Origin of the sequence: Clostridium vincentii, assembly GCF_002995745.1 — a bacterium.
Lineage (GTDB): Bacteria > Bacillota > Clostridia > Clostridiales > Clostridiaceae > Clostridium > Clostridium vincentii.
The window spans coordinates 1-57,671 of record NZ_PVXQ01000009.1 but is presented as its reverse complement, the minus strand read 5'-3'; the positions used below and the strand labels follow the sequence as shown (position 1 = coordinate 57,671).

Here is a 57,671-nt window from a genome sequence, read left to right as displayed (position 1 = left end):
TAAATTTCTTACTTACTATCTTGGTTAAGATTGAATCTCTTATTGAACTTATCAATTCTACCGCCGATATCCATGATCTTTTGCTTACCAGTGAAGAATGGATGGCATTTAGAGCATATTTCTACTTTAAGTTCATCTTTAACAGAACCGGTTGTAAAAGTATTTCCACATGCACACTTAACCACTGATTCGTGGTTGTATTCTGGATGTATGCCTTCTTTCATCTATTTCACCTCTTTTGATCTAGCTATAAAATTATAGCTAGCTAAATATAACTACTAAATTATATCATAGCACCTATATTCAGTCAATAAATAGGAAAATAAAAAACTTTTTAATATAGTCATATAATGTTATAATTATTGGTAATGACGTGCTTAAAGGAGATACATAAAATATGAGCAAATTATATTTTAGATATGGTGCAATGAATTCAGGAAAATCCACTCATTTAATGCAGGTGGCTTATAACTATGAAGAGAGAGGAATGAAAGTAGTTATTTTAAAACCAGCTACAGATAAAAAAGGGGGGGACAGACTTTTTTCTAGGCTTGGAGTTAATAGAAATGTGGATATGTTAATAGAAAAGGGCGATAATATATTTAATAAAATAGAAGAACAAATGTTAGGTTACAGCGAAATACATTGTATGTTAATTGACGAAGTTCAATTTATGGAAGCAATTCAAATAGATCAATTATTTGAAATAGCAGTTAAATTAGATATCCCTGTGATATGTTATGGACTTAGAACGGATTTTCTTATGGAAGGATTTGAAGGAAGCACAAGGCTGTTATTAATCGCACATAGTATAGAAGAAATGAAGACTATTTGTAAATGTGGTAATAAAGCAGTGGTTAATGCAAGAATAATTAATGGAAAATTTGTTTTTAAAGGAGATCAAATAGCAATTGATAATGTAAATGATGTCGAATATGAATCATTATGTGGTAAATGTTATTTTAAATATAAGGATAAAAAATCATAGCGAAGAGGTGAAGTATGAAAAAAAGTGATGTTGGAGGGCAAGCTGTTATAGAAGGAGTAATGATGAGAGGCACAAAGGGTCTTGCGACAGCTGTTAGACGCGAAGATGGAGAGATATCTATAAAATGTGGAAATGTTGTGCCTATTACAAAGAGATATACAATATTAAATATACCATTTCTAAGAGGAATATTTGTATTAATTGATTCCTTAAAAATTGGAATGAGTGCTTTAAATTATTCATCATCTTTTTTTGAAGATACAGAGTCATCAAAGTTTGAAACTTGGCTTAGAAAAAAGTTTGGAGAGAAATCTAATGATGTAATTATGGGTTTTACTATGATTTTGGCTCTAATAGTTTCCATAGGATTATTTGTTGGTATACCAACGGGAGTAGCGTCGCTTTTTAAAAGATTTGAATTATCAGCGGTAGGATTAAATTTAATTGAAGCGTTTATAAGAATGATTATATTAGTTACATATATATATGGAATAAGTGTACTAGATGATATATATAGGGTTTTTCAATATCATGGAGCGGAGCATAAGACAATTTTTTGTTATGAAGCAGAAGAAAGATTAACTGTTGAAAATGTTAAAAAGTTTTCAAGATTTCATCCTAGATGTGGAACTAATTTTTTGTTTCTGATAATGCTTGTTAGTGTATTTATAATATCATTCACTGGGTGGGGAGGCTTTTTTGAAAGGCTTTTAATAAGAATTATCTTAATACCTGTTGTATCTGGTATTACCTATGAAATTATAAAATGGTTAGGCAAAAGCGAGAGTAAGATAGCTAAAGCTATTGCATATCCGGGGTTGCAACTTCAAAGATTAACTACTAAAGAACCGGACAATGAACATATTGAAGTTGCTATAGCCGCTTTATTAGCAGCGGAGGGTCTTGAAGAAGAGGAAATGACAATAGTGGAATTAATAAATATTGGAGCAAAGACACTTAATGAAGTTAAAATAGATAGTGCAAGGCTAGACGCTCAATTATTATTAGGTAAGGTATTAGATAAGAATAAAATTTACATAATAACAAATAAAGAAGAAAAAGTTTCAAATAAGAATAAAAAACAGTATCTAGCTCTTATAAAAAAAAGAAAAGCTAAAATGCCTATAAAATATATCCTTGGAGAAGGAGATTTTATGGGGTTGGATTTCTTTTTAGAAGAAGGCGTTTTAATTCCAAGAAGTGATACTGAGGTTTTAGTGGAACAGGTTTTAAAAATGATTCCTGAGAATGAAGATTTAGAAGTTTGTGACTTGTGTTGCGGAAGTGGCGCAATAGGAATAGCCTTGGCTCATTATAAAAAAAATATTAGAGTCGAGTGCATTGACTTTTATGCTGTGCCTGAGAAGGTTACAAAGAAAAATACTGCACGGAACCACGTGGAAGATAGAGTTAATTATATTAAGAGTGACTTGCTTGAAGTTCCTATTAATGAAGAAAAGAAGTATAATGTAATTGTATCTAATCCTCCTTATATAAGGGAAGAGGAGATAGATAGCCTTATGCAGGATGTAAAGAACTATGAACCAAGATCTGCCTTAAGTGGCGGAGAGGATGGACTTTTGTTTTATAGAAAAATAGTAGATCAGAGTAAAAAGGTCTTAATTAAGGAAGGAATACTTTCATTTGAGATAGGCTATGATCAAGGAGAAACTGTGAAAAACCTCATGGAAGACAATGGATATCAAGAAGTGAAAGTGATAAAAGATTTGTCAGGCCTTGATAGAGTTGTTTATGGAAAGTTTTCTTATTGATTATAACAAATAGTCTATGATATAATAATAAAATATGAAAAAAAGAAGTACGGAGTGATAAGATGTTATTAGATAAATTGGCTTTTATAGAAAATAAATACGATGAGTTATCTGTGAAAATTAGTGATCCAACTATTATAGCAAACCAGAATGAGTGGAGAAAGCTATGTAAGGAGCAATCAGATTTAGAGATAATAGTAAATGTTTATAAAGAATATAGAGATGTTGTAGAAGATCTTAAAGCAAATAAAGAAATGCTTTTTGAGGAAACAGATAGAGAAATGAAGGAAATGATGCAAGAAGAAGTTGCTGCACTGACAACTAGGAATGAAGAATTAAAAGATGAAATACAAATTCTTTTACTTCCAAAGGATCCTAACGATGATAAGAACGTTTTTGTTGAAATCAGAGCAGGAGCAGGAGGAGAAGAAGCAGCCTTGTTTGCTTCAAACTTATTTAGAATGTATACAAGATATGCAGAAAATAATAGATGGACTGTAGAGTTAGTAAGTTCAAATGAAACTGATATCGGTGGGTTCAAAGAAGTTGTATTTATGATTAAGGGTAAGGGAGCTTATTCTAAGTTGAAGTATGAAAGTGGAGTTCATAGAGTTCAAAGAGTTCCAGATACTGAATCAAGTGGTAGAATTCATACATCTACAGCAACGGTAGCAGTTCTTCCGGAAGTAGATGATGTTGAAATTGAAATAAGTGATAAAGATTTAAAAATCGATGTTTTCAGAGCATCTGGTAATGGTGGACAATGCGTTAATACTACAGATTCAGCTGTAAGAATGACTCATTTGCCAACGGGACTTGTTGTTTCATGTCAAGATGAAAAATCTCAACTTAAAAACAAGGAAAGAGCTCTTAAGGTTTTAAAATCAAGACTTTTTGAAATTGCAGAAGCGGAAAGAAGTGAAGGGATTGCAGATGACAGACGAAGTCAAATTGGTAATGGGGACAGAAGTGAAAGAATTAGAACTTACAACTATCCACAAGGAAGAGTAACTGACCATAGAATAGGGATAACTATATATAAGTTAGATTCTTATTTAGATGGAGAAATAGATGATATTCTAAATGCTCTTATTACAGCTGATCAAGCTGAAAAAATGAAAAAAATGGGAAATACTCAAGAGTAAAATAATAGCTTGGAGCCTTGCATTTTTAATGTAAGGCTTTATTTATGAAAAAGAGAGAAGAGGAGTAGTTAGTTTGGATATATATAAGGCATTAAAACGTGAAAAAAAACATTTAAAAAGATTTTATATAATGATGATAATCCTAGAAATAACAATTCCATTAGCGGTATATTTAACAGGACTAACTACTTTTTTTTATGTAAGTTATCTATTGTTTATGGAGATATTAATAGCAATTGCTATTTTGAATAAAGCTAATTATAGTAGACTTAAGTTTTTTTATAGTAATAATAAATTGAAAATTAATAGTGGACTACTTTCAAAGGAAAACTTGATTTTTTGTGATAAGGTAGTATTAGTTCATACAGAAAATATGGAAGAAAATATGGAGATAATTCTAATAACTTCTGTAAATTTTAAAAACAACAGTCTCAAATTAATAGGAAACAATTTTTTAAAAAAATATTTTTTAGTTTCGAAGGAGTATATGAAGATAAAAGAGGTTAATCCCGAATCTCTTTATTACTATCAAATAATAAAGAGGGGTGGGCTTAAGAAATATATGATATTGGATACAATATACAGAAATTGTGTGAAGGCTGAGTATACCGAAGAAGGAATACAAAATATAAAAATAGCAAGAGGTCAAACATTGGTTTAAAGAAGGAAGGAATGAAATTTGGAGACAAAAATAGCCATAGTTAAAAATCTACATAAGGATATTGAATATATAAAGGAAGCTGCAAACATAATAAAGAATGGTGGTACTGTAGTATTCCCAACCGAAACAGTATATGGGTTAGGATCAGATGCATTGAATGAGGAAGCTGTTAAGAAAATATTTAAGGCAAAGGGAAGACCTCAAGATAATCCCCTAATATTACATGTTGCATCTAAGGATATAAGCAGTTTAGTTGAAGAGGTTCCTAATGTGGCGCAGAAGCTTATAAATAAATTTTGGCCAGGACCTCTTACTATTATCTTAAATAAGAAAGATATAGTACCAGATGTAACTAGTGCAAAATTAAAAAGTGTAGGAATAAGGATGCCGGAAGGTGAGATAGCCTTAAAATTAATAGAATTTGCTGAAACGCCTATTGCAGCTCCTTCTGCTAATATAAGTGGGAGACCTAGCCCTACAGACGTAGAGAGATGCATAGAAGACCTTTTAGGAAAAGTTGATTATATTTTAGGTGGTGAAAAAAGCAGGGTTGGAGTAGAATCAACTATAGTAGATTGTACCGTAGATCCTCCTATTGTTTTAAGACCTGGTGCCATTACCATTGAGGATTTAAAAAGAGTTGATAATAAAATTGAATTAGACATAGGATTAATGAAAAAACCTACATCGGATTTTAAGCCGAAGGCTCCAGGAATGAAATATAAGCACTATGCACCAAAAGCTAAGGTTGTTATTGTTTCTGGAAATAGAGAAAAAACTATTGAAAAAATCAATGAAATGGTACACTATTATATAAGCCATGGGAAAAAGGTAGGAGTGTTAGCTTCTAAAGAAAATAGCATGAAATACAAAGAAGGTCAAATTAAAGTTCTTGGAAGCATCTTAGATTTAGATGAGGTCGCTCATAATTTATTCGAATCATTAAGGAGTTTCGATGATATTGGAGTAGATATAATAATAGCTGAAGCTTTTGAAGAAAAAGGAGTGGGAATAGCTATTATGAATAGGCTTAAGAAAGCAGCTGGGTATGATATAATTGAAAGTTGAAAGTTGAAAATTTAAATAGATGGAGGTTTGATTTATGAAAATAGCTTTGGGCGCAGATCATGGCGGGTTTGAATTAAAGGAAGAAATACATACATATATAAAATCTTGTGGATATGAGGTGAAAGATTTTGGAACTTACTCTACAGCATCTTGTGATTATGCTGACATCGCAATAGAGGTTGCTGAGGCTGTAGCTAGAAAAGAATTTGAATTTGGTATTTTAATATGCGGAACCGGAATTGGCATAGGGATAGCTGCAAATAAAGTTCCAGGGATAAGAGCGGCGTTATGTTCAGATACTTTTAGTGCTCATGCCTCAAGAGAACATAATGATGCTAATATATTAACTATGGGACAAAGAGTTGTAGGAGCAGGACTTGCCAGTGATATAGTAAAGACTTTTTTAAACTCTACATTTGAAGGAGACAGACATACAAGAAGAATAGATAAAATAACTGCTATAGAAGCAAAATACAACAAATAATTGGAGGATATAAAAATGAGTAAGGTAGTTGAAGTAAATCACCCATTAGTACAACATAAACTTTCTTTTATAAGGTCTAAGGATACAGGCGCAAAAGATTTTAGAAATCTTGTTAGTGAAGTTGCTATGCTTTTAGCATATGAGGTAACAAGAGATTTACCTATGGAGGATGTGGAAATAGAAACTCCAATATGCAAAGCTACCTGTAAGAGGCTTTCAGGGAAGAAACTTGCTATAGTGCCAATATTAAGAGCTGGACTTGGGATGGTTGATGGTATGCTTAATTTAATACCAGCTGCGAAGGTTGGACATATTGGAATGTATAGAGATGAAGAAACTTTAAAACCAGTAGAATACTTTTGTAAGCTTCCGGAGGATATTGCAGAAAGAGAAGTAATAGTTGTAGATCCTATGTTAGCCACAGGAGGATCAGCTATAGATGCTTTGGATTTGCTTAAAGCAAGGGGAGCAAAGAGTTTAAAACTTGCATGCTTAATCGGGTCGCCTGAAGGCGTAAAAGCAATACAAGAAGCACATCCAGATGTGGATATATACATTGCCGCTATTGATGAAAAACTTAATGAAAAAGGATATATTGTTCCTGGATTAGGAGACGCTGGAGATAGGTTGTTTGGAACTAAGTAATTAAATAATTTCATTATATTGAAAAAAGGGGCTGTTGAGAGATAGAGATTAAATTTCTGTTTTTTAGCAGCCCTTGACGTTTATTATAGTAAATATAATATTTGTACAATTATAAAAATGTAAAAAATACATTATGTATATGAAAAGATAAAAAATCATTGGAAGATATGTGCCATAAGTATATAATAAAGGGGAATATAGCACATAATATATTGGAGGAGTTTTATGAAAAGAAGAGATAAAACGAATTATTATTTAGACATAGCTGAAACTGTATTAGAAAGAGGTACATGTTTAAGGAGAAATTATGGAGCAATTATAGCAAAAAATGACGAAATTATTTCTACAGGATATACAGGGGCACCAAGAGGCCGAAAAAATTGTGATGAGCTAGGGTTTTGTAAAAGAGATAAGCTTAATGTTCCAAGGGGTACTCAATATGAATTATGCCGCTCAGTTCATGCAGAAGCTAATGCTATAATTAGTGCATCACGTAAGGATATGTTAGGCGGCACATTATACTTAGTTGGGAGAGAAGCAAAAACAAATGAAATTATAAAAGATTCAAATTCCTGCGTTATGTGTAAAAGACTTATAATAAATTCTGGAATAGAGAAAGTAATAATAAGAGATACAAAAAATGATTATAGGGTAATAAATGTAATTGAATGGATAGAAGATGATGATTCATTAGATTCTAGTATAGGATATTAAAATACATATTTAAAATTATATATATGGATAGTATTGGAGGAAATATTTTGAAAAAGAAAATAATAACAATATTTGGGACTAGACCAGAAGCTATTAAACTTGCACCATTAATTAAGGAATTAGAGAAAAGAGAAGGAATTGAATCTAAAGTTTGTGTTACAGCACAGCATAGAGAGATGCTTGATCAAGTGTTAGAGTATTTTGATATAAAACCTGATTATGATTTAAATATAATGAAGAGTAAACAAACTTTAACTGGAATAACTAATAGGGTATTAGAAGGTTTAGACGAAGTATTTAGAGAAGAAAAACCAGATATGGTGCTTGTACATGGAGACACAACAACAACCTTTGGAGGTGCATTAGCAGCCTTTTATCAGCAAATTAAAGTTGGACATGTTGAAGCAGGACTTAGAACCTTTGATAAGTATTTTCCCTTTCCAGAAGAAATGAATAGAAAGCTTACTGGATCCTTGGCAGATATACATTTTGCACCTACTAAAGGGTCAAAGGAAAATTTACTAAGAGAGGGAGTAAAGGAAGATGATATTTATATAACAGGAAATACGGTAATTGATGCTATGCTTCATACAGTCAAAAAAGACTATGTTTTTGAAAATGAAGAATTAAATAAAATAAATTTTAAAAATAAAAAGGTTATTATGATAACTGCCCACAGAAGAGAAAATTGGGGAGAAGGAATAGATAATATTTGCACTGCTTTAAATAGGATTGTAGAAGAAAATAATGATGTAGAATTAGTATATCTTGTACATTTGAACCCTATAGTAAAGGATGTTGTCTTTAAAAGATTAGGTGGAAATGATAGAATTCATTTGCTAGCACCTTTAGATACTCAGGAAACTCATAATTTAATGAACAAATCATTTATGGTAATGACTGATTCAGGTGGATTGCAAGAGGAAGCTCCTCATTTAGGAAAACCTGTTTTAGTGCTTAGGGATGTTACGGAAAGACCTGAAGCTATTGCTTATGGAACTGTTAAACTAGTAGGTACAGATGTAAATAAAATTGTAGAGGAAGCTAATAGTTTATTGCAAGATAAGCTAGCCTATGAAAAAATGAGCAAATCAGTTAATCCGTATGGAGATGGCAAAGCTTCGGAAAGAATTGCGGATGCAATATTAAAGTATTTTGACTTAAGTCAAAAGCCTGTAGAAGAATTTAAGAGGTAATTTGTCTGGATTTTAGCAAAACCATATTGTAAAAAACGAAAATAATGGTATAATTAGATTATGTTAATTATTTAACGAACATGAATTTCATATGTTTGTAATTTAGGAGGATGTTATTAATGAGAGAAGTAGTTATTGTAAGTGCAGTAAGAACAGCACTTGGTACATTTGGTGGATCACTTAAGGATGTTTCAGCAGTAGATTTAGGTGCACTAGTAATTAAGGAAGCAATAAATAGAGCTGGAATTAAACCGGAATCAGTAGAAGAAGTTATATTTGGAAATGTTATTCAAGCGGGTCTTGGCCAAAATGTAGCTAGACAAGCAACTTTAAAGGCAGGTTTACCAGATGAAGTTCCTGCTTTAACAATAAATAAAGTATGTGGATCAGGATTAAGAGCAGTTGCATTAGCAGCACAAATTATAAAAGCAGGAGATGCTGATGTAGTAATAGCTGGTGGAACTGAAAATATGTCAAGAGCTCCTTATGTATTAGACGAAGCAAGATGGGGACAAAGAATGGGAGATAAAAAAATAGTTGATACAATGATCAAAGATGCTCTATGGGATGCATTCAATGATTATCACATGGGAGTTACTGCAGAAAATATAGCTAAGAAATGGAATCTTACTAGAGAAGAGCAAGATGCATTCTCAGCAAATTCTCAACAAAAAGCTGAAAAAGCTATAAAAGATGGAAGATTTAAGGACGAGATAGTTCCAGTTGTTATTCCTCAAAGAAAGGGAGAACCAAAGGTATTTGATACTGATGAATTCCCAAGATTCGGAACAACTGCTGCATCTTTAGGTAAACTTAGACCAGCTTTCTCAAAAGATAACGGAACTGTTACAGCTGGTAATTCATCAGGAATTAATGATGGAGCTTCTGCATTTGTAATTATGAGTGCTGAAAAAGCTGCTGCACTTGGTCTTAAACCACTTGCTAAAATAGTATCTTATGGTTCAAAGGGATTAGATCCTGCTATAATGGGATACGGACCATTTTATGCTACAAAGAAAGCTTTAGAAATTGCTAATTTAAAAGTTGAAGATCTTGACTTAATTGAAGCAAATGAAGCATTTGCTGCTCAAAGTTTAGCTGTTGCTAAGGATCTTAACTTTGACATGGAAAAAGTAAATGTTAATGGTGGTGCTATTGCATTAGGACATCCGGTTGGAGCGTCAGGTGCAAGAATCTTAACTACATTACTTTATGAAATGAAGAAGAGAGATTCTAAAATTGGTTTAGCTACTTTATGCATTGGTGGCGGAATGGGAACTGCTATTATTGTTGAAAGAATGTAATTTACAAAAAAAAGGAGCTAACTTAGGTTAGCTCCTTTTTTATATATATATAGGGGGAAAAGAGGGTGAGGGTAAACAATAGAAGAATAAAAAGAAGAAATGCAACGCGTAAGAAAATACTTATATCATCGATAATTTCTCTATCAATATTAACTTGTGCAGTAATAATATATCAAAAAGTTCAGCAACAGAGTGAAATTTCTAAAATTAGAGAAGACAACCTTATAGAATTAGAAGCAACTATAGAAGAAGAAAAAAATATAAAGAGCACGGAAATTATTATCTCACTAGCAGGAGATTGTACGCTGGGAACAGATACAAATTTTGCATTTGAAGGAAGCCTTCCAAGTGAAATTGAAAACTACGGAAATGATTATTCTAAGTTAATGAGAAATGTTTCACCTATATTTAGTGAAGATGATTATACAATTATTAATTTGGAAACCACTTTCACACAGGCAATTGGTAAGAGAAATAAAGGAGAAGGCGTTGCATATCATTTTAAGGGACCTAAAGATTATACCAATATATTAAAATCTTCATCAATAGAAGGTGTAACTTTATCTAATAATCATATTTATGATTATGGTAGCCAAGGGTTTAATGATACTGTAGAAGCGCTACAGGAAAGTAATTTAGATTATTGCGGAGAAGGATATAAAATAATTAAAGAAGTTAAGGGTATAAAAATTGGTGTTTTAGGATACAACGGTTGGGATTCATCTAATGAACAGAAAGACAAGATTAAAAGTGATATAAATTATTTAAAGGAAGAGGGAGTTAATATAGTAATTCCATATTTTCATTGGGGAGAAGAAAATTCTTATAACCCGAATGAAATTCAAAAAGAATTAGCTAGATTTTCTATAGATAATGGGGCAGATATGGTTGTTGGATCTCATCCTCATGTTATGCAAACAATGGAAAACTATAAGGGAAAACTTATAGCATATTCATTCGGAAATTTCTGCTTTGGAGGAAACTCGAATCCTCGGGATAAGCGAACCTTCATTCTTCAGGGAAAGTTTAATTTGGAAGACGGAGATATAAAAAAGATAGAATATAAAATTATACCCATATTAATATCTTCAGTTGAGAGTAGAAATGATTATGTTCCTACACCAGCTACAGGTGGAACTAAAGAAGAGATTTTTAATAAATTAAATGAGTTGTCACCTACTATAAGTATTAAGATAAAAGATGAATTCTTCAGTATATAGATGTAAATAAAGGGATATGATGGCTAAGGAAAAAATTGCATAGACTTTAAAAGTATATTTCTGAGAAAAATATGAATAATAATAAAAAAAAATAGTCAATTGTTCGGATACCTAGTAAATACATATAGTTTTAGAATAGTATAATATAAAGGAAACATGAGTATTTAGAGTATTAAATAAAAATTAAATCTGAATAATATAAAATGAAAATGTTATCAAGGCAATAACAGGAAAAGTTTGAACTGTCAGAAAATTCAGAAATATGAATAGCAGGTTATAAATTTATGTATTAACGATATCTATGTATGTAAGGTAAGATAATGCCTTATATTGTTCATCATATCAATGATATACGGCATTTTTGGATGAATTTAGCTATAAATGAAGTTTTGTTAATAAATATGATGGATATATAATTAATATATCGTGTTTGGAGTGTGTTTGATGAATAAAGAGATGAATAAATTAAGATCAAAAGTCACAAAATATGATATGATTTGCGGATTATTTATGTCTTTACTTATCGGAACAGTCTTAAATCGAAAAATTGCCATAGCCTTTTTACTAGGAATATCTATAGCAGCAGTTAATTATATAGTGAGTGTGTATGCAATATCAAAATGGCTGGAAAGAAAATCTTATAGGGTGTTAATAACAACAACACTTAGAATTTTTTTTGTAACTATTTGTGCAGTACCTTTTATATATAATTTTGAACTGATAGCAGCATATTTAATAGGTTTCACATCACATTTTATAGTACTAGGTTATTGCATAATATCTAAAGAAGGGAAGTGATTAGGTTTGGAACCAGTAATACCTATCTTTTCTTTTGAAATTGGTAGCTTTTCACTCATTATTGGTAAAGAAATAATATGGCAGTGGGTAGTAATACTAATTTTGGGAATAAGCGCTTTTCTTTTAACAAGAAACTTGAAGAAGAACCCAAATAAAAAACAAGTAGTATTAGAGACTCTATATACTACTGTGGAGAATCTTGTTAAAAGTAATATGGGTGAGAAGTTTATAAACTATGTTCCTTATATAGGGACAATAATTATTTATTTATTAGTGATGAACTTATTAGGGGTATTAGGAATAAAGCCACCAACTCAAAATTTAAGTGTAACATTAGCACTTGGAGTATCAACTTTTTTTGTAATTAATGGAACAGCAGTAAAGAAAAATGGTGCTTTAAAGTACATGAAGGGATTAGCACAACCCTATGCATTTATGTTGCCAATTAATATTCTAGAAAGAGTAATGTTACCATTTTCTCTAGCGCTAAGATTATTTGGGAATATGTTGGCAGCAACAATACTTGTTGAAATGCTTTATGAGTTTTTAGAGAGCATAACATGGATAGCAGGGATTGGATTGCCGATAGTTGGACATATATATTTTGATATGTTTGACGGAGGAATACAAATGTTAGTATTTGTAATGCTAACAATGATTAATATTAAAATTACAGCAGAACATCACTAGAAATAGTGAATTTTAAGGAGGAAAAATTATGGATTTAACAGTTATTGGAGCAGCTATTGCTGTGTTATCAGGAATTGGGGCAGGAATTGGAATTGGAATAGCAACAGGAAAGGCAACAGAGGCAATTGCAAGACAACCTGAAGCGTCGGGTAAGATTCAAGGTGCATTAGTTTTAGGAGCAGGTCTTTCAGAAGCTACAGCTATTTATGGATTAATAGTTGCATTATTACTAATATTTGTAAAATAATTTAATTTTAGAGTTAATTAGATTGACTCCGAAGGGAGGCTATAAAAATTATGGAAGCATTAGGACTAGATCCATCTACCTTTATACTAACTTTAATAAACTTTGGAATAATAATTTTATTATTGAAACATTTCCTATGGGATAAAATAAAATTAGCTATACAGGATAGGGAAGATTATACAGAAGCTCAAATAGTAAAGGCTGATGAAGATTCACAAAAAGCAAGACTATATCTTATTGAAAATGAGAGAATCCTAAAGTCTGCAAAAGAAGAGGGAAAGAAGATAATAGAGAAGAAAAAGATTAAGGCCACAAAAATCTATGATGAAATATTAGTGGAAGCAAATACAGAGTCTAAAACTATAATGGAAAGAGCTAAGCTAGAGATAGAACGTGAAAGAGAAAAAGCTGAATTTGAGCTTAAGAAACATGTTGTTAATTTAGCTATAGAAATTTCAACTAAGGCATTAGAGGAAAAGATAGAAAATTCTAAACAAAGAGAGTTAATTAATGATTTTATTACTAAGGTAGGCATTTAAATATGTATGAGTATTTAGATAAACGATATGCTCTTGCCTTATACCGAGTTGCAGAAGAAAAAGGTAAGGTTAAAGAATATTTAGGCGACCTTAGAGCCATATGTGATTTAATTGATAATAATGAGGACTTTAAAAATGTTATAAAACATCCTCAAATAAGTACAAAAAAGAAAAAACAGACCTTCATTAATATTTTCAAAGGAAGTATTGATGAAGAGCTATTATCGTTTTTATTGATACTTATTGAAAAGGATAGAATAGTATATATCAGAGAAAAATTAAATGAGATGGAAAAGATTCATCTCGAACGAGAAAATACTTTAATAGCTGTAGTTAAAACTGCAGTACCTATGCTAGAGGCTGAAGCTGAAACCTTAAAGAAAAAGCTTGAGAAGAAGTATGATAAGAAAATCATTATGACAACAGAAGTTGATAAAGATATTTTAGGTGGAGTTTTTGTTAGAGTAGGAAATGATGTTATAGATGGCACTGTCAAATCTAGATTAGATGAGATGAAAGACATAATGCTTAAGAAAGAATCGAGGTGAGTTCATGAATATAAAGCCAGAAGAAATAACTTCTATTATTAAAAAAGAAATAGAAAGATATGAAAGCAATATTAAAACAGTAGACTCTGGTACAATAATTCAAATTGGTGATGGTATTGCTCGAGTATATGGATTAGATGATTGTATGCAAGGAGAATTATTACAATTTCCTAATGATGTATATGGAATGGCTCTTAACCTTGAACAGGATAACGTAGGTTGCGTTTTATTGGGTTCAGAGGAAGGCATAAAAGAAGGAGATATCGTTAAGAGAACAGATAAAATAGTTGAAGTTCCAGTAGGGGATGCCATAATAGGTAGGGTAATAGATTCACTAGGTACTCCTATTGATGGTAAAGGTCCTATAAAATGTGAGGAAAATAGAGCTATAGAAGTTCCAGCACCTACAATAATACAAAGAAGTTCAGTAAATGAACCTATGCAAACAGGTATTAAGGCTATAGATTCTATGATACCAATAGGTAGAGGTCAAAGAGAGCTTATTATTGGGGATAGACAAACAGGTAAAACAGCCATTGGAATAGATACAATAATAAACCAAAAAGGAAAAGATGTAATTTGCATATATGTAGCTATTGGACAAAAACAATCAACTGTGGCTCATATTTATAATACTCTTAGTGAAGAAGGAGCTATGGATTACACTATAATAGTTAGTTCGACAGCAGCAGATTCAGCACCATTGCAATACTTAGCTCCATATGCAGGATGTACTATTGGTGAGTATTTTATGAATAAGGGTAAGGATGTATTAGTAATATACGATGATTTATCTAAGCACGCAGTAGCATATAGAACTATGTCATTACTTCTTAGAAGGCCACCAGGCAGAGAAGCTTATCCTGGGGATGTATTCTACATTCACGCAAGACTATTAGAAAGAGCTGCAAAGCTTTCGCCTGAATATGGTGGAGGTTCATTAACCGCATTACCAATAATAGAAACCTTAGCAGGAGATGTAACAGCATACATTCCTACAAATGTTATTTCTATTACAGATGGCCAAATTTTCTTAGAGGCTGATTTATTCCATTCAGGACAAAGACCAGCTGTAAATGCAGGTATATCTGTATCAAGAGTTGGTGGTAATGCCCAAATTAAGGCAATGAAACAGGTATCAGGTACTTTAAGACTTGAACTTGCACAATACAGAGAACTTGCAACATTTGCACAATTTGGAACTGATTTAGATAAGGATTCGAAGAAAAGGTTAGAAAAAGGGAAAAGATTAATAGAAATATTAAAGCAAGATCAATATGAACCTATGAGAATTGAAAAGCAAGTTGCAATTTTTTATGCAGCTGTCAATGATTTTCTTTCAGATATAAAAGTAAGTGATATAAGAAAATTTGAACAAGGCTTCTTAGAATATATGGATACTCATCAAAGAGATTTATTAAAAAGAATTGTTGATGAAAAAACTTTAACAGGTGAAATTAAAGCTGGACTAGAGGAATCCATAGTTTACTATAAGAAGGTATTTTTGCAAGAGGCATAGATTTTAAAGCTATGCACTTCTTTAGGAGGTGAAGCTATGGGCGCAGGAGGACTAGTTGATATTAAAAGAAGAATGAAATCAGTAAAAAGTACAAGGAAAATAACAAGTGCCATGGCACTTGTTTCTACGTCGAAGCTTAGAAAATGTAGAAAAGAATTAGTTGGTAATGAGGAATATCTAATTGTAGCAGAAAACACAATTAAATCATTAGCAAGCGCAGAATCTGATTCAGAAAGCCCATATTTTAAAAAGAATGATAGTACTAAGAAGTTATACATTGTAATAACTTCTGATTCAGGATTATGTGCAGGTTATAATAATAATGTAGTTGCATATCTTCAACAATTAATTGGAGAACATAAAAATGATGCATCTGTGATTACTGTAGGAAGCAAAGGTGTGTCTTATGTTAGACGCGCTGGGTTAGAAACAGTAGAAGAGTACGTTGATATATCAGATAGTCCAACAATTAAGGAAGTTAAGACTATTATTGCAAAAGCTTTAAGCTTATATAGTCAGAAGATGGTTTCAGAAGTTCATATAGTATATACAAAATTTGTTTCTCCCATTAAACAAGATGTTAAGGATGAATTACTTTTACCTATAGATAAACTTGAAGAAACGGTAAGAGAACAAATTTTTGAACCTAATTTTGAAACTGTATTAGCTAATTCACTAGAAATTTATCTTAAAGGAAAGTTAAGAAGTATTATTTTAAGTTCAAAATGTAGTGAGCAAAGTTCTAGAATGACAGCTATGAACGGTGCTACAAGCAATGCGGATGATATAATATCAGAGTTGAGTTTAAGATATAATAGAATTAGACAAGCAAGTATAACTGAAGAAATATCAGAAATAGTTGGTGGAGCAAATGCTTAAAAATAGTAAGGAGGTATGTTAGATGCCTGGTAAAATTGGGAAAGTAGTTCAAGTAATTGGACCAGTAATAGATATAAAGTTTGATTCGGATTCTCTACCTAATCTATATAATGCCATTAGCATTAGTATGGGTGAAAGAGTAATAGTTGCAGAAGTTGAACAACATATGGGAGATGATGTTGTACGAACAATTGCAATGGAAGCAACTGAAGGCTTGAGACGAGGAATGGAAGCAATAGATACTGGAAAATCTATTCAAGTGCCAGTTGGAGAAGGAGTTTTAGGAAGATTATTTAATGTTCTTGGGCAGCCTGTGGATAATGAAGGACCTGTTGATTATAAGGAAAAGTATCCAATCCATAGGGCAGCTCCAAGCTTTATAGATCTATCAGTTGAGCCTGAAATGTTTGAGACTGGAATAAAGGTTATAGATTTATTAGCACCTTATCAAAAAGGTGGTAAGATTGGATTATTTGGTGGAGCCGGAGTAGGTAAAACTGTTTTAATTCAAGAGTTAATTAACAATATAGCAAAAGAACATGGTGGATTATCTGTATTTACAGGGGTTGGAGAAAGATCAAGAGAGGGTAATGATCTATATCGTGAAATGCAGGAATCAGGAGTTATTTCAAAAACTGCATTAGTTTTTGGACAAATGAATGAACCACCAGGTGCAAGGATGAGAGTGGCGTTAACAGGACTTACCATGGCAGAATATTTTAGAGATAAAGGTCAAGATGTATTATTATTTATTGACAATATTTTTAGATTCACTCAAGCCGGTTCAGAGGTATCAGCTTTGCTTGGTAGAATACCATCAGCAGTTGGATATCAACCCACATTAGCCACTGAAATGGGAGCTTTGCAAGAAAGGATTACATCTACAGTTAATGGTTCTATTACATCGGTGCAAGCTGTGTATGTACCAGCAGATGACCTTACAGATCCAGCACCTGCTGCTTTATTTGCACATTTAGATGCTACAACGGTTTTATCAAGAAGCATTACAGAACTTGGTATATACCCAGCAGTTGACCCGTTAGAATCAAGTTCGAGGATCCTTGATCCAAGAATAGTTGGTAAAGAACATTATGAAGTGGCTACAGAAGTTAAAAATATTCTAGAAAGATATAGAGAATTACAAGATATTATAGCAATACTTGGAGTAGATGAATTATCAGATGAGGATAAAGCTGTAGTTACAAGAGCTAGAAAAATTCAAAGATTTCTTTCACAACCATTTACAGTAGCAGAACAATTTACTGGCATGGTTGGTAAGTATGTTTCTGTAAAAGATACTGTAAAAGGATTTAAACAAATATTAGAAGGAGAGCATGACGATGTTCCAGAATCTGCTTTCTTATTTGCAGGAACTATAGAAGACGTCTTAGCAAAGGCTAAAACTTTAGAATAAGGGGCTGAGAAGAATGGCCAAAACCTTTAAATTTAAAATATTATCTCTTGAAAGAGTGATTTTAGAAGACGAAGTAGAGAAAGTATTCGTGAAAACTGTTAATGGAGAGTTACAATTCTTATGTAATCATGCTCCAATTATACTTAGCACAATACCTTGTGTGACGGTTATTATTGATAAGGATGGTAATAAGATAGAACTGGCTACTTCTAAAGGTATCATGAATATGGTTGATAATGAACTTACTTTTTGTTTGGATTCTGCCGAGAGTGCAGAAGAAATTGATTTGGATAGGGCATTAGCTGCTAAGAAAAGAGCAGAGAAGAGAATACAAAACTCATCAAAATATGATATTGCAAGGGCTAAATTGGCACTGGCAAGATCCATAACAAGAATAAATTTTAAAGAACACTCAAAATAGGGTGTTCTTTTTTTGATTATAAATTAACTTTCACCAAAATAAATAAAATTTATATATTAGAGTATAAAGAAAAACTGAATAAAAATGTAATAGCTGACCATAATTAAGAGGAAAGGTGGGGTGTATATGAAATATAAAATATGCCTTATTTTAGTATTCTTATTTTCCTTTAGTACTATAGAAGCGGTACCTAAAGAAAAGGTAGCTACTGAAATAGAAGGACAAGTTAGAGAGATAAGTTCATTTGTAGAAAATGGAGTAAAAGTTGAATATAAGACAAGTACAGATGATGAATTAGTTTTAAAAGAATTGAAACATAATATTAGTAAGTCCTTTCCAGAAAAGAATATAACCTGTGATGAGGAGCAAATTACAGGAGCAGATAATAGTATGGATATACAAGCTAATATTTATGTTGAAGATAATAATACAATAGTGGAAATTAAAATTATAAATTATAACAAAGAGATTACAATATCAGATTTAATGAAGGACTTGTCCCAATTAAAATCAAAAAATAGTGATGGCATAAAATATTTTCAGTATATAAAGGGTAAAATAAATTATAAAGATAAAATTCTAGAGACCATAAACAATAGATTAGCAATGGAAAACATAAGCACCTTAGATGCCTATAATGGTTATGTTGGAACAGCTAATTTATATGATGGAGAGAAGGTTAACTTTGCAATAAGTTGCTATGATACAGGTTCTTATTTAATTATGGGAACACCAATAATATTTGCAACATACTAACAATTTATTATGGAGGAGAATATGGAAAAAATAATAATTACAGGTGGAAATAAACTAAGGGGTGAAGTAAATATAAGTGCTGCAAAGAATTCAGTACTACCGATTATTGTAGCATCTATCCTATGCCCAGAAAAAATTATCATAGAAAATGCACCAATGTTAGAGGATGTAGTTGTAATCTGTGATCTATTAAGGGAATTAAATTGTGATGTAGATTTATCAAATCATAATGGAAATTTAAATATAAACACAGAAAATCTTCGACCAATAGATACTAATTGTGAACTTATTAGGAAAATAAGGGCTTCTTTTTTACTTATGGGCCCGATGCTAGCCAGGTTTAAATATTGCAAATTATCTCTGCCAGGTGGATGTAATATAGGGAGTAGACCAATTGATTTGCATTTGAAAGGATTGAAGGCTTTAGGAGCAGATATTTCATCAGGGCATGGAATCATAGAAGCCAGGGCAGAAAAATTATATGGTAATAGAATTTATTTGGATTTCCCTTCAGTAGGAGCAACGGAAAATATAATGATGGCCGCAGTATTAGCTAAAGGAACAACAATAATTGAAAATGCCGCAGAAGAGCCAGAGATATGGGATTTGGCTAATTTTTTAAATTTAATGGGAGCTAAGATTGAAGGTGCAGGAACAGGCAAGATAATAATCGATGGAGTAATATCTCTAAAAGGAATATCCTATAAGCCTATTTACGATAGAATAGAAGCTGGGACATTCATGATAGCAGCAGCAATGACTAATAGTATTATTAAAGTTAATGGAATTAATAAAGATCACATCAGACCTCTAATGGAAAAGCTAAAGGAATGTGGAATTATTTTTATAGAAGAAAATTATAGTGTAATTGTTGATGGTAGAGGAATCAAAAAACCTGTTGATATAAAGACTATGCCTTATCCTGGATTTCCAACGGATATGCAGCCGCAGATGATGAGTTTCTTAAGTATGGTGGAAGGATCTAGTATGATTACGGAAACTGTATTTGAGAATAGATTTATGCATGTAGCTGAGCTTGCAAGAATGGGAGCTAAAATTAAAATTGATGGAAGGACTGCTTATGTAGAAGGAGTTAAGTGTATTACTGGATGTGAGGTTAAGGCGACTGATTTAAGGGCAGGTGCAGCAATGATCCTTGCTGGACTAGTAGCAGAGGGCATAACTGAAGTTAAAGATATATATCATATAGATAGAGGGTACGTTGATATAGAGGAAAAAATAAGAAAGTTAGGAGCAAATATTATTAGAGTACAAGAATAAAAGAACAGAATTTATAGAAGAAGGTCTTGCGGAAGGTATTGATAAAGTATCCTCCACAAGGCCTATCTTTATATATATAATAAGTTATATGAAGTGTTACATAAGCATATATTTAAGAGATATTTGATGAGGAGGAAACAGAGTGAATAAAGGTAATATGTTTGAAAAATCAAAAATAGTTATCGCTATGACCTTTTGTATACTAGGATTTATGATAATATTTAGTGTTATTTTTATAGTATCGCCAGAACAACTTTTAAATTCTTATGGTATTGATGAAAATTCAATTAGATATGTTAAGGGTGAAGGGGTATTGGTAAGTGGAACAGATGTAGTAAAAATGTATAATAGAGAAACTGACAAAATAGAAGAGATACCCTTAGAAGATTATATTGCAGGGGTAGTTTCTGCAGAAATGCCTGCTAATTTCAGTGAGGAAGCTATTAAAGCTCAGGCAGTAGCTGCAAGAACATATTATTTCTCTAAGCGATTATCACCTTGTACAGAGGCTAAGGGAGGAGAAATATGCAACTCAACCCATTGCCAAGTTTATATAAGCAAAGAAGAACGTATGAACAGTTGGGCAGGAAGTGAAGCAGAAAATAATTGGAACAAGATTGTAAGTGCAGTAGAGGCTACAAAGGGACAAGTCTTAATATACGATGGCGATATAGTAAAGTATCCTCAATTTTTTGCCACTAGTTCAGGGAAGACTGAAAGTGCGGTTGATGTTCTATCAGATGAAATACCCTATTTACAATCTATTGATAGTCCAGGTGAAGAGATAGCTCCTAAATATGAGACATCAATAGATATCAAAATGGCTGAACTTGTTAATAAGATAAATAAAGTATACCCAAAAGCAAATCTTACAACAGCAGATGCAGCTTTGAAAATAAGTATTTCATCAAGAACAGATGGTGGAGGAGTAAAGGAGATCAAGTTAGGAGAAGAAAGTGTATCAGGAATTAAATTTAGACAGTTATTAGGTTTAAATTCAGCTAACTTTATTCTTGAATTTAGTAAGGATTCGGTTAAGATAAGTTGTAAAGGTTACGGTCACGGTGTGGGAATGAGTCAGTGGGGCGCTAATGCTATGGCTAAAACTGGGGAAAAATATGATGTCATACTAAAACATTATTATACTGGAGTTGAAATTGATAAGATTAAATATGTTAATTAAAAGAAGTTTTAGCTTCTTTTTTTTTGCTCAAAAATCAATGACTCTTTATTAGGATAAAAAATGTAGAAATATAGGGAAATAAAATTAATGTAAAAATGTATTAAGTTATTAATTAAGGAAAGAATAGAGAAAGGAGGTGTTTATATGGATAAAAATTATAAACAAAAGGCAAAAGACTTTTTTAAGAAGGAGGGTTTCTACGTAGTATTATTCGTATGCTTATGTATTATCACTACGGTAGCAACAGTTGCTATCAAAAAAACAAAGGATTCCCAAGCTCAATCAAAGATTGAGGAAAATAGTAATAAAGAAGTTAGTCTAAATATTGATGATAGCAACGTAAATAATGAGGTTCAAAATGCTGAAAGAGTAGAAAATACTGAGAGTGAGGTTGCCACAGCAGAAGTAGTGGCAAATAGCGAAGTTAAGTTTACAAATCCGATAGAAGGTAATTTGGTTAGGGAATATACATATCCTAAACCAGTAAAGATTAGCGAAACTGATTTGAGAACAATTAGTGGTATTGATATTAATGCTGCTGTTGGATCTGATGTGAAGGTTGCGGCTGAAGGTGTTGTTGAGAGCGCTGGGAAAGGAAATGTAGATGAAGGTGTGATAGTCGTAATAAAGCATGCTAATGGAATAAAAACTAAGTATGGCTATCTTGATGCTAGTTTATCAGTTAAGCAGGGAGATACGGTAGCCACTGGAACTGTAATAGGTAAGGTGGGTAAAGTTCCTGTGATATTTGATAATGATGAGACTGAAGGTCGTTTGAATCTACAAGTTTTTAATGCAAATAACGAACAAGTTGATCCATTAAAGTATTTTTCATATAAGAGTAAGTAATAATAGATATAAAAGCTATTAATCAGTCATTTTCGAGATGAAAATGACTGATTAATAAGTGATTTAAACAATGAAACTTGCATAATTATAAATATAGTTAGTTAAGGAGGCATCATTTTGAAAGACTACATTGAAGAAAGGGTACTTGAAGTGGCGCAATATATAATTGAGTCAAAGGCCACAATAAGAAAAACTGCAAAGGTATTTGGTATTAGCAAAAGTACAATTCATAAAGATATGACTGAAAGATTACCAAAAATAAATCCGTTAATTGCAGAAAAAACCCATTGTATTCTAGAACTAAACAAAGCAGAAAGGCATATCAGAGGTGGGATAGCTACAAAATTAAAGTATAAAGCTATTGAATGATAACCATATTATATATATAATTAATTTTATAAAGAAAATACAAAAAAAGTATTATGCTGTAAAAATTAGTTTAGGAGTGAATAAAAATGTGGTTTTGGAGAAGAGGAGCAGATTTAGGTATAGATTTAGGTACAGCCACTGTGTTGATATATGAAAAAGGTAAAGGGATTATATTAAATGAATCATCTGTTGTTGCAATAAATAAGAATAACAACAAGGTTTTAGCTGTAGGAGAAGAGGCTAAAAAGATGATAGGGAGAACTCCTGGAAATATAGTTGCCGTGAGACCGTTAAGAGATGGGGTAATATCTGACTATGACCTAACACAAAAAATGTTAAAAGAATTTATTAAGAAGGCTGTAGGTAAGAGAAATATAGTTGCACCAAAGGTAATAGTTTGTATACCAGTGCAAGCTACAGAGGTAGAGAAACGAGCTATAATACAGGCTACTAGGAACTCAGGAGCAAAAAGAGTTCATATAATTGAAGAACCACTAGCTGCAGCCGTAGGAGCAGGGATAGATATATCTAAGCCGAATGGATCAATGGTATTAGATATTGGTGGTGGTACATGTGACGTTGCAGTTATTTCATTAGGAGGAGTTGTAGTAAGAAATTCAATAAAAGTAGCAGGAAACAAATTTGATGAAGCTATTGTAAAATATATTAGAGTGAAGTATAAGCTTATGATTGGAGAAAAGACTGCAGAGAATCTAAAGATTTCTATAGGAACTGTTTTTAAAGGAAATAGAGATATTTCTACTACAATTAAGGGAAGAAGTCTAGTAAGTGGATTACCAGATGAAATAGAAATATCTACAGATGAGATTAGATTGGCTTTCGAAGAAACTACTTATTCTATTGTACAAAGTGTAAAAAATGTATTAGAGAATACTCCACCAGAATTGGTAGCAGATATTATTGAAAATGGAATTTTAATGACTGGTGGAGGTTCTCTTTTAGATGGATTAGACAAGCTTATTCAGTTTGAGACTGGAGTTAATGTACATGTAGCAGAAAATTCTGTAGAATGTGTAGTCGAAGGCATGGGGAAAATGTTGAATTATTTAGATAAATTGGACCAAGACATAAATTCACAAGAGATTGTTTTGCTATTAGAATAATGAGGATATGCAAAAAAAAGATTGGAGATACAAAATCCAATCTTTTTTTAATATTATTTTGTATTTAATAGTGTTAAATTCTTTTATATTTTTATATTTATGCCCTTATTCAAGTAATAGGCATGTAATATACCTTTAGAGATTACTTTAGCCATATCTAAGACTAAGGATAATCTTATGGAACGAGATGAAAAAAAATCATAGTTATCACTAGCATCAACGATTCCAATAATAGAGGCCATTCCCACATCAGGTAGTGACTTCCCTACACCTTTACCTGGGTGAATTGCATAATCTCTAGTGTGAATTTCTCCTATAGATTTATTTTCGCCTAAACAGGCATCAATGCCTATTATACAGGCGGTAGGATGTGATTTGTTAATTTCGTCTAATCTTTTATCTATATTTAATGCGTGAATCGGAGTTGCCACGGTACCATATATGGGAAGCGGAAATAAGTTATCTTCCAATATAGTTCCAACTAAAGGACCAAGACAATCTCCTATACATCTATCAGTTCCTATACAAACTATTATTGTATCATCATTAATAAAATCCCGTATCCCTTCAGCAATTTCATAGTAAGATAGTGCAGACTTATAATGTATTTTTCTTTTAACCACCTAGTACACCTCCCCATGACTAAATATATGAAGAGAAAGTACGAAATAGTATTTAAGTATTAAAAATATAGACGGTATATTAAATTGAAGAAATACCTATTAAACAAGAGTAATATAGAAATAATTGAGCTAAATAGTGCTATTGTAGGGTTGAAATAAAAGCCGGTTGAATATATACTAACTATTGTTGGCCAAATGCGGATATAAAGTGTTGATACGACAAAATATAAATATGGATGAGTTCCCGAGTGGCTAAAGGGGGCAGACTGTAAATCTGTTGCATTCGCTTCGATGGTTCGAATCCATCCTCATCCACCATATTTAATTTAATGGGCGCATAGCTCAGCTGGGAGAGCACCTGCCTTACAAGCAGGGGGTCATAGGTTCGAGCCCTATTGTGCCCACCATTAAATAAAAATCAATCAATTAATTTAATAAGCATGCTGGCATGGCTCAACGGTAGAGCAGCTGATTTGTAATCAGCAGGTTGTAGGTTCGATTCCTATTGCTAGCTCCAGTAAAATATGGATGAGTTCCCGAGTGGCTAAAGGGGGCAGACTGTAAATCTGTTGCATTCGCTTCGATGGTTCGAATCCATCCTCATCCACCATTAAATAAAAATCAATCAATTAATTTAATAAAAATGCTGGCATGGCTCAACGGTAGAGCAGCTGATTTGTAATCAGCAGGTTGTAGGTTCGATTCCTATTGCTAGCTCCAATAAAATATGGATGAGTTCCCGAGTGGCTAAAGGGGGCAGACTGTAAATCTGTTGCATTCGCTTCGATGGTTCGAATCCATCCTCATCCACCATCATTAAAGCAAGATTATTCTTGCTTTTTTTTATGCTTATTACTTATAAATTGGTAGGTTAATATTTATAAACCTGAGAATGATTTTTTAAATATATTATTGAATTTCAAAAATTAATGTGCTATTATCTATGTAACAATTAAATAGAAACTCTTATCAAGAGAGGTGGAGGGATAGGGCCCTGTGAAACCCGGCAACCTGTAATATTACAAGGTGCCAATTCCGTAGATAATATGTCTACAAGATGAGAGAGATTAAGAAATGAGTCTCTTCTTTATGGAAGGGTTTTTTTATTGTAAAGAACTATTGAAAGGAGAATTAAGATGAAAAGACTATTTACATCAGAATCAGTTACAGAAGGACATCCAGATAAAATGTGTGATCAAATATCAGATGCAGTGTTAGATGCTATTTTATCAGAAGATCCAAATGCAAGAGTTGCATGTGAAACATGTACAACAACAGGAATGGTTATGGTTATGGGAGAAATAACTACTAATTGTTATGTGGATATTCCAAAGGTTGTTAGAGAGACAATAAGAGAGATAGGTTATGATAGAGCTAAATATGGATTTGACTGTGATACATGTTCAGTTATGATTACAATCGATGAACAGTCAGTAGATATAGCGATGGGAGTTAATGAGGCTTTAGAGTCTAGAGCTGGAGAAAAGGATGAAGTTGAAGCTGTAGGAGCTGGAGATCAAGGTATGATGTTTGGGTTTGCAACTAATGAAACACCGGAATATATGCCTCTTCCAATAGCAATGGCTCATAAACTTTCAAGAAGACTTACAGAAGTCAGAAAGAATGGTACATTGAAATACTTAAGACCAGATGGTAAAACTCAAGTTACAGTTGAATATGAAGATAATAAGCCAAAAAGAATAGAGGCTATAGTTATATCAACTCAACATGGAGAGCAAGTAACTTTAGAGCAAATTAAAAAGGACGTTATGGAATATGTAATAAAATCAGTTGTTCCAGCAGAATTATTAGATGATAATACTAAATACTACATAAATCCAACAGGTAGATTCGTAGTTGGTGGTCCTCAAGGAGACTCAGGGTTAACAGGAAGAAAGATTATTGTTGATACATATGGTGGATATGGAAGACATGGCGGTGGAGCTTTCTCAGGAAAAGATCCAACAAAGGTTGATAGATCAGCGGCTTATGCAGCTAGATGGGTAGCTAAAAACTTAGTTGCAGCAGGAGTTGCAGACAAGCTTGAAATTCAATTAGCTTATGCTATAGGAGTGGCTAAACCAGTATCAATAGAGATAGATACCTTTGGTACAGGAAAAGTTGATGAAGAGAACTTGGTTAGAATAGTACAAAAAATATTTGATTTAAGACCAGGTGCTATAATAAGAGACTTAGAGTTAAGACGACCAATATATAAACAAACTGCAGCCTATGGACATTTTGGAAGAATAGATTTAAATCTTCCATGGGAACAACTTAACAAGGTTGAAGAAATAAAGAAATTATTATAATAAAAAGGCAACTACTGGATTAAACCAGTAGTTGCCTTTTTTTAGTTTTAGGCTAATTTTCAAAGACTAGCTTCCCTAAAACAAAAACCTTCTTAACGTTAATATTCTCATCAAACAAAATTAAATCAGCATCATAACCTTCTTTTATAAGGCCTTTATGATCTTGGACCTTGCAATGCTTTGCCCCATTATATGAAGCCATTTTCACTACTTCGTATAAAGGATAGTTGGAATTCTTATAAACATTATTGACAGCTCTATCAAGAGTTAGTACTGAACCAGCTAAAGCACCATTTCTAAGACGTGCAGCACCATTCGAAACTGTTACATCTTGACCTCCTAATAAATATTCGCCATCAGCCATACAACAGGCCTCCATAGAATCACTAATTAACAAAACCTTATCAGTACCTTTTTGTTTATAAGCAATTCTAAGGGCCGAATAGGATATATGAATTCCGTCAGAAATAGTTTCAGTGCTGATATCACTATCAAAGGTAGCACCAACAACACCTGGCTCTCTATGGTTTAGAGGAGTCATTGCGTTGAAAAGGTGAGTTGAGTGAGATGCGCCGTTCTTAATTGCCTCAATTGCTTCCTTGTAGGTTGCCTTAGTATGACCTAGGGAACAGACAACTCCCTCCTTAGAGAGCTTCTTAATAAGATCTGTAGCTCCATCAAGTTCCGGGGCTAAGGTAATGGATACAACGGCATCCTCTGCATCACCAACTATGGCTTTGTAATTTTCAATAGATGGTAGAATTACAAAGTTTGGATTTTGAGCACCTATAGCATTAGGGCTAATAAAAGGTCCTTCTAAATGAGCACCTAAAACATTAGCACCTTCTGTTCCTTTAAACTTAGCTTGTTTAATTACTTGCATTGAGGTTTTGATAGCATCCATTGACACAGTCATGGTGGTAGGAGTAAAAGATGTAGTACCGTGTTTAACAATAGTTTTCGCTATAGTATTAATTGATTCAAGAGTTCCATCCATAGTATCGCAGCCACCTGCACCATGAATATGGACATCGATAAAGCCTGGAGATAGGTATAAACCTTGGCCATCAAGTACAACATTAGTTCCGTCGTCAGTAGGATTTAATTCTTTTATTTTACCATTTTCAATTAATACAGAACCAGCTTCAATCCTATCAAGATAAATAACTTTACAGTTTTTAATTATCATTAAATTTACGCCTCCTAAAGTCTATAAGAAATACTGTATTATCCTATGCTATAATTATAGTACATTAGGGAAAGAATAAAAATAATTATATTAGATTTGGAGCGATAATATGTATGTCTTAGAAGGCTTTGTGGAAGGGATTGTTTATAAAAGTGAAGAAACAGGCTATGTGGTTGCTAAAGTGAATTCTAAGAGCAAACAAGTTACAGTAGTCGGAACTGTCCCCTTCCTTAGAGAGGGACAGCAGGTTAAGTTAAGTGGGCAAATAAAGATACATAAGCAGTTCGGTGAACAATTTAGTATAGATAGTTGTGAAGAAATATTACCAAAGTCAATAGCTGGAGTGGAGAAATATCTATCTTCAGGGATTATTAAAGGAATTGGACCTGTTACTGCGAAAAAGATGATTGAGCATTTCGGAGACAGTACACTAGAAGTATTAGAAAATAATATAGATAGATTACAAGAGATAGAAGGAATAGGTAAAAAGAAGTTTGATATTATATGTCAGTCCTATTTAGAGCAGCATGACTTGCAAAATATAATGATATATTTTCAAGGGTATGGGATAAATCATGGGCAATGTTTGAAAATATATAAAAGCTTTGGCTCTAATGCAAAGGATATTATTGAGAAGGACCCTTATTTATTATGCAGAGAAATAAAAGGAATTGGTTTTGCAACAGCAGATAGAATAGCTAGTTTAATGGGTATAGATAGGGAGTCTAGTTCAAGAATAAAGAGTGGGATAGAATTTATCCTAGGAAGATTTTGTGCTGCAGGTAACACGTTTATGCCAAAGGATAAGGTTATTTGCGAAACAGCAGAACTTATTGGAATTAAAGATGAGCTGGTAGAGGAGAATATCTACAATCTAGTAGTTGAAGAAAAGCTTTATGTTGAAAAGATAGGAAAGATACAGGGTGTATTTTTATCTATGTATAATTATAGTGAACTTGGAATCACAGAGAAAATATCAAAGTTATCAATGCAGAATTATCAGACTATAAACACAGATATTCAATTTGAAATAAAAACTTTTGAAAATATTAATGGAATTACATTTGCAGAATCTCAAAAAGAGGCAATAGAAGGAGCTTTTAATAATGGGATAGAAATTATAACAGGAGGACCTGGTACAGGTAAGACTACAATTATAAAATCTATTATAGAGATATATGAAAATCAAGGAATGAAGGTTTTACTTGCAGCCCCTACTGGAAGAGCAGCGAAAAGGATGACTCAGTCTACGGGAAGAAATGCTAAAACTATTCATAGACTCTTAGATATAACTGCAGAAGATGAACCTGATGATATGATGAAAGAAAGAATGATGGAAGAACCCTTAGGTGCAGATGTAGTTATAATTGATGAAGCATCAATGATAGATATATTTTTAATGCACAATTTATTAAAGGCTATAGGTATGGGAACTAGATTAATAATTGTCGGAGATGTGGATCAATTACCATCGGTAGGTGCAGGAAATGTACTTAAGGATTTAATTAGAAGTACATTAATTAAAGTTGTAAGGTTAAAAGAAATATTTAGACAAGGTGCAGAAAGTTTAATAATTACTAATGCTCATAGAATAAACGAAGGAAAAATGCCTTTTTTGAATAGAAAGGATAGTGATTTCTTTTTTATTCAAAATGAAAATGTAAATGAGATTTTAAATGTAGTACTAGATCTAGTTAATAGAAGACTTCCAAGCTTTAATAAGAATTGGGATAAGAGGCGAGATATTCAGGTTTTAAGCCCTATGAAAAAAGGAATACTTGGGGTAATTAATTTAAATGATAGACTACAAGAAATATTAAATCCGCCAATTCAAGGGAAGAGAGAGAGAAAACAAAAAAACAATATCCTTCGAGAAGGGGATAAGGTCATGCAGACTAAAAACAATTATTCTATTAAATGGACAGCATATAATGATGAGGATCGTATAGACGGAGAGGGAATATTTAATGGAGATATGGGATTTATTCAGGGAATTAGTCATGATGGTAGAAATTTAACTGTTATGTTTGATGATGATAAAAAAGTTATATACAATGTAGAAAACATGGAAGAACTTGAGTTAGCGTATGCAATAACGATACATAAAAGTCAAGGAAGTGAATTTAAGGTTGTGATAATACCTTCATTTATGGGTTCACCATTTTTAATGAATAGAAACCTTTTATATACAGGCATTACACGCGCTAAAGAATTGGTTACTGTTGTAGGATATCAAAGGGCTTTAAATTATATGGTTACAAATTCAACTAGCGCTGAAAGATATTCTTCATTAGAAAGTAGAATAAAGGAGTTACTTTCTAATGAAATTCTAGAGTAGAAGGAGATGGATAGGGGATGAATAAAAAAGATGTGCTAAATTATGGAGAATTAGATTTTGCTGTAAAGAAAATTGCTCAATGGTACAAAAAAAAAGTTAAATGTTTATCTATAATTACAGCACCTTATAATTCAACATTAATTTTTATAGATATAATATTAGATGTGATAAAAGAAGGGAGAAGAGTTCTTTATGTCTGTGGAAGTGATAGGGGGAATAAGGAACTTATTGAAGGATTGGAAAAGACAAAAACGACTATAACTTATGGTCATTTAGAAGAAGAGCAAGAGAATAATAATATTAATTTTATACATTATAATAATTTGTCAAAAGTAGAAGTCAAATATGAATTAGTAATATTTGATGACATATCAAATAATTCACTACTAACAAAGAAAAGTTTAAGAGAAATGTATCAATTCTCTTGTAGTCTTGGGGAACGGGGAATACTTTATTCTATAGATAATGTATCGCCTTTGGGAGACTCTTTTGAATTAATTCCAATGTACGTTAACAAACCATTTGTGGAGCCTAGATTTATTACTACAAGGATAGATTTGAAAAAAGATATTCCCTATAGTTTATATGATTATTTAAAATGGTTTAGAAATCAAAAAAAGAGAGTTGTATTATTTGTGCCTGATTCAGAGAAGTTAGCTTTAGTTTATGAATATTATAAGAATAAACTTAATATGGATGGAGCTAGAATTATGATGATTTCCAAGAAGGATGATAGAAAGGCGAAGAAGTGTTGTTTAAAAATAAAAGATAAGGCAATATTTATAATAACAGACTATATGGAGGTATCACTTGAAGACTCTATGATAGAAGGTGCTATAGTTCTTTTCGCTGATGATAAGAATTACAGTTATAAAAAGCTTATGTATATATGTGGAAATATTGGTCGGATAAATAAAATACTGCCAGAGGTGCTATTTGTATCTAGAGATATTACAGAAGCTATGGACAATGTAAAAAATATGGGAAGAGAGTTTAATAAAATGATATGGGAAAAAAGATTAATAAAGTCATAGGCCAAATAATAAGAGGTATTCTTGAAATAATATACCCAAAGGAATCTACATGCATAATTTGTAATGAGTCTGATGTAGAGGGGATTTGTTATAAATGTAAAAGTAAGATAACGTTCTGTAAAGAGGAAGAACTTTGTATTGGCTATTATAAAGGACCTCTTAAAGAGTTAATACTAGCGTTTAAGTATCAAAAGGATTTTTCGGCTGGAGAGGTTTTGGTTAACCTTATTGAAAAGAAAGTTATGAACCTAGGGAATGATTATTACTTAACCTTTATTCCGATTAGTAATAAAAGCCTTAGGGAACGTGGATTTAATCAATGTGAATACTTGGCTAAGGAATTAGGTTTTAGAAATAATATAAAGGTAGTAGATACATTGGAAAAAATAAGGGAAACTAAAATTCAAAAAACTTTAAGCAAGGAAGAAAGGGCAGTGAATCTTCAGGGTGCTTTTAAAGTTAAGAACGGGAATCAGGTTTTTGGAAATAAATTTTTATTAATTGATGATGTTATTACAACTGGCGCTACCACACAAGAAGGTATACGAGCACTAAAAGAAAATGGTGCAAAAGAGATAAAAATATTGACTCTTGGCAGATCTCATATATAATATTAGTATAAAGCTAGGTCTGTGGTTGAAAGTCGATGCCAGTCGCAGGCAAAACGATCCACGTAACCTAGGCAAAGTTCTAGTGAGCATGGTGCGGTATAGATGTTAGTCCTGCCAGTATGTAACTGAGAGTATTAGTAGTGAGAGGTTAAATCCGGGTAGCAAAAGTTCCAGCAGGCGAGTGTGGGGGCAAAGACCAGGTCAGCTAGCTTTATTTAAGTAAAAATTCAAATTTTATATTTGGTTATTCGAACTTACCCAGCGAACGTATGTGAGTTGGATTTCCTATAAGGAATAATATAGTCTGTATAATCTTTAGTTAATAGGAAATATTAATTAAAGATTATATAGGCTATTTTTTCATAAAAAAATAATATAATGTGGTAAAAACAAGCTGGTGCAAGGGGAAAAGAGTATGACAAGGTCATAATACAAAATATTCTGTAAATTCTGAAAAATAACATTGAATTTTAAACAAAAAAAGTGTAAAATAGAGTCAACCCACCAATTCCAGGCTGGGGTGAAAGATTTATAACATAGGAAAGGGGCTGGGAATATGAATGTCACAGTAATAGCAAAAAATATTGAGTTAACACCTGCGTTGAAGGAAACCGTAGAGAAGAAAATATCTAAATTAGATAGATATTTTGAGTCTAATGTTGAGGCAAGAGCAACCTTAAATGTACAAAAGAACAGACAAATAGTAGAGATTACTATCCCTTTTAATGGAGTTATATTAAGAGGAGAAGAAAGTACCGATGATATGTATAAATCAATTGATTTAGTTGAAGATAAATTAGAGAGACAAATCAGAAAGCAAAAAACGAAGCTCTCTAGAAAAAATTCAGGAGGATCTTTAAGATTCCCATCTTTTAATTCTGATGATATTAAAGATGATGAAGAAGATGAAGCAAAGATAGTTAAAACAAAAAGATTTAACGTTAAACCTATGTCAGCAGATGAAGCTGTTTTACAAATGGAGTTGTTAGGACATAGTTTCTTCGTATATGAAGATGCAGATACAAGTAAGGTAAATGTAATGTATAAGAGAAAAGATGGAGATTATGGATTAATTGAACCAGAATATTAAGAGTGTAACAACCTATGGCGATAAGCCATAGGTTTTTTTGTGCTGAAAATAAGAAAATTAATAGGCTTTTTTTCTTAATATGTAGTTATAGTTCTTGATAATACTTATGACAAAATGTTATAATTTATAAAGGCATATTTGTACTCTTACTAAGAGGTAAGTGTAATGAAAGTTGAAAGGATGAAATTATGGGATTATTAACTGGTTTATTTAAATCATATAGTGAAAAGGAAGTAAATAGGATTAGACCTATAGCAGATAAAGTGGAAGCACTAGAGGAAGAAATTCAAAAACTTTCAGATGAAGAATTAAAAGGAAAAACTTCTGAATTTAAGAAAAGACTTGAAGATGGAGAAACCTTAGATGATATATTAGTTGAAGCCTTTGCGGTAGTAAAGGAAGCCTCTGGTAGAGTTCTTGGAATGAAGCATTATAAAGAACAAATAATTGGTGGGGTAGTTCTTCATCAAGGAAGAATATCAGAAATGAAAACAGGTGAAGGTAAGACTTTAGTTGCTACATTGCCAGCTTATCTAAATGCATTATCAGGAAAAGGTGTTCACATAATTACTGTAAATGACTATCTTGCATCTAGAGATAGAGAGTGGATGGGAGAAGTATACGAATTCTTAGGACTAACTACAGGAGTTATTATCCATGGTATTAGTAACAATGATAGAAGAGCAGCCTATTGTGCAGATATAACCTATGGAACAAATAATGAATTTGGTTTTGATTATTTAAGAGATAACATGGTTATATATAAAGAAGAAAGGGTTCAAAGAAAGCTTAGTTTTTGTATAGTAGATGAAGTAGATTCAATTCTTATTGATGAAGCTAGAACTCCTCTTATAATTTCAGGGGCTGGAGAAAAATCAACTGAATTTTATAAAGTAGCTGATTATTTTGTAAAGACTTTAAAGAAAGAGGAAGATTATACATTAGATGATGAAGCCAATGCAGTAATGTTAACTGATGAAGGTATTGAAAAAGCTGAAAAGAACTTTAAAATTGATAACTATGCAGATGCTGATAATATGTCTCTTCAACATTATGTTACTCAAGCATTAAAAGCTAATTGTACAATGAAGGTAGACAAAGACTACATGGTTAAAGATGGAGAAGTAATTATTGTAGATGAGTTTACAGGAAGACTTATGGAAGGAAGAAGATACTCTGATGGACTTCACCAGGCTATTGAAGCTAAAGAAGGAGTTAAGATTGAAAGAGAATCAAAAACCCTTGCAACCATTACATTCCAGAACTATTTTAGAATGTATAAAAAGTTATCAGGTATGACAGGTACTGCATTAACAGAAGAAAATGAATTTAGAGAAATTTATGGACTAGATGTTATCCTAATTCCAACACATAAAGATATAGTTAGAGTGGATAATACAGATTTAATATATAAAAATGAAAAAGGCAAGTTTAATGCTATAGTAGAAGACATAGCAGAAACACATAAGACTGGTCAGCCAGTCCTAGTTGGAACAATTAGTATTGAAAAATCTGAGGCACTTTCAAAAGTGTTAAAGAAAAAAGGAGTACCACATAAGGTTTTAAATGCTAAGTATCATGAACAAGAAGCCGAGATAATTTCTAATGCTGGTGATCTTGGAAATGTAACTATAGCAACTAACATGGCGGGTAGAGGTACAGATATTAAGCTAGGTGAAGGTGTTGTAGAAGTCGGAGGTCTTAAAATCATTGGTACTGAAAGACATGAGTCAAGAAGAATTGATAATCAGTTAAGAGGACGGTCTGGTAGACAAGGGGATCCAGGTACATCTAAATTCTATATATGTTTAGAAGATGAATTAATGAGAAGATTTGGATCAGAAAGAATTCAAGCAGTTGTTGAAAAACTAGGTCTTGAAGATGATGATGCCATTGAAAATAAGATAATCACAAAGCAAATAGAGAATGCTCAAAAGAAAGTGGAGGGTAATAACTTTAATATAAGAAAAACATTATTAGGCTATGATGATGTTATGAATATGCAAAGAGAAGTTATCTATAAGCAAAGATCAGAAGTTCTTGAAGGAGAAGATCTTAAAGATCAAATCTTCAACATGACAAAGGAAGTAATAACAAGTTCAGTTTTAGCTCACTTAAATGGAGTTGAAGAAGAAGCTGAAATTGAAGAAGAAGTTACAAAGTTGATAACTTATCTTGATGACCTTTGTATCCCTTCAAATAGAGTTAATAAGGAAGATATTTTAAGCCTCTCTAATGAAGAGATTACAGAAAAATATATAAAAGTAGCTACTGAAATCTATGAAGGTAAGGAATCTGAATTTGGTTCTGAAAGAATGAGAGAAATCGAACGAGTAATCCTTCTTAGAAATGTTGATTCAAAGTGGATGGATCATATAGATAATATGGATCATCTAAAACAAGGTATAGGACTTAGAGCCTTTAAGCAACAAGATCCAGTTCAAGCATATCAAATGGAAGGTAGTGAAATGTTTGAAGAAATGATTCAAAATATTAGACTAGATACAGTTAGATATATGTTTCATGTTCAAATGGAAAAGGCTCCAGAAAGAGAAAGAGTTGCACAGGAAACTGGGGCATCTCATGTAGGTTCAGGAGATGCAGAATCAAAACCTACGAAAAAAGAACCTATAAGAAAGAAAGTTGAAATAGGTAGAAATCAACCTTGTCCATGTGGTAGTGGTAAGAAGTATAAGAACTGCTGTGGTAGGGAAGTATAATAAAAAGTATAGGCTAGCCTGGATTTTGGCTAGCCTTTTTAATAAAAATAAGAGGTGAATATATATGATAATTGAGCTAGAGAAGGAAATAAGCAAGCTTGCCAGTATTAAATCAAACATAGAAGAAATGGGGGATTCACTTTGACAAGGGAGCTTTAGAAAAACAGGTTGATGAGTTAGAACTTCAAATGCAGGAAACTGAATTCTGGAATGATATTAAAAGAGCAGAGGAAATTACAAAGGAAAGTAAAAGTTTGAAGGATAAATTAGATAGACATAATAGTTTAATTAGTAGAGTAGAAGATGTAGAAGTACTTAAGGACATAATGGAAGAGGATGATGAATCTTCAGCTAATGAAATTATTAATGAAATAAAAGCATTAGAAAAAGAAGTCTCTGAATATAAAATAGAGCTTTTATTATCCGGAGAATATGATAGAAATGATGCCATCCTAACCCTACATACAGGGGTAGGAGGATCAGATGCTAATGATTGGACTGAAATGCTCCTTAGAATGTATACCAGATGGTGTGAAAAAAAAGGATTTAAGGTAGAGACATTAGATATATTAGATGGAGATGAGGCAGGTATTAAAAGTGTAACCTTAAAGATTAAAGGGGAGCATGCTTATGGATATTTGAAGGCTGAAAAGGGTATTCATAGATTAGTTAGAATATCGCCGTTTAATGCTAATGGAAAGAGACAAACCTCGTTTGCATCCCTTGAAGTAATACCAGAGCTTACAAAGGATCAAGATATAGATATAAGACCAGATGATTTAAGAATAGATACCTTTAGGTCAAGTGGAGCTGGTGGGCAACATGTAAACAAAACTGAATCCGCAATAAGAATTACACATATAAAAACTGGAATAGTAGTACAGTGTCAAAATGAAAGAAGTCAATTTCAAAACAAAGACACAGCTATGGCAATGCTTAAATCTAAACTTATAGAGTTAAAGGAAAGAGCTCATAAGGAAAAGATTGAGGACTTAACAGGAGAACTTAAGGATATGGGCTGGGGTAGCCAAATTAGATCATATGTATTTCATCCTTACAGCATGGTTAAGGATCACCGAACAAATATTGAAACTTCAAATGTGACAGCTGTTATGGATGGGGAAATAGATATGTTTATTAATGGATATTTAGCAACTAGTAAAATTTAAGGCATAAATAAGAGAATATTAAATTAGGGTGATTTAGGAGGAAATACTATGGATAGATACATAATACCAGTTTTATTATTAATAGTAATATCCTTTTCGCTATTTTTTATATACAATTCTTTTAATTTACGATCCAACGATAGATTGAAAAGATATGTAGGGAGATCCTTTTTTGATTTAATAGGTATAATTCCTGTAATGGCATTATTTTCAGGAGTTATGGTTTTGTTACTCAAGGGAATAAGTATATTGATGAATTTCACTATGGATTTTCAAAATTATTATATAATTTTAATTACATCAATCTTTATTTATATTATAAGTAGAATTATTGGTAATATAGTTACCTATATAACTAGCATCGTTCTAGCTAATAAGTATCTAAATGAAGGTCTAGATAAGGAAATGATGAAAAAAATTATAAGAAGAAAAAAGGGTAAAATAAAGATGACAAAGGTATTTATAATATTTATTGTGGTTTTAATATGTTACCTATTCGTGAGAAATACTCTAGAATTAAACTATAATATTGTGATTTTAATTATATGTGCAACAATAAATACATTAGCATACACAATAATATTTAAACTTGAAAATTAGAAGAAGCGAGGAGAAAATATGAAAAACAAAGAAATAATACAAGATGAAAATTCAATTATTGATGTATCAGATAAGGTTCCCCTAAAGAGAGCAATCCCTTTAAGCTTTCAACATCTCTTTGCCATGTTTGGAGCTTCTATTTTAGTACCAATTCTTTTTAATGTAGACCCAACTACGGTACTGTTTTTTAATGGAGTAGGAACAATATTATATGCGTTTATTACGAAAAAGAAAATACCAGCATATTTAGGCTCAAGTTTTGCTTTTTTATCGCCAGTGTTTTTACTAACTTCTCAAGGTTATGATTTCCAGACTATCCAAGGGGGATTTGTAGCAGTCGGAGTGGTATTTTCAGCAATAGCAATTATTATAAAATATACTGGTATAGGATGGATTAACAGACTATTTCCACCTGCAGCTATGGGAGCAGTAGTAACAATAATAGGATTGGAATTAGCCAGTTCTGCTGCAGATATGGCGGGGTTCCCAGTGGGAGGAAGTAATTCTCCAGAACTTAATATAACTTGGGTTATAGTATCAATGATAACATTGATAACTATTATACTTTCTAATATTTTATTAAAAGGATTTTTAAAGGTTATACCAATATTAATTGGCGTAGTCGTTGGATACATAGCAGCATGCATTATGGGACTTGTAGATTTTTCTACAATAAGCAGTGCAAGCTTTTTTACAACTCCTAACATAAAAATAGCTCACTTTGATTGGCATGCTATATTAACAATATTACCAGCTACATTTGTTGTTATAGCAGAACATATTGCACATTTAAAAGTAACTAGTAGCATTATAGGAAGAGATTTAACATTGGACCCAGGTCTACATAGATCGCTACTAGGAGATGGATTATCAACACTAATATCTGGTATGTTTGGATCAGTACCAACAACAACCTATGGAGAGAATATAGGAGTTATGGCACTTACCAAGGTATATAGTGTATATGTAATTTGTGGAGCTGGAATAATTTCAATAATATTAGGATTTTCCGGTAAAATGTCAGCAATTATTAGTACAGTTCCTACACCAGTAATTGGTGGAGTTAGTTTATTATTATTTGGAACTATTGCTACATCAGGATTAAGAACTTTTATTGAGGAAAAAGTTGATTTTGCTAAGTCAAGAAATTTAATACTTACCTCAGTAACTTTTATAGTTGGATTAAGTGGAATAAAATTAACTCTAGCCTCTATAGAATTAAAGGGGATGGGTCTTGCAACTATTGTAGCTATGGTACTTAGTATTCTATATATCATATTTGACAAAATGGGAATAATGAACGAAGAAGAATAGATGAGTTAATAAAAAAGGTGAAGTAAATAAGAGCTAACTTATTTATTTCACTTTTTTAGTTGTATATCATCAAGAGGCACCCTGTAAAAATAATAGCCTATTAAAATAAAGGATAAAATTGAGAATAAAATTATAGTTTGTGATTTATATAATATTAGAATAATAGAGCTGTAAGCATGATTTATAATCTTATCTTCTACTAAAGAATAGGCAATATCAATTGAAGAAATTGATATTTTTTCGGAGGTATCCTTTGGAGAATGAATATTAGATAAGTCACTATGAGAAATAGTAAGAGAATCAAATCCACAATATATAAAACTAGCATGATCACTTGAATTTTTATAGGATTCCACATAGGAGATATCATTATCAGAACAAATTTCCTCTAAGCTTTTTAAAAGATCTGAAGGTTTATTTTCACAATTTAGTCCAGACATAAAAGTAATAGGAGTGTTATTTGCGCCAATCATATCCAGATTAATTACTTGGGCTCCTTCTAAGGAGTCTTCATATTTAGAAGCAAATTCTCTTGAACCCTGTAATCCTAATTCTTCACCATTAAGTGCAACAAATATAATATCTCGTTTAGGAATTTTCAAGGTAGAAAAACTTCTACACACTTCTAACATAAAGGATACCCCAGAAGCATTGTCTAAAGCCCCATAATAAATGTTGTCAAGAGAGTCAGTTCCGATGTGGTCAAAGTGAGAAGTTAAAATTAATGGAGAGAGATTACTATCGGAGCCTTTTATCACAGCAGTTACATTAGAAATTTTCTTAGGTTCTACTGCATAGGGAAGTTTAACATCTAAAGTATTTCCTTCTCGGATAGAATTTAGTATTTCGCTAAAAGTGGAGGTATTAATTTGAATTAGAAATCCGAAACTAGAATTTTCATTAAATGAACTTCTAAAAGAAAAGGTTTTATCAAAGGATACCTTGAAAACATATTCAATGTTATCCTTAAAAATAGAAAAGGATGTAGGATAAATATCAATTTTGTCTTCTTTTGAAAAGCTTATGGAGCTTTCGTTGAAATTCAGAAGATCCTCTTTAAAATCAGTACCTAAAATAAATTTTTTAACTACAGAAGAACCGTTGAGCAGTCTTAAGGAACATTCATTTCCATTAGGAGTAGGTACCATTACAGTAAAGTTTTCTTTAAAATCTTCTCCTAAGGGGGCAAGCTTATATTCTTTAAAAGTACTAGCAATCTCGGTTGCAACTTTTTCATTTTCTTCAGAACCTGCTAGCCTTCCTTTAAAATCATTAGAAGATAAGTATTCTATATTGTTTTTTACGTTGGAAGAATTAAACTCATAATATGAGCTCTTTAAAAAGAGGCTGGTAACTAACCCTAAAAGGGATAGCATTGTAAAAACAAGATATAATGATTTTTTCATAGAATTACCCCATAATTAATAGTTTACTTAATACTATTAATTGTGGGGCGATAATATGAATATATTATTCAGGACTTTTAATTAGCATGTCCATTAACGCATAGACAATTGTGCATAATAAAGCTATATATAATACGTTGTTTAGTTTACTTGTTATTACATATATCAATAAACCTGCTGTAGTAGCAACTAGAATAATATAATTAATAAATTTATTGAATCCAGATTTACTTGTGCAGATTGCTATTGTCGATGAAAAAACTATCAAGATAACTGTAACTAAGTAAAAGGAATTACGAAGCACCTTAGTAAAAGAGACTATTCTAAAATAATCCAATGTTAATAGTGTTATTAATATAACTAAAGATAAAGAAACTATTTTTGAAATCATTTTATTCATAAAATCACCTACTGTTAAATATTTACAATATAATTATATCAGAAGGTTACATAATATGAAAGAGTACTATAGCAAATAATTTACAAATTCATATGTTAAAGCATAAAAAAGTTTATTTTGTTAAAACATAAAAAAAGTTTATAATAGATATGGCACGTTTATTTAATTTTAGGAGGAACTTATGGTAAATATAGAAGAGAGATTGGCGAAGGAGCTTCAATTAAAGCTTAGCCAAATAAATACTGTTATTGAATTATTAGATGAGGGGAACACTGTGCCCTTCATTGCACGTTATAGAAAAGAGAGGACGGGTGGAATTTCTGATGAAGTTTTAAGAAAGCTATCAGAAAGGTTAATATATTTAAGGAGTCTAGAAGAAAGAAAATCAGATGTATCACGACTTATTGAAGAGCAGGGCAAACTTACTGAGGAAATAACTTTATCTTTAAATAAAGCAGAGACATTAACAGAAGTTGAAGATGTCTATAGGCCTTATAAACAAAAAAAGAGAACCAGAGCAAGTATAGCAAAAGAAAAGGGATTAGAACCTTTGGCAGAGTTAATTATTCAAGGAGACTTTAAAGGTAATCTAGATGAGGAAGCCTGTAAGTATATAGATGAAGAAAAGGGTGTGAATAATTTAGAGGAAGCTATATCAGGAGGATTAGATATAGTTGCTGAAGGAATTTCAGAAGAGGCTAAGTATAGAAAATACATTAGAGAAATGGTAATGAGAGATGGACATATTGAATCAAAAGGTGAATCAAAGGATCCAACTCCCTATGAAATGTATTATGATTACGATGAGGAAGTTAAAAAAATTCCACCACATAGAATATTAGCGATCAACAGAGGAGAAAAGGGTAAGATTCTTTCTGTAAAAATAATTCTAAATCAAGATAAGATTATTAGTTATTTAGAAAGAGAATTACTTAAAGGAAATGAAATAACTGATGAAAAATTAAAATTAGCTATTAAGGATGCTTATAAGAGGTTAATTTTTCCTTCTATTGAGAGAGAAGTTAGGAATGAACTTACTGATAAAGGTGAAGTAGGAGCTATAATGATATTTAAAGAAAATCTTAAAGCACTACTTATGCAAGCACCTATAAAAGGTATGACAGTAATGGGTTATGACCCGGGCTTTAGAACTGGATGTAAAATAGCAGTTCTAGATAGTACAGGGAAATTCTTGGAAAATGTAGCAGTATATCCAACAGTTCCAAGAAGAGATATTGAAGGAACAAAGAAAACTTTAAAGGCTCTTATTAAAAAACATAATGTAGATGTAATATCTGTAGGTAATGGAACTGGCTCAAGAGAATCAGAAGAAGTTATTGCTGAAATGATAAGTGAAATAAAAGAAGAAACTGGCAGAGAATTAGCTTATGTAATTGTTTCAGAGGCAGGGGCATCGGTATATTCAGCTTCTGAAATGGCAACAAAGGAGTATCCAGATCTTGATGTTACAGTAAGAGGAGCAATTTCTATAGGTAGAAGGCTTCAAGATCCAATGGCAGAGCTAGTGAAAATTGATCCAAAGTCTATTGGAGTGGGACAATATCAGCATGATGTCACCCAAAAAAGATTAGAAGAGTCTTTAAAGGGTGTAGTTGAGGATTCTGTTAATAAGGTAGGAGTTGATTTAAATACTGCGACACCAGCGTTATTAACCCATATATCTGGAATAAATAAAACTATTGCGAAGAATATAGTTGATTATAGAGATGAGATAGGAAGTTTCAAAAGTAGAAAAGAATTGTTAAAGGTTAAGAGGCTTGGACAAAAGGCATACGAGCAATGCGCAGGTTTCTTAAGAGTGGTTGAAAGTAAGGAACCTTTAGATAATACTTCTGTTCATCCAGAATCCTATAAGGAAGCTAAAAAACTAATAGATATATTAGGATATTCATCTAGTGATTTCAAGAATAAAGGTCTTGTAGATATAGAAGAAAGAGTTAAAGAGAAAGGTATTAGTAATCTTTCTAAAGAACTTGAAATTGGAGAGTTAACTTTAAAGGATATTATAAAGGAACTTCAAAAGCCGGGTAGAGACCCAAGAGATGAAATGCCAAAGCCAATTTTAAAAACTGGAGTAATTGATCTTAAGGATTTACTAACTGGCATGGTTCTTATGGGAACAGTAAGAAATGTTTCTGACTTTGGGGCATTTGTTGATATTGGAGTACATCAAGATGGATTAGTTCATAAGAGTCAAATGGCAAATAGATTTGTAAATCATCCCTTAGATATAGTTAAAGTTGGGGATGTAATAAAAGTGAAAATTTTAGATGTTGATATAAAAAGAAAAAGAATTGGATTAACAATGAAGGATATAGAATAATTTTAATAGAGGCTTGTCAAATAAAAAATAAAGATATATAATATAAATAAAAAGATCTTCAGGGCGGGGCGTAAATCCCCACCGGCGGTATAGCCCGCGAACTAAATTTTTAGTTGATTCGGTGTAATTCCGAGGCCGACAGTATAGTCTGGATGAAAGAAGGTAACTATTAGAAATTAGTTCTATAGTTTTGTTATCAAGCCCTGACGAATTATCGTCAGGGCTTTTTTAATGTATAGAATTTTCAATTTGAAAACGTGGCGTAGCCACTTTACTATTTCTAATAAGCTACCCCAGAAGAGACACTTTTGGGAGGGTGAAAAAATGAATCAATCAAACACACACTTAAATAAAATGATCAAAATTTCGCTATTAGGAGCAATTGCAGTAGTACTTATGTTTATGGAGGTTCCAATGTTACCAGCTTTTCCATGGCTTAAGATGGATTTAAGCGAATTACCAGTTCTAATGGGAGCATTTGCTTTTGGTCCTGTTGCAGGTATTACCATAGAAGCTTTAAAAATTGTCTTACATCTATTACTAAAGGGAACTCAAACAGGGTTTGTTGGTGAAATTGCAAACTTTATTGTTGGTGTATCATTAGTAGTACCAGCTGCTTATATTTATCATAGTAATAAAAGTAAAAAGACTGCTATAATTGGAATGATTGTAGGCGGAATAACTATGGGAATAGTAGCTATTATAGCTAATGTATATTTCTTATTGCCTGCATTTGGAATGGTATTAAATGCAGAAGATACATTGAAATATGTTACAGCAGGGTTGCTACCATTTAATGGGATAAAGGCTGTATTAGTATCTGTAGTTACATTTGCTGTATATAAAAAAGTCTCTGTTGCAATATTTAAAGTTGATAGCGGATTCGATAGAAAGAAAGAATTAAGTAAAGAAATGTAAAATAATAGTTAGTTAGATATTGAAGAGTGCTTTGGCACTCTTTTTTTCATCTAATAGAAGAAAAAATAGAAAAAGTTCCTGGATAACGATGAAGTTTATCCCAAAAGGAGGTATAATAAAATCATATGATACTTAAGGGGGAAAAGGCATTGAATAGGAAAAATATTATAAGGATTATAGCTGCTGCATCTACAATTGTAGGAGGAATAACTTTTTCTAACAAAGAAGTACAGGCAACGGAAAATAAAGTGGTTAATACTTATGAGAATTCTATAAGTAGTACAAGCAGTGCGAATACCACAACGGGTACTGTTATTAATGTGACTACAAATCTTAGAGTAAGATCGGATTCAGGCACTAATTATGGTGTTATTGGATATTTATATAATGGACAAAAAGTTGAAATACAGGGAGAAAAGGGCGATTGGTATAAAATAAAATTTAATTCTAGTAGCGGATATATATCAAAGAAATATATAAAGTCAGAAGCAGCAGCTAGTAGTATATCAACTACTCAAAAAGGACAGGTAGTAAACATAAGCAGTACCTTAAATATAAGGCAATCATCAGGTACTAACTCAGCAGTTATTGGAAGTTTAACAAATGCACAAACCTTTGATATAATATCAAAAAGTGGAAGCTGGTATAATATAAAGAGTGGAAACTTAGTAGGATTTATACATGGAGATTATGTGAAAGAGACATCAGGTGATAGCGTAACTACGCCTGTTGTAACTACACCCAGTGTAGCTACATCAACTCAATCCATAGAAAAGGCTAAGGTTGTGAATATTACTTCAAGCTTAAGAGTAAGATCCTCAAATTCAACATCTTCGTCTGTTTTAGGATATTTATATCAAGGGCAAGAAGTAAATATAAAAGGTGAATCTGGAGACTGGTATTCAATAGATTATAATGGCAATAAAGGGTATGTATCTAAAGGATATATCCAAAAGATAGCTTCAGGTAGTAGCACTCCTGTTAACACTACTCCTGTTAGTACTAATACTAACAATGGAAATTCAACAGAGGTTTTAAATAAAAAAGGCCAGGTTATTAATATAACAAGTAATTTAAGGGTTAGGACATCAATGAATACAAGTTCTGCTGTCTTAGGATATTTATTGAATGGACAGACTGTAGAAGTAACCGGGAAAAATGGAGATTTCATAAGGATAATATACAATGGAAAGATTGGATATGTTAGCGGGCAATATATAAAATTTATAGAAGATAGTACTAGTGGAAATGGACAAGCTTCAAGTACAACTTCTTACAATATTATTTTAAATGCAATGAAGGTTCACCTAGGTAGTCCTTATGTTTGGGGTGGGTCTGGAGAATTATTAACAACAGCATCCTTAAATAGTTTGAAGCAAAGTTTTTCTTCGCAGAATTCAAGGGGAATGTACACTAGAGCAGACAGCTATGTAAATAAAGGATATAGAGCATTTGATTGCTCAGGATTAATGCAATGGGGATTTAAACAGGCTGGTATAAACATTGGAAGAAGTACTTATAGCCAAATAGAAAATGGAGTAGAAGTATCTCTTAATAGTTTAAAACCTGGTGATCTATTGTTTTATTCGAATTTACAACATGTTGGTATGTATTTAGGGAATAATCAGTGGATAGAATCGCCAAATCAAACTGCTAATATAAGAATAGTTACTGTTCCTTGGAGCAAAATAGGAAGAGCTAGAAGAATATTAAACTAATAAGAGTATTAAACAAATAAGAGGGAGAGAATCATCTAATAAGAAAATTATTCTTGTTAGATGATTTTTTACTTAATAAATTTAAAAGTAGTGAATATATATAATAGGAGAAAACAAAAATAACAAACTAAGAAACACTATTTATTAATAAAAAGCACTATAATATCAAAGTTCAGAATTAGGAGGAATTATGTATAAGGTGTGTGTTATAGTTATAAATGACAAGGGGTATACAGGAGAAGAAGAGGACATAAGCGGAAAATTAGTAGAGGATTATTTTAAGAAAAATAAATTTAATATTGCAGTATATAGTATAATTCCAGAAAAAAAAGAAATAATTAATAGGGTTTTAATTAAATGTTGTGATGAGTATGAGGTTGATTTAATAATTACATTAGGAAATATATCTATAGCTAATGAGGTGAGTCGGGATATAACCGATAAAAGCGATTTGCAAAAATGTAATTTCGAGTATGGAGATGAAGGCAGTGATTATTTTGATTTTAGAGGGAATACAGTAATACTGAATTGCCCTTATGAAATAAATCCTTCAGATATACCATTAGAAATTATAGAAAGAGTATTAAAAAAACTATAATCAATATAAAGCTGTAGGAGTTCCTATGGCTGTATCTTTTTGTTATAATATTTTATATAAAAATGAAAGGGAGAATTTTGATGATTCGTAATGTTAGAATAGAGGATGCTAAGGAAATTGTTGATATCTATAATTATTATATATTGAATAGCAACGTAACCTTTGAAATTGACAGTATTGACTTAGAAGAAATGGAAAAAAGAATAATGGAAAACATTAAATCTAATCCATGGATTGTCTATGAAGAAAATAATAAAATATTAGGATATGCATATGTAGGGGAATGGAAATCTAGAGTAGCCTTTAGATTTGCTAAAGAAATGTCTGTATATTTGGATGTTAATTTAAGGGGCCGAGGTATAGGAACAAAGTTAATGGAAAAGTTATTAGCGGAGTGCAAAAAATGTGATATACATACTTTAATTTCAATAATAACTATGCCTAATGATACTAGTCTAGCTCTTCATAAAAAATTCGGATTTGAGAAGGCAGGGTATTTTAAAGAAGTAGGTTTTAAAGGTGAAAAATGGCTTGATGTAATATACTTACAATTATTAATGTAATAAGAAATACATATAAGTTAATTAATAAAAAATACTGAGTTATTTAATAACTCAGTATTTTTTTTCTAAAGTTTTTGAATATTTATAGCCGTAGGACCCTTTTCTCCATCTTGAATATCAAAGGATACACTTTCACCTTCATGTAAATCTTTGCTAGTGCCTTTTTCTTTAATTTGAGAATGATGAGCGAAAACATCGTTACCATCATCACAAGATATAAAACCATAACCCCTTTCAGAGTTAAACCATTTCACTGTACCTGTTATACTTGCCATTATTAATCTCACCTAACTTTAAGTTGTCATAATATATTATTAACCATAAAGTATTTTCCTACTCGGAATAGTCTAAAAAACAGTAATTTTATAGGTAATGAATAATAATTTTCAAAAGCTATTGAAATCAGTTCTCAACTGTTATATAATAAATTTAGAAATTATAGGATTATGAAAGAATTAATACCAAAAAATAAAGAGGATTCATATAGTTATACATAAATAATAAAGGAGGGGGAAGATTATGCCATTAGTAGTAGTACCTATGGGTAAAGGCGTTCAGATTTCTAAGTTAAGGGTAGATGATAAAACAAAAAGACATTTAGCAAATTTAGGGATATTACCAGGAGAAATTATAACTCTAATATCGGAAAGTTCAGGAGATTTGATTATTAAAGTAAGAGGTAGCAAACTTGCAATAAATAAAGATTTAGCAATAAAAATTTTCGTTAATTAAATTGGGGAGGGGAATCATAATGAATAAAACTTTAAAGGAATTTATACCTGGTGAGACTGGAACTGTAGTAAGGATTACTGGTCAAGGGGGAATAAGAAGAAGACTTTTAGATATGGGAATAACACCAGGTGCCGAAATTTCTATGCGTAAAGTTGCACCGCTTGGTGATCCCATAGAAATTACAGTAAGAGGATATCAGTTATCCCTTCGAAAAAGTGAAGCAGAAATAATATTAATGAATACAAGTGGAGGGATAAATTAATGAGATTTGCACTAGCAGGAAACCCAAACTGTGGAAAAACTACACTATTTAACGGATTAACAGGAAGTACAGCCCATGTTGGTAACTGGCCAGGGGTTACCGTTGACCGTAGAGAAGGGATGTATAAAAAACTTGAGGAAAAAGTTACAATAGTTGACTTGCCAGGAATATATTCATTATCGCCCTATACTCCAGAAGAAATTGTAACTAGAAATTATATTATAGATGAGAAACCAGATCTTATAATTAATATTATAGATGCAACTAACCTAGAAAGAAATTTATACCTAACAACGCAACTTCTAGAAATAGATTGCCCTGTAGTTATTGCACTTAATATGATGGATTCAGTTTTAAAGGATGGAACTAAAATTGATATAAAGGTACTAGAATTTAAATTAGGAGTACCAATAATTCCAATTAGTGCCTTACGATCAGATGGAATTAAATCATTAATGGAAAAAGCTTATGCTACTGCTAAAACAAAAAGAGTAGGAAAGTCAGTATTAGAAAATTCTGATATGAGTAATCAATATGGTGAAATAGTATCATTATTGAAAAAAGAAAATGTATTACATCCTGTTTTTCAGGCAGTAAAATTATTAGAAGGAGATGAGTTAAGTAAAAAAGATTTTGCTAATTTATTACCTAAGATAGAGAAAGTTAAAAATACAATTTCACTTAAAGAAGAATTAGAGGGAGATTTTGAAGCTGCAGTTGCTGATTTACGTTATAAATATATTACAGCAAATTGCAAAGGTATAATAAAACATACTAAAAAATCAAATGAATTAACAAAATCTGATAAGATTGACAAAGTATTAACTAATAGATGGATAGGTATACCACTGTTTTTATTATTCATGTTTATTGCATTTCATTTAATATTTACTGAGGACTTATTATTTCTAAATAAATTCGGAGTTTTAGAAGAAGGAATTTTGTCGCCAGGGGTTTGGTTACAAGGTGCTGTTGGGCAATTATTTGGATTTCTTATAAGCGGAACAGGGGACGTATTAGCAAACATAGGGGCATCAGCCTGGCTTATTGGCCTAGTTGTTGATGGTATCCTTACAGGCTTAGATGCTGTTCTAAGTTTCTTACCACAAATTTTAATGTTATTTTTATTCTTATCAATTATGGAGGATTCAGGATATATGGCTCGTGCAGCTTTCCTAATGGATAGAGTTCTTCGTAGATTCGGACTTTCCGGTAAAGCTTTCATGCCATTATTAATGTGTTTTGGTTGTTCAGTACCGGCAATGATGGCAACACGTACTCTTGAAGATCCTAAAGAAAGACGTTTAACAGTAATGCTTGCACCTTTCTTCTCATGCGGAGCAAAGTTACCTATTTGGGCAATGTTTTCAGTTGCTGTTTTTCCTGGTAATGCAGATTTCGTTGTTTTTGGTATCTACTTACTTGGGATAGTTACAGCTATAATTGCAGCTATAATACTTAAAAAGACGGTTTTCAAAGGAGAGACAGCTCCATTTATTATGGAATTACCTGCATATCATTTACCACAATTTAAGAATGTTGTGCTTCATCTTTGGGAAAAATTAAAAGGTTTTGTCCTTCGTGCGACAACAATAATTGCTGGAGCAGTAGTTGTTATTTGGTTCTTTTCAAACTTTAACTTTAGTTTAGAGATGGTACAGGCTAATAGTGCAGATAGTATTTTAGGAATAGTAGGAAACTTCATTCGTCCATTATTTATTCCTTTAGGATTTGCTTCTGGGACTCTTGGATGGAAGGCTGTTGTTGCTACAATAAGTGGTCTTATTGCAAAAGAGATGGTAGTTTCTACTATGGGAGTATTATACAATCCTGGTATAGAAGGTGATGCCCTTGAAGATCAAGGCGCTTCAGATGCACTTTCAGTTACTCTTGCAACATCATTTTCTCCAGCCGCTGCCCTTGCGTTTATGGCATTTAACTTGTTAAGTGTACCATGTATGGCAGCAGTAGCAGCAGCTCATGGCGAATTAGGAGGTAAAAAGTGGACGGCTCTTACAATTGCGTTCTGGATTGGAACAGCTTGGATTGTTTCCTTCGTAGTATTTAATGTTGCCACACTTTTAGGATTTGGAGGTTAGTATTATGGGATTCGTTGATGTTATTATTATGGCTTTAGTAATTGCCCTTGTGGCTTTCACAATTGTATACAATGTCCGAAAAGCAAAAAAAGGTGGGGGTTGTAGTGGTTGTGACGGTTGTAGCAGTAAGGCAAAATGCGGTCATAACAATAGCAATATTAAATAAAGTAGTTTATCTATAGAATATAGAATGTAGTATAAAGTTATAGTGAGAATGAAATTCTATTACAGAAAGGAGAGGACGAAATGAAAATAGTTTATTGGTCAGGTACAGGAAATACAGAAAAAATGGCAACTTTAATTGCTGAAGGTATTAGTCAGGGCGGAAAAGTCGCAGAAATTATTAATGTAAGTGGTGGAGATGAAAATATTTTCAATGAGGAGGATCTTATAATTTTAGGATGCTCAGCTATGGGGGATGAAGTTCTTGAAGAAGGAGAGTTTGAACCATTTATTGAACAGATATCATCTAAGATTTCAGGCAAAAAGGTTGCATTATTTGGCTCTTATGGATGGGGAGATGGTCAATGGATGAGAGACTGGGAAGAAAAAATGATATCCTATGGATGCCAGTCAATATTGGACCCTCTAATTATAGAGAATGAACCTGAGGGCTTAGGTGAAGACCGATGTATAGAATTTGGAAAAAAATTGGCTAGTATTTAACGACTATGGTGTATTTAGATTTTTATAATAAGCTAAAATCTATGGATGCTAAAGACTATGTTGAAAATTTTTTAGTATATAACACATCACAAGTTATAGCAGGTATAAAATCTGCTTCAACCGTAACATTTAAAAAAAATGGAGATAAATTATACGAGAAATGGGTTTGTTATGGAAGAAAATTCATAAGAGACATTGAATTGGATTTTGTTGAACTAAGAGAAAATGAAAATGCTATAATAGTGATGATTTATAATAAAAAATTGCTTGAAAAAAATATAATTAAAGAAATTTATAAAGACTTTTTTAAAAAGTTAGGATATGCTCAAAATAAAGATATTGATGAATATATTGAAACTTTAAAGTTCAGATATGATTTATATCATTGTCCCCATGAATTAGGATTATTTTTGGGTATACCCTATAAAGATGTTATAGATTTTATGGAATGTACAGAGAAAAAGTGCTTATTTTGTGGCTACTGGAAAGTATATAATGATGGTAGTCAAGCTAAAAAAACATTTAACCAATATGATGAGATTAAAGAGCATACTATAAATCATATATTAAAGGGAAATAGTTCGCGTGACCTCGCATTTAGTATTAAAAACTTTTTCTATTCTTACTAAAAAGAAGTATATCCATGAAATTAATATATAAACCTACCGAAATAGACCTATTAAAGGAAATCTTTAATGGGTCTATTTTATTATGGATATAAAAGTAGAAGTATTACAAAATAAGAATAACATATTAGAGAAAGATATTTTACACGAGGTACTTATGGACTTTAATGAATTTAATAACTTTGAAGATTTTGCAAAAAAATGTGGATATACTGGAAGGGCTAATTCAAATAAATCAGGAGAATCACAAAATAATAATGATTCAGAAGGCTGTGATGATATACCTGGAGGATTTCAAGATTTAAATCCCCAATTATTTACTGTAATTGGGGAACTTTTAGGAAGTGTTATGGCTGGGAATATGCCTTTTAATGTACAAAATGCAGTAGGCAATTGGCTTGAATTATTAGGCCAAGTCATACTTACCTGCAATGCTCAACAGCAATATCTTCAATCAGGACCGGGAAGATATTACAATATTAATAACAAAAATATAAATAATCCTTTTTGCTCTAGTAATTCAAATAATTCCACTAATAATAGTTCCTGTGGCGAGTTAGATGAGCTGAAAAAAGGTATGAATGATTTAATGAGAGAAGTTAAAGAATTAAAAAAAGAAATAAATGAATTAAAGAGTGATTAACGTTTCCACATTATAAGAGCATCTTCTTCATTATCTCTATAATATTTTTTGCGAACACCTTCTTCAAGGAATCCAAACTTTTTATAAAGACCTTTAGCAGCATTGTTGGAGGCCCGTACCTCTAGCGTTAAAGAATTACAGCCCCAATCATTCTTACAACGTTCTATTAAGGAAGTTAAGAGAATACTACCCACCTTGTTCTCACGAAAGTCTGGATGAACTGCCATGTTAGTAATATGGCCTTCGTCTATAATAGTCCATACTCCAACAAAGCCAACAATTTTATAATTAATCTTGGCAATTAAATATTTAGCTAGAGGATTTGAAAGTTCCTTACAAAAAGAATCAAGATCCCAGGATTCTTTTAAGCTTACAGAACTTATTTCTAAAACTTCATTTAAATCTTCTTTTGTCATTAAACTAAGATTTACATTCATCCATTTTCATCCTTCTCTCTAATTCTCTTTCTGCTTGAGGTTTCTTCAGATAAATAGGTGCAGAGTTTGGATCATCGAAAATACCATCCTTTAATAGGTTAAGTCCTAATTCGCCTAGAGCAGAAGCATGTACTATGCTTAAGTGAGTAGGTGCGAAGTGAGCTTTAGGAAAGTTCTCTTTTATATAATCCTTGTGTTTAGTTAAACCATCACCAGTAAACATGACTTCTTCATCTTTTTCCTTTAGGATATCAAGAAGATCATCTAAATCTAAAGGTGTATAATCTAATATTTTTTCAAATTTATTATTTTCATTTTTAAAAAGAGCAGTATATACATTTTCTCTTAAAGCATCCATAACTGGACATATTATTCCATTGAAGGGCGAAATGCTATAGGCTAGTGCTTCAAGAGAGGATATACTTACATAAGGCTTGTTTGAGCCTAAACTCATTCCTTTAATAGTCGCCATTCCAATTCTTAATCCAGTAAAGGAACCTGGACCCTTAGATACAACATAGCCATCAATATCATCTACTGTTAAATTACAATCCTTTAAAAGATTTTGAATCATTGGCATAAGAATAACCGAATGTTCTCTTTTATCATTTAAAATATATTCGCCAAGTAAATTATCATCGTTAAGTAAGGCAATTGTAGCCACTCTAGATGAGGAATCTACACTTAAAACTATCATATTTTCAACTCCTTAATATAATCATATTTGCTACCATAACCTTTTAAAGTTATTATTCTGTAGTCTTCATCCTTAGTAAAATCTTTTGATATATGTATGTGAAGATATTCCCTTGGAAGGATTTCTTCAATATAATTAGCCCACTCTATAACCGAAACGGCTTCAGAAAATATGTAGTCATCAAAACCTATTGCATAAATTTCATCAGGGTCATTTACTCTATAAACATCAAAATGATTTAATTTTAATCTCCCACTATCATATTCATTAACAATATTAAAAGTTGGACTAGTAATTATATCATTTATATTAAGTCCCTTGGCAATTCCTTTTGTAATATGAGTTTTACCAGTACCTAAATCTCCTGTTAAACAAACAATATCACTAGGGTTTAGTAATTGACCTAATTTAAAGGCAATGTTTGTAGTTTCTTCTATATTATTTACTTTAAACTCCATATGTAAACTCCCTTCAAATTATGCTCTACCTATTATTCTAGCCATATTTGAATAAAAAGAAAGGGCTTATTAGAAAAAGATATTTCATTGGATTTATTTTAAGAATAATGTAATGGTAATTAGCTTGTATTAATTAAGCTAAAGATGTAAAATGTATAAATGAATTAAATAAAAATGTAATTTATTTGTAGGATTATTTTCGTTTATAGTTGATATACTTAATATAAGGATATAAATTATTTTATCTAGAGAATTCTAGGAGGTGATACATTGAAAAAGATAACCTTTGTAATGTTATTTATTACATTGATATTATTTTTAGGAATAGGTGCTTTTTCAAATCCAACAGTAGCTGATACTGTAAATAATGGAAATACAGAAAGAGATATATATTTAAATATAATTACATCTAATAAACCTCAATATGAAATGGTTAAAGCAATTGTAGGGGACAAGCATAATGTGGAATATATGTTTAAAGATGAAAAGGGAAGCAAAGAGTTCCTTTTTAATGATGAGACTGTAATAAACATTTCTAATATGGATTTATTTTTATACAGTGGAAATGATTTAGAGCCATGGAGTTCTTCTCTAATTGATAAATTAGAAAAAAGTAATCTAGGAATAATAAATGTTTCTAGAGGAATTAGACCTATATCAATGCAACTGGATACTGAAACCAAGGACAATCCTTATTATACCGTAGGGTTAGAGGAATATAAAATTGCTTTATACAATGTAAAGGCAGCTGTTCAGGACAAAGATCCAAAGAATAGGGATTTGTATGAAGAAAATTATAATAAATCAATAGAAATATTGGACAAGACATTAGAAGAAATTAAGCGTAATAAAAAGGCGCTAGAAGGATATCAGTTTATTGCTTTAGATGATAAACTAGATTATTTTTATAGAGGAATAGGAATTACACCAATAAAAGTAGGTGATAAAACTATAAGTGATGTAATCACACAAAATAAGTTAGATTCTAATAAGGTAATAGTTTTAAAGGATAATGGGACTATAATTACTGAAGAAGGATATAAGGTTATTAATTTGACAAGTTATGATGGAAATGTAAGCATAGAAGAGTTAATACTAAAAAATCACAAGGCATTATATGATATAATTGAAATAAAAGATAACAAATAGTTGATTTTTGCATAATTATATTATATAATCAGACTTGTCTTGAAGGGGTATGGCTCAATTGGTAGAGTAGTGGTCTCCAAAACCATTGGTTGTAGGTTCGAGTCCTACTACCCCTGCCACAAAGCTCGTAAGCGAAATGCTTGCGGGTTTTATTTTTCGCCTTATTTATATATAGGTAGAATTGTATTTGGTTTTGAGGAATGTTCTATAGAGTTATAGGTAGCATTGAATATGAGTATAATAAAACAGATTATCAGGTTTTAATAGAATTATTGGGTTAGACACTTATAGAAATATAGGTGTCTTTTTAGTGGGCAAAAAAAAGAATTCACCTATCTTTATAGAATTGTAAAATAAAAGGATTAGGTTAATTAGGGATGGATAAAATGCTGATGCAAACTATTAATAATATGCTAGTTAAAGTTTATGCCTCATTTGATCAGGGTGAATTAAAGAAAAAAGAGAGCGTGAAGGAATTGCTAGATATAACTAAGCCTACTTGTTATAGATATGCTAAAGAATATAATGAAATGGTGAAATAATATGAATTTAGGGTTAAGGAAACTAGGCTTAAAGAAATCTTTCAAAGCACTTAGTAATTAAACTAGGTGCTTTATTAATATATAATTGTAAGTGTTTTGTATAAATTAGCTTTTAAGCATAAACTTATTTGTTTATATAAATATTTATAATATATAGAAGGTATTTATTTGTTTTTGTATAATAATTATTATGTGGAGAGTGATATTTATGAATGTCGAAGAAGTTATAATTGCAATTGTAAAGTTTGGAGAAAAAGAATACATGCAAGAATTACTAAATGGAAGGTTGTACACAAGAAGATTAAAATACTATAGGTATTATGAAAAAAAGTTTAGCGATAAATCAAGGGGAGACGTTGATGAGGGTGCACAAATATTAAATGATGTGGAATTCTATTGTATTAATCCGAAAAATGGTTTAACTATGTTTAGTGGTAAAGGAAAGGCTAAAATAATATGTGATGAATTAGATAAGCGACCTATCTTTTGTTCATGCTGTATTTTAAAAAAAGATCTAGAACTAATAAAAAAAGATAAAGAGTATAACACTTACAGGTTGAATTTTAGCAGGATTTTAGGAGAAGCATTTGATGAAAGTTATTGGGATACTGGAGTAGTAATTGAGCCAAACTATTTTTTTGAAAGAATTAAAACATGTTGTGAAAAAGAAGATATTGTATTGTCAGGTGAGAAGATAATTTACTATGATAATAAAATGAATTTACAGGACTTAAATAAAAGTGTTGAAGATAATTCTAAAAACATAGTATTTTGGAAAGATTATGCATATGAAAAGCAAAAGGAGCATAGAATACTTTTTGAAAATATAAGTTTAGAAAACAATGGCGATAATTTTACATTAGACATAGGAAGTTTGGACGGACATAGTATAATGTTTACTAAGAAACAATTGAAGGAAACTACATTGAAAATATTAATAAAAAATGATATTTAGGAATTTAAAGAAACTCTAGAAATAGGGTTCTTTTTTTATATATGGAAAGTTAGAAGAGTGGCATAATGTGATAGTTTGCTGAACTAGTAAGGTGTGTGCGATGTATTATATTGGCTATAAATTTAAAGGCTGTGGTAACAATAATAATATTATTATCAAAGAGGTTATTTCATATTTTATTTTTACACAGCTCTAGAGTATTTTAAATAAAGGATTATTACTCTTTCTGTAGAATATTGTATTTTATGGAAAGGCGGTGAAGTTGATGAATGAGATGAGTAATTTTGCACATCTTCATAATGCATTAAACAATTACGATTTTAAATTTGAAAGAGAATTAATTAAGGAAATAGAATATTTAAATTTGGCATCTGATAATAGTATATGTTATATTAAAAATTTGTTTTCAAAGACTGAAAAAATATTGTTTTATATATTTAATGAATCAAAAATTTATAGAGTTAAGTTTAATGAAGAAGATGATGAAATTATAGAGTTTGAATTGTTTAATAAATGTGATGTAAAATCAATTGAATTTACAGTAGATCCAGAGAGAGATTACACTCTAAGTTTTTCAATGGGGGACTGTATCGAGTGGCTTGAATCTACTAAGGATGTGAATAATCACCACAAAGGTAATTATAATGAGATTATACAGTCTATTATTAAATATTTTAACGAATAAGAAAGCACATGTTATATTTGCATTTCATTGCTTTAATAATTAGTAATATGATTTAGTGGATTAAGTTTTGATTGCTCTGATATTAACTAGAATGGATACTAAAAAGGCACATAGATAGAAATGGTTTTGAGCAAATAAAAAATAAAGATTTTAGACACTTATAGAAATATAGGTGTCTTTTTAATTTAAAGCAGGATTTAATATAATAATGTAGAAATAGAACTTTATGAGAAATAAATATAAAAGGAGAATACAAAATGAGTGATAAGAATAGTGGAACATCAAATAAAGGTGGAAATAGAGTAGGTGGATCGCCAGAAATTAGGACTGGAAATGGGATAGGCAGGAATCCACCGCCAACAAGTGCAAAGCCAGGTATACCTGGAGGAAAATAACAGATGGAAGGTATAAAAGAATTAATAGAGAGTATACCTAGTCTATTTATATATTTCATACCTGGATACATAACACTCTATATGAAGCAAATTTACAAGCACGAGAAAGATCAAAAAGAAAGTCATTTATTTATATTTAGTATGATATTAAGCTTTATAATAAAATCTGTATTAGACATGAGTATATATATAATAAATATATGTTTAAACTATGATGTAGTACTATATCAGGATGTAAAATCATTTTTGCTTATAATAATTGCAATTGCATTTGGAGTTGTATCAATTTCATATAAAGGTAGTAAATTAGAAAAAAAGATAAATAAGTGCCTTGGGAATGATACGATATCAGAAGCAATGGTATGGAATTATGCAATGAAAGCATCAAAAGGGGCATGGGTAAGAGTTTATTTATATGATGAGAATATAGTATATATGTAAGCGGTTAATAACTCGTCACGTTGACAGTCATTAACCGCTTATTTTCAATCCTTTTTATTTAAATAGCATTCAGCAGGAAGATTACTCCATGGAAATAGTGATTTAAATAAATCTGGATCATTT

The 57,671-nt window shown here is 31.6% G+C and carries 62 protein-coding genes, 7 tRNA genes and 2 riboswitches; of the genes, 60 read left to right on the top strand and 9 right to left on the bottom strand.

The window, feature by feature from the left end; all coding sequences use genetic code 11:
* Positions 1-8: 8 nt before the first annotated feature.
* Complete coding sequence (gene rpmE, locus CLVI_RS05990) at positions 9-224, bottom strand: 50S ribosomal protein L31 (RefSeq protein ID WP_106059204.1); 216 nt, start codon at positions 222-224, stop codon at positions 9-11.
* Between the two features lie 173 nt (positions 225-397).
* Here rpmE and CLVI_RS05985 point away from each other — a divergent pair, with 173 nt between their 5' ends.
* The 26 genes from CLVI_RS05985 (at position 398) to mreB (ending at position 23,814) form a co-directional block, all read left to right on the top strand.
* Positions 398-988, top strand: coding sequence for a thymidine kinase (locus CLVI_RS05985; protein ID WP_106059203.1), 591 nt, complete (start codon positions 398-400; stop codon positions 986-988).
* A gap of 14 nt (positions 989-1,002) precedes the next feature.
* Entirely contained in the window at positions 1,003-2,760 is a 1,758-nt protein-coding gene (prmC, locus tag CLVI_RS05980) for a peptide chain release factor N(5)-glutamine methyltransferase (protein ID WP_106059202.1), read from the top strand.
* A gap of 62 nt (positions 2,761-2,822) precedes the next feature.
* A complete protein-coding gene (gene prfA, locus CLVI_RS05975) occupies positions 2,823-3,905 on the top strand; it encodes a peptide chain release factor 1 (RefSeq protein WP_106059201.1) in 1,083 nt (360 codons plus the stop codon).
* A gap of 73 nt (positions 3,906-3,978) precedes the next feature.
* The gene (locus tag CLVI_RS05970) at positions 3,979-4,566 is read left to right on the top strand and encodes a hypothetical protein (protein WP_106059200.1); all 588 of its coding nucleotides are present in this window, start codon (positions 3,979-3,981) and stop codon (positions 4,564-4,566) included.
* Between the two features lie 18 nt (positions 4,567-4,584).
* A complete protein-coding gene (locus CLVI_RS05965; protein WP_106059199.1) occupies positions 4,585-5,634 on the top strand; it encodes an L-threonylcarbamoyladenylate synthase in 1,050 nt (349 codons plus the stop codon).
* A 34-nt stretch (positions 5,635-5,668) separates the two neighbouring features.
* On the top strand, positions 5,669-6,118 hold the full coding sequence (rpiB, locus tag CLVI_RS05960; RefSeq protein WP_106059198.1) for a ribose 5-phosphate isomerase B: 450 nt from the start codon (positions 5,669-5,671) through the stop codon (positions 6,116-6,118).
* A gap of 15 nt (positions 6,119-6,133) precedes the next feature.
* On the top strand, positions 6,134-6,763 hold the full coding sequence (upp, locus tag CLVI_RS05955) for a uracil phosphoribosyltransferase (RefSeq protein WP_106059197.1): 630 nt from the start codon (positions 6,134-6,136) through the stop codon (positions 6,761-6,763).
* Between the two features lie 225 nt (positions 6,764-6,988).
* Positions 6,989-7,477, top strand: a complete 489-nt coding sequence (locus CLVI_RS05950) for a deoxycytidylate deaminase (protein ID WP_106059196.1) — start codon at positions 6,989-6,991, stop codon at positions 7,475-7,477.
* Between the two features lie 44 nt (positions 7,478-7,521).
* The gene (gene wecB, locus CLVI_RS05945; RefSeq protein WP_106059244.1) at positions 7,522-8,673 is read left to right on the top strand and encodes a non-hydrolyzing UDP-N-acetylglucosamine 2-epimerase; all 1,152 of its coding nucleotides are present in this window, start codon (positions 7,522-7,524) and stop codon (positions 8,671-8,673) included.
* Positions 8,674-8,792: 119 nt separating this feature from the next.
* Positions 8,793-9,977, top strand: a complete 1,185-nt coding sequence (locus CLVI_RS05940; RefSeq protein ID WP_106059195.1) for an acetyl-CoA C-acetyltransferase — start codon at positions 8,793-8,795, stop codon at positions 9,975-9,977.
* 65 nt (positions 9,978-10,042) lie between these two features.
* Positions 10,043-11,197 (top strand): CapA family protein, encoded by a 1,155-nt coding sequence (locus CLVI_RS05935; RefSeq protein WP_106059194.1) that lies wholly within the window; start codon positions 10,043-10,045, stop codon positions 11,195-11,197.
* A gap of 444 nt (positions 11,198-11,641) precedes the next feature.
* Complete coding sequence (locus CLVI_RS05930; protein WP_106059193.1) at positions 11,642-11,995, top strand: hypothetical protein; 354 nt, start codon at positions 11,642-11,644, stop codon at positions 11,993-11,995.
* A 6-nt stretch (positions 11,996-12,001) separates the two neighbouring features.
* Entirely contained in the window at positions 12,002-12,685 is a 684-nt protein-coding gene (locus CLVI_RS05925) for a F0F1 ATP synthase subunit A (protein ID WP_106059192.1), read from the top strand.
* 28 nt (positions 12,686-12,713) lie between these two features.
* The gene (gene atpE, locus CLVI_RS05920) at positions 12,714-12,932 is read left to right on the top strand and encodes an ATP synthase F0 subunit C (protein WP_106059191.1); all 219 of its coding nucleotides are present in this window, start codon (positions 12,714-12,716) and stop codon (positions 12,930-12,932) included.
* 50 nt (positions 12,933-12,982) lie between these two features.
* Positions 12,983-13,471 (top strand): F0F1 ATP synthase subunit B, encoded by a 489-nt coding sequence (locus CLVI_RS05915; RefSeq protein ID WP_106059190.1) that lies wholly within the window; start codon positions 12,983-12,985, stop codon positions 13,469-13,471.
* A 2-nt stretch (positions 13,472-13,473) separates the two neighbouring features.
* The gene (locus tag CLVI_RS05910; RefSeq protein WP_106059189.1) at positions 13,474-14,019 is read left to right on the top strand and encodes a F0F1 ATP synthase subunit delta; all 546 of its coding nucleotides are present in this window, start codon (positions 13,474-13,476) and stop codon (positions 14,017-14,019) included.
* A gap of 4 nt (positions 14,020-14,023) precedes the next feature.
* A complete protein-coding gene (gene atpA, locus CLVI_RS05905; protein WP_106059188.1) occupies positions 14,024-15,538 on the top strand; it encodes a F0F1 ATP synthase subunit alpha in 1,515 nt (504 codons plus the stop codon).
* Positions 15,539-15,574: 36 nt separating this feature from the next.
* A complete protein-coding gene (gene atpG, locus CLVI_RS05900) occupies positions 15,575-16,417 on the top strand; it encodes an ATP synthase F1 subunit gamma (protein WP_106059187.1) in 843 nt (280 codons plus the stop codon).
* A 22-nt stretch (positions 16,418-16,439) separates the two neighbouring features.
* Positions 16,440-17,831, top strand: a complete 1,392-nt coding sequence (atpD, locus tag CLVI_RS05895) for a F0F1 ATP synthase subunit beta (RefSeq protein WP_106059186.1) — start codon at positions 16,440-16,442, stop codon at positions 17,829-17,831.
* Positions 17,832-17,844: 13 nt separating this feature from the next.
* Positions 17,845-18,252, top strand: a complete 408-nt coding sequence (gene atpC, locus CLVI_RS05890) for an ATP synthase F1 subunit epsilon (RefSeq protein ID WP_106059185.1) — start codon at positions 17,845-17,847, stop codon at positions 18,250-18,252.
* A gap of 126 nt (positions 18,253-18,378) precedes the next feature.
* A complete protein-coding gene (locus tag CLVI_RS05885; protein WP_106059184.1) occupies positions 18,379-19,008 on the top strand; it encodes a hypothetical protein in 630 nt (209 codons plus the stop codon).
* A gap of 21 nt (positions 19,009-19,029) precedes the next feature.
* Positions 19,030-20,289 carry a UDP-N-acetylglucosamine 1-carboxyvinyltransferase gene (gene murA / locus CLVI_RS05880; RefSeq protein WP_106059183.1) on the top strand — a complete coding sequence of 420 codons (1,260 nt, stop codon included), beginning with the start codon at positions 19,030-19,032 and terminating at the stop codon, positions 20,287-20,289.
* Between the two features lie 142 nt (positions 20,290-20,431).
* Positions 20,432-21,472 (top strand): stage II sporulation protein D, encoded by a 1,041-nt coding sequence (gene spoIID / locus CLVI_RS05875; protein ID WP_341458737.1) that lies wholly within the window; start codon positions 20,432-20,434, stop codon positions 21,470-21,472.
* Between the two features lie 144 nt (positions 21,473-21,616).
* Positions 21,617-22,321: a peptidoglycan DD-metalloendopeptidase family protein gene (locus tag CLVI_RS05870; protein WP_106059182.1), complete on the top strand. Its 705-nt coding sequence runs from the start codon at positions 21,617-21,619 to the stop codon at positions 22,319-22,321.
* Positions 22,322-22,438: 117 nt separating this feature from the next.
* Positions 22,439-22,690: a sporulation transcriptional regulator SpoIIID gene (spoIIID, locus tag CLVI_RS05865; RefSeq protein WP_106059181.1), complete on the top strand. Its 252-nt coding sequence runs from the start codon at positions 22,439-22,441 to the stop codon at positions 22,688-22,690.
* 86 nt (positions 22,691-22,776) lie between these two features.
* Positions 22,777-23,814, top strand: a complete 1,038-nt coding sequence (gene mreB / locus CLVI_RS05860) for a rod shape-determining protein MreB (protein WP_106059180.1) — start codon at positions 22,777-22,779, stop codon at positions 23,812-23,814.
* Between the two features lie 83 nt (positions 23,815-23,897).
* Here the strand turns inward: mreB and yyaC are convergent, their stop codons facing one another.
* Complete coding sequence (yyaC, locus tag CLVI_RS05855) at positions 23,898-24,437, bottom strand: spore protease YyaC (protein WP_106059179.1); 540 nt, start codon at positions 24,435-24,437, stop codon at positions 23,898-23,900.
* A 234-nt stretch (positions 24,438-24,671) separates the two neighbouring features.
* Here yyaC and CLVI_RS05850 point away from each other — a divergent pair.
* The 7 genes from CLVI_RS05850 (at position 24,672) to metK (ending at position 26,749) form a co-directional block, all read left to right on the top strand.
* A tRNA-Tyr gene (locus CLVI_RS05850) sits at positions 24,672-24,755 on the top strand.
* Positions 24,756-24,768: 13 nt separating this feature from the next.
* Positions 24,769-24,844, top strand: a tRNA-Val gene (locus CLVI_RS05845).
* Between the two features lie 35 nt (positions 24,845-24,879).
* A tRNA-Thr gene (locus tag CLVI_RS05840) sits at positions 24,880-24,954 on the top strand.
* Positions 24,955-24,963: 9 nt separating this feature from the next.
* Positions 24,964-25,047 (top strand) — tRNA-Tyr (locus tag CLVI_RS05835).
* A 35-nt stretch (positions 25,048-25,082) separates the two neighbouring features.
* Positions 25,083-25,157: transfer RNA gene (locus CLVI_RS05830), tRNA-Thr, on the top strand.
* Between the two features lie 9 nt (positions 25,158-25,166).
* Positions 25,167-25,250, top strand: a tRNA-Tyr gene (locus CLVI_RS05825).
* 150 nt (positions 25,251-25,400) lie between these two features.
* Positions 25,401-25,501, top strand: a riboswitch (SAM riboswitch).
* A 72-nt stretch (positions 25,502-25,573) separates the two neighbouring features.
* The gene (metK, locus tag CLVI_RS05820) at positions 25,574-26,749 is read left to right on the top strand and encodes a methionine adenosyltransferase (RefSeq protein WP_106059178.1); all 1,176 of its coding nucleotides are present in this window, start codon (positions 25,574-25,576) and stop codon (positions 26,747-26,749) included.
* Positions 26,750-26,801: 52 nt separating this feature from the next.
* Here the strand turns inward: metK and nagA are convergent, their stop codons facing one another.
* On the bottom strand, positions 26,802-27,938 hold the full coding sequence (gene nagA, locus CLVI_RS05815; RefSeq protein WP_106059177.1) for an N-acetylglucosamine-6-phosphate deacetylase: 1,137 nt from the start codon (positions 27,936-27,938) through the stop codon (positions 26,802-26,804).
* Positions 27,939-28,047: 109 nt separating this feature from the next.
* Here nagA and recD2 point away from each other — a divergent pair, with 109 nt between their 5' ends.
* From recD2 to uraA, 8 genes are all read left to right on the top strand, one after another.
* Positions 28,048-30,276: an SF1B family DNA helicase RecD2 gene (recD2, locus tag CLVI_RS05810; RefSeq protein ID WP_106059176.1), complete on the top strand. Its 2,229-nt coding sequence runs from the start codon at positions 28,048-28,050 to the stop codon at positions 30,274-30,276.
* Positions 30,277-30,293: 17 nt separating this feature from the next.
* A complete protein-coding gene (locus CLVI_RS05805; RefSeq protein WP_106059175.1) occupies positions 30,294-31,310 on the top strand; it encodes a hypothetical protein in 1,017 nt (338 codons plus the stop codon).
* Positions 31,283-31,921: a ComF family protein gene (locus CLVI_RS05800; RefSeq protein ID WP_106059174.1), complete on the top strand. Its 639-nt coding sequence runs from the start codon at positions 31,283-31,285 to the stop codon at positions 31,919-31,921. Before CLVI_RS05805 ends, CLVI_RS05800 begins: the two co-directional genes overlap by 28 nt.
* Positions 31,922-32,477: 556 nt before the next feature.
* Complete coding sequence (gene hpf, locus CLVI_RS05795) at positions 32,478-33,011, top strand: ribosome hibernation-promoting factor, HPF/YfiA family (protein WP_106059173.1); 534 nt, start codon at positions 32,478-32,480, stop codon at positions 33,009-33,011.
* 188 nt (positions 33,012-33,199) lie between these two features.
* Positions 33,200-35,731, top strand: coding sequence for a preprotein translocase subunit SecA (gene secA, locus CLVI_RS05790; protein ID WP_106059172.1), 2,532 nt, complete (start codon positions 33,200-33,202; stop codon positions 35,729-35,731).
* 64 nt (positions 35,732-35,795) lie between these two features.
* Positions 35,796-36,900 (top strand): peptide chain release factor 2 gene (prfB, locus tag CLVI_RS05785; protein WP_207655332.1). Its coding sequence is split into 2 segments (ribosomal slippage): positions 35,796-35,873 and positions 35,875-36,900, totalling 1,104 coding nucleotides; the frame shifts between segments, so codons are not numbered across the junction.
* A 48-nt stretch (positions 36,901-36,948) separates the two neighbouring features.
* Entirely contained in the window at positions 36,949-37,500 is a 552-nt protein-coding gene (locus CLVI_RS05780) for a hypothetical protein (protein WP_106059170.1), read from the top strand.
* Between the two features lie 18 nt (positions 37,501-37,518).
* The gene (gene uraA / locus CLVI_RS05775) at positions 37,519-38,814 is read left to right on the top strand and encodes a uracil permease (RefSeq protein ID WP_106059169.1); all 1,296 of its coding nucleotides are present in this window, start codon (positions 37,519-37,521) and stop codon (positions 38,812-38,814) included.
* Between the two features lie 47 nt (positions 38,815-38,861).
* On the opposite strand, the gene CLVI_RS05770 is transcribed toward uraA, so the two are convergent.
* Together CLVI_RS05770 and CLVI_RS05765 are read right to left on the bottom strand one after the other, a co-directional pair.
* Positions 38,862-40,220 (bottom strand): M28 family metallopeptidase, encoded by a 1,359-nt coding sequence (locus CLVI_RS05770; RefSeq protein ID WP_106059168.1) that lies wholly within the window; start codon positions 40,218-40,220, stop codon positions 38,862-38,864.
* A gap of 64 nt (positions 40,221-40,284) precedes the next feature.
* The gene (locus CLVI_RS05765; RefSeq protein WP_106059167.1) at positions 40,285-40,620 is read right to left on the bottom strand and encodes a hypothetical protein; all 336 of its coding nucleotides are present in this window, start codon (positions 40,618-40,620) and stop codon (positions 40,285-40,287) included.
* 181 nt (positions 40,621-40,801) lie between these two features.
* On the opposite strand from CLVI_RS05765, the gene CLVI_RS05760 reads away from it, so the two are divergent.
* From CLVI_RS05760 to CLVI_RS05740, 5 genes are all read left to right on the top strand, one after another.
* The gene (locus tag CLVI_RS05760; protein ID WP_106059166.1) at positions 40,802-42,964 is read left to right on the top strand and encodes a Tex family protein; all 2,163 of its coding nucleotides are present in this window, start codon (positions 40,802-40,804) and stop codon (positions 42,962-42,964) included.
* A 50-nt stretch (positions 42,965-43,014) separates the two neighbouring features.
* Positions 43,015-43,132, top strand: a riboswitch (FMN riboswitch).
* Between the two features lie 156 nt (positions 43,133-43,288).
* Positions 43,289-43,882, top strand: coding sequence for an ECF transporter S component (locus CLVI_RS05755; protein WP_106059165.1), 594 nt, complete (start codon positions 43,289-43,291; stop codon positions 43,880-43,882).
* Between the two features lie 149 nt (positions 43,883-44,031).
* Positions 44,032-45,600, top strand: coding sequence for a C40 family peptidase (locus tag CLVI_RS05750; protein WP_170065605.1), 1,569 nt, complete (start codon positions 44,032-44,034; stop codon positions 45,598-45,600).
* A gap of 190 nt (positions 45,601-45,790) precedes the next feature.
* Positions 45,791-46,198, top strand: a complete 408-nt coding sequence (locus CLVI_RS05745) for a molybdopterin-binding protein (protein WP_106059163.1) — start codon at positions 45,791-45,793, stop codon at positions 46,196-46,198.
* A gap of 80 nt (positions 46,199-46,278) precedes the next feature.
* The gene (locus tag CLVI_RS05740; RefSeq protein ID WP_170065604.1) at positions 46,279-46,761 is read left to right on the top strand and encodes a GNAT family N-acetyltransferase; all 483 of its coding nucleotides are present in this window, start codon (positions 46,279-46,281) and stop codon (positions 46,759-46,761) included.
* Positions 46,762-46,826: 65 nt separating this feature from the next.
* Here the strand turns inward: CLVI_RS05740 and CLVI_RS05735 are convergent, their stop codons facing one another.
* Positions 46,827-47,036, bottom strand: a complete 210-nt coding sequence (locus CLVI_RS05735; RefSeq protein ID WP_106059161.1) for a cold-shock protein — start codon at positions 47,034-47,036, stop codon at positions 46,827-46,829.
* Between the two features lie 244 nt (positions 47,037-47,280).
* Here CLVI_RS05735 and CLVI_RS05730 point away from each other — a divergent pair, with 244 nt between their 5' ends.
* From CLVI_RS05730 to CLVI_RS05700, 7 genes are all read left to right on the top strand, one after another.
* A complete protein-coding gene (locus CLVI_RS05730) occupies positions 47,281-47,493 on the top strand; it encodes a FeoA family protein (RefSeq protein ID WP_106059160.1) in 213 nt (70 codons plus the stop codon).
* A 19-nt stretch (positions 47,494-47,512) separates the two neighbouring features.
* Positions 47,513-47,755, top strand: a complete 243-nt coding sequence (locus CLVI_RS05725; protein ID WP_106059159.1) for a FeoA family protein — start codon at positions 47,513-47,515, stop codon at positions 47,753-47,755.
* Complete coding sequence (gene feoB, locus CLVI_RS05720) at positions 47,755-49,854, top strand: ferrous iron transport protein B (RefSeq protein WP_106059158.1); 2,100 nt, start codon at positions 47,755-47,757, stop codon at positions 49,852-49,854. The genes CLVI_RS05725 and feoB overlap by 1 nt, the downstream gene beginning before the upstream one ends.
* A gap of 4 nt (positions 49,855-49,858) precedes the next feature.
* Positions 49,859-50,020 (top strand): FeoB-associated Cys-rich membrane protein, encoded by a 162-nt coding sequence (locus CLVI_RS05715; RefSeq protein ID WP_106059157.1) that lies wholly within the window; start codon positions 49,859-49,861, stop codon positions 50,018-50,020.
* 80 nt (positions 50,021-50,100) lie between these two features.
* Entirely contained in the window at positions 50,101-50,520 is a 420-nt protein-coding gene (locus CLVI_RS05710; RefSeq protein ID WP_106059156.1) for a flavodoxin, read from the top strand.
* A gap of 41 nt (positions 50,521-50,561) precedes the next feature.
* Entirely contained in the window at positions 50,562-51,149 is a 588-nt protein-coding gene (locus CLVI_RS05705) for a DUF3793 family protein (RefSeq protein WP_242980579.1), read from the top strand.
* A gap of 82 nt (positions 51,150-51,231) precedes the next feature.
* Positions 51,232-51,789 carry a hypothetical protein gene (locus CLVI_RS05700; RefSeq protein WP_341458736.1) on the top strand — a complete coding sequence of 186 codons (558 nt, stop codon included), beginning with the start codon at positions 51,232-51,234 and terminating at the stop codon, positions 51,787-51,789.
* Here the strand turns inward: CLVI_RS05700 and rimI are convergent.
* From rimI to tsaE, 3 genes are read right to left on the bottom strand one after another with little or no spacing between them, the layout of a single operon-like run.
* Positions 51,786-52,226 (bottom strand): ribosomal protein S18-alanine N-acetyltransferase, encoded by a 441-nt coding sequence (gene rimI / locus CLVI_RS05695; RefSeq protein ID WP_106059154.1) that lies wholly within the window; start codon positions 52,224-52,226, stop codon positions 51,786-51,788. The two genes, CLVI_RS05700 and rimI, sit on opposite strands and share 4 nt — an antisense overlap.
* Positions 52,210-52,923 (bottom strand): tRNA (adenosine(37)-N6)-threonylcarbamoyltransferase complex dimerization subunit type 1 TsaB, encoded by a 714-nt coding sequence (gene tsaB, locus CLVI_RS05690; protein WP_106059153.1) that lies wholly within the window; start codon positions 52,921-52,923, stop codon positions 52,210-52,212. Before tsaB ends, rimI begins: the two co-directional genes overlap by 17 nt.
* A complete protein-coding gene (gene tsaE, locus CLVI_RS05685) occupies positions 52,920-53,381 on the bottom strand; it encodes a tRNA (adenosine(37)-N6)-threonylcarbamoyltransferase complex ATPase subunit type 1 TsaE (protein WP_106059152.1) in 462 nt (153 codons plus the stop codon). Before tsaE ends, tsaB begins: the two co-directional genes overlap by 4 nt.
* 270 nt (positions 53,382-53,651) lie before the next feature.
* Between tsaE and CLVI_RS05680 the strand changes: the two genes are divergently transcribed.
* The 7 genes from CLVI_RS05680 (at position 53,652) to CLVI_RS05660 (ending at position 57,548) form a co-directional block, all read left to right on the top strand.
* A complete protein-coding gene (locus CLVI_RS05680) occupies positions 53,652-54,530 on the top strand; it encodes a metal ABC transporter substrate-binding protein (protein WP_106059151.1) in 879 nt (292 codons plus the stop codon).
* Positions 54,531-54,573: 43 nt separating this feature from the next.
* Positions 54,574-54,649 (top strand) — tRNA-Trp (locus tag CLVI_RS05675).
* Positions 54,650-54,907: 258 nt separating this feature from the next.
* Positions 54,908-55,072: a hypothetical protein gene (locus CLVI_RS17400; protein WP_170065603.1), complete on the top strand. Its 165-nt coding sequence runs from the start codon at positions 54,908-54,910 to the stop codon at positions 55,070-55,072.
* A 208-nt stretch (positions 55,073-55,280) separates the two neighbouring features.
* Positions 55,281-56,027: a hypothetical protein gene (locus tag CLVI_RS05670; protein WP_106059150.1), complete on the top strand. Its 747-nt coding sequence runs from the start codon at positions 55,281-55,283 to the stop codon at positions 56,025-56,027.
* Positions 56,028-56,292: 265 nt separating this feature from the next.
* The gene (locus CLVI_RS05665; RefSeq protein WP_106059149.1) at positions 56,293-56,712 is read left to right on the top strand and encodes a hypothetical protein; all 420 of its coding nucleotides are present in this window, start codon (positions 56,293-56,295) and stop codon (positions 56,710-56,712) included.
* A 257-nt stretch (positions 56,713-56,969) separates the two neighbouring features.
* The gene (locus CLVI_RS17395; RefSeq protein ID WP_170065602.1) at positions 56,970-57,107 is read left to right on the top strand and encodes a hypothetical protein; all 138 of its coding nucleotides are present in this window, start codon (positions 56,970-56,972) and stop codon (positions 57,105-57,107) included.
* A 3-nt stretch (positions 57,108-57,110) separates the two neighbouring features.
* Positions 57,111-57,548 (top strand): hypothetical protein, encoded by a 438-nt coding sequence (locus CLVI_RS05660; protein WP_106059148.1) that lies wholly within the window; start codon positions 57,111-57,113, stop codon positions 57,546-57,548.
* Positions 57,549-57,671: the final 123 nt, after the last annotated feature.

Bases quoted from the DNA above. Each gene is read 5' to 3' on its own strand.
- tsaE (WP_106059152.1), bottom strand. From the start codon at position 53,381: ATGGAGTTTAAAGTAAATAATATAGAAGAAACTACAAACATTGCCTTT.
- CLVI_RS17400 (WP_170065603.1), top strand. From the start codon at position 54,908: ATGGATAAAATGCTGATGCAAACTATTAATAATATGCTAGTTAAAGTT.
- CLVI_RS05665 (WP_106059149.1), top strand. From the start codon at position 56,293: ATGAATGAGATGAGTAATTTTGCACATCTTCATAATGCATTAAACAAT.
- prfA (WP_106059201.1), top strand. From the start codon at position 2,823: ATGTTATTAGATAAATTGGCTTTTATAGAAAATAAATACGATGAGTTA.
- CLVI_RS05660 (WP_106059148.1), top strand. From the start codon at position 57,111: ATGGAAGGTATAAAAGAATTAATAGAGAGTATACCTAGTCTATTTATA.
- upp (WP_106059197.1), top strand. From the start codon at position 6,134: ATGAGTAAGGTAGTTGAAGTAAATCACCCATTAGTACAACATAAACTT.
- CLVI_RS05770 (WP_106059168.1), bottom strand. From the start codon at position 40,220: ATGAAAAAATCATTATATCTTGTTTTTACAATGCTATCCCTTTTAGGG.
- CLVI_RS05715 (WP_106059157.1), top strand. From the start codon at position 49,859: ATGGGATTCGTTGATGTTATTATTATGGCTTTAGTAATTGCCCTTGTG.
- CLVI_RS05950 (WP_106059196.1), top strand. From the start codon at position 6,989: ATGAAAAGAAGAGATAAAACGAATTATTATTTAGACATAGCTGAAACT.
- CLVI_RS05780 (WP_106059170.1), top strand. From the start codon at position 36,949: ATGGATAGATACATAATACCAGTTTTATTATTAATAGTAATATCCTTT.
- CLVI_RS05730 (WP_106059160.1), top strand. From the start codon at position 47,281: ATGCCATTAGTAGTAGTACCTATGGGTAAAGGCGTTCAGATTTCTAAG.
- rpiB (WP_106059198.1), top strand. From the start codon at position 5,669: ATGAAAATAGCTTTGGGCGCAGATCATGGCGGGTTTGAATTAAAGGAA.
- tsaB (WP_106059153.1), bottom strand. From the start codon at position 52,923: ATGATAGTTTTAAGTGTAGATTCCTCATCTAGAGTGGCTACAATTGCC.
- atpA (WP_106059188.1), top strand. From the start codon at position 14,024: ATGAATATAAAGCCAGAAGAAATAACTTCTATTATTAAAAAAGAAATA.
- CLVI_RS05910 (WP_106059189.1), top strand. From the start codon at position 13,474: ATGTATGAGTATTTAGATAAACGATATGCTCTTGCCTTATACCGAGTT.
- CLVI_RS17395 (WP_170065602.1), top strand. From the start codon at position 56,970: ATGAGTGATAAGAATAGTGGAACATCAAATAAAGGTGGAAATAGAGTA.
- CLVI_RS05765 (WP_106059167.1), bottom strand. From the start codon at position 40,620: ATGAATAAAATGATTTCAAAAATAGTTTCTTTATCTTTAGTTATATTA.
- CLVI_RS05725 (WP_106059159.1), top strand. From the start codon at position 47,513: ATGAATAAAACTTTAAAGGAATTTATACCTGGTGAGACTGGAACTGTA.
- CLVI_RS05930 (WP_106059193.1), top strand. From the start codon at position 11,642: ATGAATAAAGAGATGAATAAATTAAGATCAAAAGTCACAAAATATGAT.
- murA (WP_106059183.1), top strand. From the start codon at position 19,030: ATGGAAAAAATAATAATTACAGGTGGAAATAAACTAAGGGGTGAAGTA.
- CLVI_RS05740 (WP_170065604.1), top strand. From the start codon at position 46,279: ATGATTCGTAATGTTAGAATAGAGGATGCTAAGGAAATTGTTGATATC.
- atpG (WP_106059187.1), top strand. From the start codon at position 15,575: ATGGGCGCAGGAGGACTAGTTGATATTAAAAGAAGAATGAAATCAGTA.
- CLVI_RS05940 (WP_106059195.1), top strand. From the start codon at position 8,793: ATGAGAGAAGTAGTTATTGTAAGTGCAGTAAGAACAGCACTTGGTACA.
- atpE (WP_106059191.1), top strand. From the start codon at position 12,714: ATGGATTTAACAGTTATTGGAGCAGCTATTGCTGTGTTATCAGGAATT.
- secA (WP_106059172.1), top strand. From the start codon at position 33,200: ATGGGATTATTAACTGGTTTATTTAAATCATATAGTGAAAAGGAAGTA.
- CLVI_RS05805 (WP_106059175.1), top strand. From the start codon at position 30,294: ATGAATAAAAAAGATGTGCTAAATTATGGAGAATTAGATTTTGCTGTA.
- mreB (WP_106059180.1), top strand. From the start codon at position 22,777: ATGTGGTTTTGGAGAAGAGGAGCAGATTTAGGTATAGATTTAGGTACA.
- CLVI_RS05800 (WP_106059174.1), top strand. From the start codon at position 31,283: ATGGGAAAAAAGATTAATAAAGTCATAGGCCAAATAATAAGAGGTATT.
- CLVI_RS05985 (WP_106059203.1), top strand. From the start codon at position 398: ATGAGCAAATTATATTTTAGATATGGTGCAATGAATTCAGGAAAATCC.
- atpC (WP_106059185.1), top strand. From the start codon at position 17,845: ATGGCCAAAACCTTTAAATTTAAAATATTATCTCTTGAAAGAGTGATT.
- CLVI_RS05735 (WP_106059161.1), bottom strand. From the start codon at position 47,036: ATGGCAAGTATAACAGGTACAGTGAAATGGTTTAACTCTGAAAGGGGT.
- CLVI_RS05705 (WP_242980579.1), top strand. From the start codon at position 50,562: ATGGATGCTAAAGACTATGTTGAAAATTTTTTAGTATATAACACATCA.
- rpmE (WP_106059204.1), bottom strand. From the start codon at position 224: ATGAAAGAAGGCATACATCCAGAATACAACCACGAATCAGTGGTTAAG.
- CLVI_RS05870 (WP_106059182.1), top strand. From the start codon at position 21,617: ATGGATAAAAATTATAAACAAAAGGCAAAAGACTTTTTTAAGAAGGAG.
- uraA (WP_106059169.1), top strand. From the start codon at position 37,519: ATGAAAAACAAAGAAATAATACAAGATGAAAATTCAATTATTGATGTA.
- CLVI_RS05700 (WP_341458736.1), top strand. From the start codon at position 51,232: ATGGATATAAAAGTAGAAGTATTACAAAATAAGAATAACATATTAGAG.
- feoB (WP_106059158.1), top strand. From the start codon at position 47,755: ATGAGATTTGCACTAGCAGGAAACCCAAACTGTGGAAAAACTACACTA.
- prmC (WP_106059202.1), top strand. From the start codon at position 1,003: ATGAAAAAAAGTGATGTTGGAGGGCAAGCTGTTATAGAAGGAGTAATG.
- CLVI_RS05760 (WP_106059166.1), top strand. From the start codon at position 40,802: ATGGTAAATATAGAAGAGAGATTGGCGAAGGAGCTTCAATTAAAGCTT.
- CLVI_RS05885 (WP_106059184.1), top strand. From the start codon at position 18,379: ATGAAATATAAAATATGCCTTATTTTAGTATTCTTATTTTCCTTTAGT.
- CLVI_RS05670 (WP_106059150.1), top strand. From the start codon at position 55,281: ATGAATGTCGAAGAAGTTATAATTGCAATTGTAAAGTTTGGAGAAAAA.
- CLVI_RS05915 (WP_106059190.1), top strand. From the start codon at position 12,983: ATGGAAGCATTAGGACTAGATCCATCTACCTTTATACTAACTTTAATA.
- atpD (WP_106059186.1), top strand. From the start codon at position 16,440: ATGCCTGGTAAAATTGGGAAAGTAGTTCAAGTAATTGGACCAGTAATA.
- CLVI_RS05755 (WP_106059165.1), top strand. From the start codon at position 43,289: ATGAATCAATCAAACACACACTTAAATAAAATGATCAAAATTTCGCTA.
- metK (WP_106059178.1), top strand. From the start codon at position 25,574: ATGAAAAGACTATTTACATCAGAATCAGTTACAGAAGGACATCCAGAT.
- hpf (WP_106059173.1), top strand. From the start codon at position 32,478: ATGAATGTCACAGTAATAGCAAAAAATATTGAGTTAACACCTGCGTTG.
- rimI (WP_106059154.1), bottom strand. From the start codon at position 52,226: ATGAATGTAAATCTTAGTTTAATGACAAAAGAAGATTTAAATGAAGTT.
- CLVI_RS05710 (WP_106059156.1), top strand. From the start codon at position 50,101: ATGAAAATAGTTTATTGGTCAGGTACAGGAAATACAGAAAAAATGGCA.
- CLVI_RS05745 (WP_106059163.1), top strand. From the start codon at position 45,791: ATGTATAAGGTGTGTGTTATAGTTATAAATGACAAGGGGTATACAGGA.
- recD2 (WP_106059176.1), top strand. From the start codon at position 28,048: ATGTATGTCTTAGAAGGCTTTGTGGAAGGGATTGTTTATAAAAGTGAA.
- nagA (WP_106059177.1), bottom strand. From the start codon at position 27,938: ATGATAATTAAAAACTGTAAAGTTATTTATCTTGATAGGATTGAAGCT.